We start from the raw sequence: 57,494 nt of genomic DNA, 5'->3' as shown, positions 1-57,494 counted from the left end.
TGGTCGTTGAGAACGGTGTACGCCCTGATGAGGCGCTTTATTACGCGCTTAAAGAGCAGTCCCGCAACAGAGGGCAGGTGGATCTGGAAGCACTCTATGCAATCCAGCCGCAGCCTTGTCTGAGCGAGTCAGGAGATGGTTTCCTGCTGTTCCGGCTAGGCGACTGCACGGCACCGCGTAACACCCATGCGGCCATTTACGACGCCCTGCGAATCTGCAAGGACTTTTGACTTAGGCGAAAGCCAACAATAATGCGGGGCGCCAGAGCAGCCCCGCCGCCGAAGCCAATGGCACCAAAGATGAGGTGAGCACCATGCTCGAAACGCTCTTGCCGATACTGATTTTTACTGCCCTGGCCCTGGCAGTAATCGGCGCTGTACGCCGTATACGCCTGTGGCGTCAGGGGCGCCCCTCGCGGGTGAGCCTGTTCAAGGGGTTGGTGGCCCTGCCGCGCCGCTATTTGGTGGATCTGCACCATGTAGTGGGGCGTGACAAAATGATCTCCAACACTCACGTGGCCACCGCCGGTGGCTTCGTGGCCGCTGCCGTGCTGATGATCCTGGTGCACGGTCTGGGGATCGCTAACCAATTGTTAGGCGGATTACTGCTACTGGCTAGCGCCTCCATGTTTTTCGGCAGCCTCTTCGTGGCGCGGCGGCGGCTTAATCCGCCCGCTCGGCTCTCCAAGGGGCCCTGGATGCGCCTGCCCAAGAGTTTGATGGCGTTTTCGCTAGGCGTTTTCCTGATCACCCTACCCACGGTGGGCCTACTGCCCGAAGGCCTGCTTGAAGGCAGTGGTAGCTGGCTTTTGGCGCTGGTATTAGCGGGCGTCGTGGCCTGGGGCCTGGGGGAAATGTTCTTCGGCATGACCTGGGGCGGGCCCATGAAGCACGCCTTCGCCGGTGCCTTGCACCTGGCCTTCCATCGTCGCGCCGAACGCTTTTCCACCAAGAAAGGGGGCGCTGGCCGATCAACGGGCCTTAAGGCGCTAAACCTGGAGGATGAAGCGGCGCCCCTCGGGGTAGAAAAGCCTGCCGACTTTACCTGGAACCAGCTGTTGGGCTTCGACGCCTGCGTGCAGTGCGGTCGCTGCGAAGCGGTCTGCCCCGCGTTTGCCGCCGGTCAGCCGCTCAATCCCAAGAAGCTGATCCAGGACATGGTGGTGGGTATGGCGGGGGGCAGTGATGCTGCCTATGCTGGCTCCCCGCACCCTTCACAAGGGCTTGGGGGCAAGCCGGTAGGTGAACACGCAGGCTCTCCTCATGGGCCCATTGTGGCGCTGCAGGGGAAGGCTCTGGTCGACGCTGATACCCTATGGTCGTGTACGACCTGCCGTGCCTGCGTGGAAGAGTGTCCGATGATGATCGAGCACGTGGATGCGATTGTCGATATGCGCCGCCACCTGACCCTGGAGCGTGGCAAAACGCCCAACAAAGGCGCCGAGGTGCTCGACAATTTGATCGCCACCGACAATCCCGGCGGTTTCGATCCTGGCTCGCGGCTCAACTGGGCGGCGGATCTTAGCCTACCGCTCATGGCAGATCTTAAGCAGGTCGATGTGCTGTTGTGGCTAGGGGATGGCGCCTTTGATATGCGCAACCAGCGCACCTTGCGTGCACTGGTCAAAGTGCTGCGCGCCGCTGAAGTCGATTTCGCGGTGTTGGGTACCGAAGAGCGCGATAGCGGCGACGTGGCCCGGCGCCTGGGCGATGAGGCGACGTTCCAATCCCTGGCGAAGCGCAATATTGCCACCCTGGCTCAGTATCGCTTCTTGCAGATTGTTACCTGCGATCCCCACAGCTTTCATGTGCTGGGCAATGAGTACGGTGAGCTAGGGGGACATTATGAGGTACGTCACCACAGTACCTTCATTGCCGAGCTGTATGAGGCCGGTCGACTGGCGTTCGCGCCCTGGAAGGGTGGCAGCGTCACCTATCACGATCCCTGCTATCTGGGCCGCTATAACGGTGAATATGAGGCGCCTCGCAACGTGCTCAAGGCGCTGGGTATCCAGGTACAAGAGATGGAGCGCTCCGGCTTCCGCTCGCGCTGCTGCGGCGGCGGTGGAGGCGCGCCGATCACCGATATCCCCGGCAAACAGCGTATTCCCGACATGCGCATGAACGATGTCAAGGAGAGCGGCGCCGAACTGGTCGCAGTGGGCTGCCCGCAGTGTACTGCCATGCTGGAAGGCGTGGTGGATGCCAGCGCCGAAGTGCGCGATATCGCCGAACTGGTGGCCGATGCGCTGGTTGAGCGTTCCGCTGACGATGTGACCGGCGCATCCCGCCGAACCACTGCATCGACGACTGCTGAAGAGGTGATCGTATGAGTGAGATTATTCGCCGCGACCCACGTCGTGAGTGGATCGCCCGAAATCGTCTGCACCCCGACAACGCCGCGGTGCTGGCCTCCCTGGGTGTAAACAGGGGCGGCGGAGCGGTCAGCGAATGGATGGGCCCCAACGGCGTGGTGCGCAAGGATCCTCGTGCCATCGGCTTTATCGGCCCCAATGGCGTCAAACGGATTGACCGCAGTGGCCTCCAGCAAGGGGGGCAGGCCACCGCGACCACCACGGCGGCCCGCGATAGCCGCCGCACGGTGACCATTGATCAGCCCGCCTTCCTGGTGGCCGTGGTGCCCGACCTGACCGGCGGGCGTCTCTCCGGACATGACAAGGATCTGCTGGGCCTGGCGCGGCGTGTGGCGGATGCCGACGCCGAACAGCCTGGCGCTGTGGTGGCGATCCTATTTGGTGAGTATAAGGGCGAGGGTGGCGGCGAGCTTAAGGAGCGGGCGCTGGGCGAAGCCGGGATCGATCGCGTCGTGCATCTTGATGATGAGTTTTACGCGGGGTTTGCGCCTGAAGCGCGTCTGGCGGCTTTAAGCGCCGTCGAGCGGGAGATGACGCCGCGCTTCTGGCTATTGCCAGACTCACCCCTGGGCGGAGCCGATCTGGGGCGGCGGCTTGCCTTGCGCCTGGGTGAACGCGCTGCCACCGGGGTGTGGCAGGTGGAAGCTGATAATGAGGCCACTTTGGGTTGGCGCTGCACGGCCCGTGGTGCCGCTGGGAGCCTGGATATCCAGCGCCCTCTGCCGCGGGTTGCGCTGGCGCTGGCCGAGTGCGCCGAGCCGGTGGACGAGACGCGTCACGCGGCCGAGCACCTGAGTCTGGCGGCAACAATCCCCACCACCCTATCGCGTATAGAAGACCTGGGGCAGGTGGCCGTGGATCCCGCTGGCGTGGCGCTGGCCGAGGCTGAGTTCATCCTCTCCGGTGGCAACGGCGTCAAGCAGTGGGACGCCTTCCACCATGCCGCGAAAGTCCTCGGCGCTACCGAAGGGGCCTCGCGTGTCGCGGTGGACGACGGGTTTATGGCCCGCGATCGTCAGGTGGGCGCGACGGGCACCTGGGTGACCGCCCGAGTGTATATGGCGGTGGGTATTTCAGGTGCTATCCAGCACCTGCAGGGCATTCAGCGCTGCGACAAGGTGGTGGCGATCAATCTCGATCCGGGGTGCGACATCATCAAGCGCGCCGACCTGGCGGTGATTGGCGACAGCACGCAAATTCTGGCCGCTCTAGTGGCCATGGTGGAACAGCAGCGGGGAGGGCAGCGCGATGCAGCCTGATCGACAGCAACAGGGAATCGACGTGGCGGTGCTGGTCTCCATAGGCTGCCACCCCACAACCGGACGCGCGCGGCGCGCCGAACAGGATGCCCGGGGCCTGGAGCTTGCGCTGGCCATGGAAGCCGAACTGCCGGGCACCCGGATTAGCGTACTGCATGCTGGTTTACAGGATGTTGACAGCGAGGCAGCTCTGCGCGGCTACTTGGGTATGGCCACAGGCGGCGGCATGGGGCTTGAGTCCATGACATTGCTAGAGCAGCCCGAGGGCAGCGACGCCATTCCTGCCCTGGCGGAACACCTGGCCGCTACCTCGCCTCAGCTAGTGATTACCGGTGCCCGGGCCGAGCGCGGTGAAGGCTCTGGGCTTTTGCCCTATGCGTTGGCAGAACATCTCGGTTGGCCATTGGTTAATAGCCTGGCATCGGTAGAAAAAGTGGAAAATGGTGTGGTAACGCTGCTTCAGGCGTTGCCAAGGGGCCAGCGTCGCCGTCTCAAGGTGCGTCTGCCTGCCATCATCAGCGTGGATGAAGCAGCGCCGGCGGCGCGTCAAAGCGCCTTCGGCCCGGCGCGTCGCGCCACCTTTGCGATCACGCCGACTACCCCTGAAGCCGACAGCGAGTTAGCTCAGTGGCACCTGGCCCCAGCGCGTAAACGGCCTAAGCGTCTGAAAATCGTTAAAGCTGCGTCGGCCAGGGATCGTTTCAAGGCGGCTGCCTCCAAGGCCGAGGGCAAGGGCGGGCAGGTACTCACCGACGTTACCCCCGAGCAGGGAGCCGAGGCGATCTACAAGCTGCTCAAGGAGGAGGATGTGCTGCGCTGACGCAGCCTGTGCATCACGCCGCTAACCATCACTCAAGCCCGCCTTTTCAGGCGGGCTTTTCTATTGGCCGATAAAACCCGGATAAGGCCGCAGGCGCTGCCTTTCCAGATGCAAGCCTATCCAGGCATGCACTACCAACACCAAAATAACCACGCCACCGCCGACCAGCGTCGAGGTCGTAGGGGTTTCACCTAATAACCACCACACCCACAGCGTGCCCAAAGCAGTTTCAACCAGATAGAACAGCGCCACTTCCGTCGACGGCAGGTAACGGGTGGCGCTGTTGATCAGCACCGTGGCCAAGGGCATCTGCACCAGCCCCATCAGCGCCAGTACGCCATAACGCTGGGCATCCAGATCCAGCGGCGAGGCCATGGGTAGGGCAACCGCCGCGGAGAGCAGCCCGCCACCGGCAATCACCGTCATAGGGTCAATGGCTGGAAAGCGGCGCAGCAGGGTCAGGTTGCCACCGATAGCTGCCGCGGCCGCCAAGGCATACAGGTTGCCTACCAGCATCCCCATGGCCCCCTCGCCCATGAACACCAAACCCATGCCCAGCATGCAGACAGCAATGGCCACCAGCGTACGCAGCGCGACGTTTTCGCCCAGGAAAATCCGCGAAAACAGCGCCGCAAACAGCGGCGCCGTACTTAGAATCACTACTACATTGGCCACGTTGGCGTTCATCACCGCCAGCACAAACAGACTGGAGATCAGGCCCAGCAGCAGCGCCGAGGCCAGTGAGGAGAGCGGGTTGCTGCTCAGTGTTGCCAGCCGCTTGCCTGCCCAGCATAAAAGCCCCAGCACGCAGAACATCAATAGACCGCGCCAGAACACGATGGTCCAGCCGTCGGCGCGCGCTAGGCGGATCAGCAACCCGTCGAAGCTGAGAAATATGACGCCCAGCACCACCATGAGCAGACCGCGCTGGTAAGGGCTTGACTGCATTGTCTTACTCCCGGCTGACACAAAAGGAAACCGCCCGCCGGATAGGCGGGCGGTTTAGCGTTGATTAGCTCGCGATTCTGGGCACCGCGTTGAGCTCGCGCCACTCTTTGTGGAGCCCCCTATAGAGGCTAAAACACATCAGTAACAGCACCAGCGTAAAGGGGAGTCCCGTAGCGACTGCGCCCGCCTGCAGGGCGCTGAGTGCTGTGCTCCCTCCGCCATACAGCAACACACCCGCAATAATACCCTCCAGCGTCGCCCAGAACACCCGTTGACTCTTGGGTGCATCTGTCTTGCCGCCGGCGGTGATGCTATCAATCACCAGCGAGCCGGAGTCTGAAGAGGTGATGAAGAACACCAGCACCAGAATAATCGCCAGCGTCGAGGTAGTGCTGGTCAGGGGGAGTTGCTCCAGCATGTGGAACATGGCGAGTGAGACGTCGCCAATGCCGTTGGCCAACTCGCCCACGCCGTTTGAGGCTTGAAAAAGTGCCGTGCCGCCAAAAGCACTCATCCATACCAAGGTGACCAGGGTGGGTACCAGCAGTACGGCGATAAGGAATTCACGCACCGTGCGTCCCCGGGATACGCGGGCAATGAACATGCCGACAAACGGAGACCAGGAGATCCACCACGCCCAGTAAAAGATCGTCCAGCCGTGGTACCAGGTATCGTCCTCGCGGCCAATCCAGTTCGACAGCGGCAGAAGGTGGCCCACGTAGTCCAGAGCCGTGGTGCCAATGCCTGTCAGAATCATCAAGGTAGGCCCCGCTATAACCACAAACAGAAGCAGCGCCGCCGCAATGACCATGTTGATATTCGAGAACAACTTAACGCCACCGTCGATTCCCCGCCATACCGAGAACAGCGCGATCACCGTGACCACTAGGATTATCGCCAGCTGTGTGCCGATGGTATTGGGAATGCCGAACAAATAGGCGAGGCCTCCAGCCGCTTGGGTAGCGCCAAAGCCAAGCGAAGTGGCCAGGCCAAAGATGGTGGCCAGCACGGCAAGAATATCGATGATATGGCCTGCCCAGCCGCGGGTTCGCTCGCCAAGGATCGGGTAAAAGGCGGAGCGAAGCGTCAGTGGCAGGCCTTTGTTATAAGCAAAGAAAGCGAGTGAGAGTGCCACCACGCCATAAATGGCCCAGGGGTGCAATCCCCAGTGGAACATGGTTGCCCCCATGGCGGCGCTGGCGCCCTCCGGCGTCCCCGCCGGTGCATTCAAGGGCGTTCCATACCAGTCGGTGTAGTAGGCTACTGGCTCTGCAACGCTCCAGAACATTAGGCCGATACCCATGCCCGCTGCAAACAGCATGGCGAACCAGGAGGTGCGCGAGTATTCCGGCTTTGCATCTTTGCCGCCTAGCCGAATCCGCCCGAGTGGCAGGCAGATCAGTACAAGGCAAAACACCACAAAAATATTGCCAGCAATCATAAACAGCCAGTCGAAGTGTTCAATCGACCAGTTTTTGGCAAGCCCTAAGTGAGTATTAGCAGCATCTGGATAGACCAGCGCGTAGATAATAAACAGTAGGATGGCTAGAGCGGAAAGCGGAAAAACGGGGTTATGAAAGTCCAACCCCAATATCTGGGTATTGTCCTGTCCAGGCGACAGAACCGGGTCGTCATTGTTTTTCATTGGGTTTCCTTGGTGGCTCTTATTAGATGTCGGCGGCGCCTTACATTGCCGACGCTATGAATTGTTGAGCCTGTTGCAAAGGAGGAGTGTCGTGAAAGCGACCTCTATCTATCCATCTTGGTTAGGATGTCTTGAATAGATACGTGAGTGCCTTTTTGGGGTAAGTCTCCAGGCGCGGAGGGGATAGGGTGGGATAGCGCAATCAACCATCATGAACAGAACAATAAGCCACAGGAGCCAGCCATGAATGCAGCCAACCGCGGAGTGGTCTACAAGGGGCCGGGAGAGGTCGCCGTTGAGTCCATTGCCTATCCTGAACTCGCCCTCGGCAATCGCAAGTGCGATCACGGCGTGATTCTCAAGGTAGTTACCACCAACATCTGTGGCAGCGACCAGCATATGGTACGCGGCCGCACCACCGCACCATCGGGCCTGGTGCTTGGCCACGAAATCACTGGCCTGGTCGTCGAGTGCGGGCGCGACGTCGAGTTTATTCAACCCGGCGACCTGGTTTCTGTGCCGTTCAACATTGCCTGTGGTCGCTGCCGCAACTGTAAAGAAGGCCGCACCGGTATCTGCCTCAACGTCAATCCAGCCCGTCCTGGCGCCGCCTACGGCTACGTGGATATGGGCGGCTGGGTCGGCGGCCAGACCGAATATGTCATGGTTCCCTATGCCGACTTTAACCTGCTGAAGTTCCCGGATGCCGATCAGGCCATGGAGAAGATCAAGGATCTGACCCTGCTCTCCGATATCTTCCCCACTGGGTTCCACGGCTGCGTTACTGCCGGTGTCGGCCCTGGCAGCACTGTCTATATTGCCGGTGCTGGGCCCGTAGGTCTGGCGGCCGCGGTTTCCGCTCAGTTGCTGGGGGCGGCCTGCGTGATCGTTGGCGATATGGTCGAAGAGCGTCTTGCCCAGGCACGCAGCTTTGGTTGCGAGACCATCGACCTGACCCAGGACGGCGACATGGCCGACAAGATCGAGGTGATCCTCGGCGAGCGTGAGGTCGATGCCTTTGTCGACTGTGTCGGCTTCGAAGCCCACGCCTGTGGCTGCAATCACGGCAAAGAAGCGCCCGCGACCGTGCTGAATTCGGCGATGTCGTTGACCCGTGCAGGTGGTCAGATCGGTATTCCGGGCCTCTATGTGACCGAAGACCCGGGTGCGGAGGACGAGGCCGCCAAGCAGGGGGCTCTGAGCATGCGCTTTGGTCTTGGTTGGGCCAAGTCTCACAGTTTCCATACTGGACAGTGCCCGGTGATGAAGTACCATCGACCACTGATGCAGGCTATTCTGTTTGGCAAGGTCAATATTGCCGATGCGGTGAATGTCCAGATGATCACTCTGGATCAGGCACCCCAGGGCTACGCCGACTTCGATGGCGGCGCTGCTAAGAAATTCGTTATTGACCCCCATGGCAGCGTAGCTTAATAGCTTATTTAAGAAGTACTGAGCAACAAGACCTGATCCCTGCCTGAAGGCAGGTTAGTGCGACCCTAGACGGCGCCCCGCGGGGTGCCGTTTTTGTTCATCCGGTATAAAACCGATCAAGATAATAATGAGTACCCCATGACCGTCCAGACCGTGACCCCCAAGCGCCGCTTTCGCGGCAAGCCCCGCGGCCGTGATCTCGATCCCAGTCTTCTTGAGGGGTTGCGAGAACTGCTGGGCGACGAACGACAGAACGCCACGCTGCGCCGCCGCGACCTACTCATTGAACATTTACACAACATTCAGGACACCCGGGGCCATCTACTGCTGGCGGATTTGCGTGCCCTGGCGGCGTACATGAACTTGCCCATGGCGACCGTCTACGAGACGGCCACTTTCTATGCGCACTTCGATGTCATCCACGACGATCAGTTGCCGCCGCCGGCAGTGACTATTCGCGTTTGCGACTCCCTCACCTGCCAGTTGGCCGGTGCTGAGGCGCTTAAGGCACAGCTTGAAGCGAACGTGGATATCGAGCAGGTACGGGTGCTGCGGGCGCCCTGCATGGGGCGCTGCGACACGGTGCCGGTAGCCGAAGTAGGCCATCATCATGTGCTGTTCGCCACCCATGAGCGTATCGCGTCGGTGATCGAAAAGGGCCACTTTCACCCGGATCCCGTCGACTGGCAGCGATTGGACGACTATCGCCGCGAGGGCGGCATGGCGTTGCTCCAGGCCTGTCACGACGGCAGCGTTACAGTAGAAGCGCTGATGGAGGCGATGCAGCAGGCCAATCTGCGCGGCTTGGGTGGCGCGGGTTTCCCTACCTTCAAAAAATGGACTTTCGTGCGCCAGGAGGCCGGCCCCCGGTACTGCGCTATCAACGCCGACGAGGGCGAGCCCGGTACCTTCAAGGATCGCTACTACCTGGAGCGCTCGCCCCACCAGTTTCTTGAAGGGGCCTTGGTGAGTGCCTGGGCGGTAGACGCCGAGGCGCTGTATATCTATCTTCGCGATGAGTACCCAGCGTTACATAGCGTGGTGCGCGAGGCGATTGGCGAGCTTGAGGCTGCTGGCCTAGTGGCGCCGGGTTACATCGTGCTGCGCCGCGGCGCGGGCGCCTATATCTGCGGCGAAGAGTCGGCGATGATCGAATCTTTGGAAGGCAAGCCGGGCAAACCCCGCCACCGCCCGCCGTTTGTGGCTCAGAAGGGGCTCTTTGATCGGCCGACGCTGGTCAATAACGTCGAGACCGTCTACTGGATTCCCATGATCTGGCAGCGCGGCGCGGAGGCCTTCTCCAGCCAGGGCCGCCATGGCCGCGTGGGGCTGCGCAGCTTCTCGGTTTCAGGCCGGGTCAAGCGTCCTGGTGTGTATTTAGCGCCCGCAGGGATCACGCTCAACGAGTTGGTTGACGAGTATTGCGGCGGCATGGCCGACAGCCACCGCTTGGCGGCCTACCTGCCCGGCGGCGCCTCCGGTGGAATTCTGCCCGCGGGCAAGGCCAATATTCCCCTCGACTTCGACACCCTTCAGGAGCACGGCTGTTTTATCGGTTCCGCTGCGGTAATCGTACTCTCCGATCAGGACGATCTGCGCGGGGTGGCTACCAATCTGCTGGCCTTCTTTGCCGATGAGTCCTGTGGCCAGTGCACACCCTGCCGGGTGGGCACGGAAAAAATGCTCACCCTGCTCGAACGCAACGAATGGGATGCCGGGCTGATGACGCAGCTTTCCCAGGTGATGATCGATGCCTCCATTTGCGGGCTCGGCCAGGCGGCGCCTAACCCGGTGCTGGGGCTGCTCAAGGATTTTCGCGGCGAGCTGGCCGCCCAGAACGTCATCGTCAAGGGATAAAGGAGGCCAGCATGAGCGAACAGAACGCAAACAACCGCTTTACCCTGACGCTGGACGGCGTTGAGGTCAGCGCTTACCCCGGTGAAAGCCTCTGGCAGGTAGCCAAACGCGTCGGCGAGACCATTCCCCACCTGTGTTTCAAGGATGCCAGCGGCTACCGCGCCGACGGCAACTGCCGCGCCTGTATGGTGGAAATCGAGGGCGAGCGCACCCTGGCCGCCAGCTGTTTGCGCGAAGCAGCCCCCGGTATGGTGGTCAATAGCGCCAACTCCGAACGCGCGCACACGGCCCGCAAGATGGTCATGGAGATGCTGCTGGTCGACCAGCCTGAGCGGGAAGAGAGCCCCGACAGCTCAAGCCATTTCTGGGCCATGGCTGACCAGCTGGCCATTGATGCCACGGCGGTGCGCCGCAAGCTGCCCAGGCGCGAAGAGCGTGAGACGGCTACCGTGCACCATGTGGCGTCCCGGGCGGACAGCCTGACGCAGGACAGCAGCCACTCCGCCATGCGCGTCAATCTTGACGCCTGCATCGAGTGCAACCTGTGTGTGCGCGCCTGCCGCGAAGTACAGGTTAACGACGTTATCGGCCTGGCTCACCGTGGGGCGGCGTCCAAGATCGTGTTTGATTTCGACGATCCCATGGGGGATAGCACCTGCGTAGCCTGTGGAGAGTGCGTTCAGGCCTGCCCCACCGGCGCCCTGATGCCCGCTACCCTGGTCGATCAGGCGGGCCGCGGCGATTCTGCGGTGGCTGACCGCAAGGTCGATTCGGTATGCCCCTACTGCGGAGTGGGTTGCCAGCTCACCTACCATATCAAGGACGATGAGATCCTTTATGTGGAGGGGCGCGACGGCCCCTCTAACGAGAACCGGCTATGTGTTAAAGGGCGCTTCGGCTATGACTATCCGCGCCATCCATCCCGGCTGACCACCCCGCAGATTCGTCGCCAGGGCGTTGCCAAGGGCATCGATCCGGACTTTGATCCCGCTCAGCCCCTGACGCATTTCCGCGAGGCGAGCTGGGATGAAGCCCTAGAGGTTGCCGCCAGCGGGCTTGTAAACCTTAAAGCGGCCCATGGCCCTGATGCCCTGGCGGGGTTCGGCAGCGCCAAGTGCTCCAACGAAGAGGCATGGCTGTTCCAGAAGCTGGTGCGTACCGGCTTTGGCTCCAATCATGTAGATCACTGTACCCGCTTGTGCCACGCAAGCTCCGTGGCGGCACTCATGGAGTGTATTGGTTCAGGCTCGGTCACCGCCTCCTTTATGCAGGCAAGCCAGGCCGATGTGGTGATTCTTACCGGCTGCAACCCGGCTGTGAATCACCCGGTGGCGGCCACTTTCTTCAAGCAGGCCGCCAAGCGTGGCACCAAGATCGTGATAATCGACCCCCGTGGTCAGTCGCTGGATGCCTACGCCCACCTGAGCGTGCGCTTTTCACCGGGCGCCGACGTGGCCCTGTTTAATGCCATGCTGAATGTGGTCATCAGTGAAGAACTTTATGATACGGCTTATATCGCCGAGCATACCGAGGGCTTCGAGGCCCTGAAAATTCATACCGTCGACATGACCCCCGAAGCGATGAGCGGCCTGTGCGGCGTTGAGCCTGAGACCATTCGCGAGGTGGCTAGGCTCTATGCCAACGCCGAGCGGGCAATTATTTTCTGGGGCATGGGCATTTCCCAGCACACCCACGGTACCGATAACGCCCGGTGCCTGATTTCGCTGGCGTTGGCCTGCGGCCAGACCGGTCGCCCTGGCACCGGCCTGCATCCTTTGCGGGGGCAGAACAACGTTCAGGGGGCTTCTGATGCCGGGCTGATTCCCATGGTCATGCCCGACTACCAGCCGGTCAATGATGATCAGGTTCGTGCGGCGTTCGAAGAACTGTGGAATACCAAACTGGATCCCACGCCGGGTCTCACCGTGGTGGAAATTATGGACGCTATCACCGCGGGCACCATACGCGGCATGTATATCCAGGGCGAAAACCCGGCGATGTCCGACCCGGATCTGGCCCATGCCCGGGCCGCACTGGCCAAGCTGGAACATCTGGTGGTACAGGATCTGTTTGTCACTGAGACCGCCCAGTTCGCTGATGTCATCCTGCCTGCCTCCGCTTGGCCTGAGAAGAACGGTACCGTCACCAACACTAATCGTCAGGTGCAGATGGGGCGTGCGGCGTTGCCGCTACCGGGCCAGGCCAAGCCGGACTGGTGGATTATCCAGGAAATTGCCAACCGTTTTGGTCTGGACTGGAATTATCAGCATCCGCGGGACGTCTTCGCCGAGATGAAACAAGGCATGGCCTCTCTCGACCATATTTCCTGGGAGCGTTTGGAGCGCGAGCAGTCGGTGACCTACCCCTGCCCAGCGGAAGACGCGCCGGGGCAAGACGTAGTCTTCAGCGATGCTTTTCCCACCGCCAGCGGTCGGGCGAAGTTCGCCCCCACGCGCCCGCTGCCACCGGATGAGCCGGTCGATAACGACTACCCAACGGTACTGACCACCGGGCGTCAGTTAGAGCACTGGCATACCGGTTCGATGACCCGGCGCGCCAAAGTGCTTGATGACCTGGAGCCGGAAGCCGTAGCCAGCCTGGCCCCCGCTGAGTTTATTCGATTGGGAATGGCGCCGGGCGATGATCTGACGATCGCCACCCGGCGGGGTTCCATCACTCTCAAAGCGAGGACGGATCCGGGAATGCCGGAGGGGATGGTTTTCGTGCCCTTCTGTTACGGGGAAGCAGCGGCGAACTTGTTAACCAACCCTGCACTGGATCCTTATGGCAAGATTCCGGAGTTCAAGTATGCCGCCTGTCGCCTTGTTTCTGCCGGAAAAGAGCCCGTCGATGGAGGAGCAATGGAGGTGGAAAGTAGGACGCTGTATTAAATGTCCTTGACCAACCTGAGCGCGTCGTAGATGGCCGCGTGGGTGTTCCGGGACTCGACGGCATCGCCGATCCGGAACAGCTGGAAATGGCCATCCGGATTGTTGATGACGCGCTGAGGGTTGCCCACGATCAGGTCATCGTAGTTCACCTCGCCGCCATTGCTGGCGTGCGGTTTGAGCTCGAAATAGATGTCGGCCATGGGCGTGATGCCGTAGTTGACCACTACCTGGTCGATGCGCCGTTCGTGCTCCAGATCCATGTAGTCGCTGGTGATCTTGGCCAGTAGCTCGCTTCCATTACGCTGCACGGACTTCAGCCGGTAAGTGGTTGTGAAGGTGACGTTGGGGCGCTGTAGGGCACGCATGTAGGGCACCAGGTTCATGGCCATGATCTCTGCGGAGAAGGTGCGATCCGGCGTCATGATCTCCACTTCGCCCCCCGCGGCGGCAATGATCTCGGCCGCCTGCAGGGCGGCATGGTCGCCTGCATCGTCGAACAGCAATACCCGTTTGCCAGGCGGCACATGCCCTGAGAGGATATCCCAAGTGTTGACCACCAGATCGTGCCCGACCTCAGGCTGATCTTCCATGGGATAGCCGCCGGTGGCCACGATCACCACGTCCGGCAGCTCGGCGAGCACGTCCTCCACCTCGGCCCAGACGTTGTAGCGGATCTCGACACCCAGCGCGTCGCACTGCGCTAAGCGCCAATCGATGATGCCCAGCATCTCGCGTCGCCGCTCGCTCAGGGCTGAGAGTCGCACCTGCCCGCCTGCATCGCTGGCAGCTTCCAGTACCACCACCGAATGGCCCCGCTCGCCGGCGACCCGGGCGGCTTCGAGCCCCGCTGGCCCGGCGCCAATGATCACCACCCGACGTTGCTGCGCTGCCCTAGGGATAGTGTGGGGCATGCTGGTTTCGCGCCCGGTGGCGGCGTTGTGGATGCAGTAGGCGGCGCCACCCTGATAGATACGGTCCAGACAGTAGTTGGCACCGACACAGGGGCGAATATCTTCTTCGCGGCCTTCTATGATCTTGCGCACGATGTGCGGGTCGGCCATGTGGGCGCGAGTCATGCCGATCATGTCGACCTTGCCTGAGGCGATGGCATAACGGGCAGTGGCGACATCCTGGATCTTGGCGCCATGGAAGGTGGGAAAGTCGATCTCGCGACGTATTTTACCGGCGAAATCCAGGTGCGGGGCGCTGGGCATGCCCTGGATGGGAATCACGTCGGTGAGCCCCGCATCTGTGTCGATGTGGCCACGAACCACGTTGAGAAAGTCGACCAGACCGCTGTCCTTTAAGCGCCGTGAGATCTCCATCCCGTCGCCGGACGTCAGCCCACCCGGCAGCATCTCGTCGCCGGTGTAGCGCACGCCCACGATGAACGCCTCGCCAACCCGCTGGCGAATGGCGCGCAGCACCTCGAAGGTGAAACGCAGCCGATTATCGAGATCCCCTCCATAAGGCCCCTCAAGGGTATTGGTCAGTGGCGACCAGAACTGATCCATCAGGTGGCCATAGGCCTGCAGCTCGATGCCATCGAGGCCGGCGGCGTGCATGCGTTCGGCGGCATCGGCGTAGTCGCGGATCAGGCGCTCGATATCCCACTCCTCGACCTGCTTGGGAAAAGCGCGGTGGGACGCCTCGCGACGATGCGAAGACGATACCGCTGGCAGCCAATCGCCCTTGTCCCAACGGGTGCGCCGGCCCAGGTGGGTCAACTGGATCATCACTGCGGTGCCGTGCTCGTGGCAGGCGTCGGTCAGCTCGCGCATCCACGGCACCACTTCATCCTTATAGGCGAGGATGTTGTTGAACACGGGAGGGCTGTCCTTGGCCACCGCCGCGGATCCAGCGGTCATGGTCAGGCCAAGGCCTGCCTTGGCGCGCTCGACGTGGTAGGCACGGTAGAGTGCCTTGGGCATCCCGTCCTCAGGATAAGCGGGCTCATGGGCTGTCACCATAAGCCTGTTTTTCAGGGTCAGGTGCTTTAGCTGAAAGGGCTGCAGTAGCGGATCGTTAAACATGGACAGGACGCCATTTTGTTGTGTATTTGATAAATCTAGGCGCTAGTGTTCATTGATGTCAATATAATGTTCATCAATGTACATTGAGGGGCGAGCATGTTCGACCGTTAAGACGGCGGCGGGGTGGGTGGCGTTAGCCGATTAGGCTTGCCGTGGGCTAGCCGGTGCCGGTTGGAGAATATCCATGGCGGGCATAGAAGCGTTGCAATTCCCTGGAACCGGGCGGCTGGCCGGTGAAAATTTCGACATAGGCGGGGATGCGCTGCATGCGCACTTCGAGCGGTTCCTGGGTCTTCATCGAGATATAGCCGATCTGGGTTAGGTAGATGGTGCGGCCCCGAACGTTGGCCGCCAGCGGATCATAGCCGTAACGCTGGAACATCCGCGCCAGTGCTTCGATACGGGTGGCATCAGCCGTATCGATTTCACTCACTACTGATGCTGACTGTAGCGCCCAACTACGCATGGCGAACTCTAGCGGGGAGTCGAACAGCTTAGGATCCAGCCAACAGTCGAAGACATTGAGCATCGCCTCGACGATATTCTCGGCATAGGCTTCGGTCTGATTTACTAGCCCCTGGGTATTCTTTTCACGCCAGCGTGCGATCAGTGCCTCCAGTAGTGCCTCGCGATCCTTGAAGAACCAGTAGAAGCTGGTGCGAGAAAGCTTTAGTCGCTTGGCCAGGGGAAGAATGCGCACGCTGTCGACGCCCGATTCGAGTAGCAGCTCAAACGCCGCGTCGAGCCAGACGTCTTGAGAACCCTTGGCAGCGGGAATATCGGTGGATGGCATTGAGCAGGTCTCTAAGAATAGTCCAGGAATAGCGTGGCAAAGTGTACACAGGTGTCTCTTATGTGTACACGTTGCCAGCTACTCTGGCTAAGTCCTAGTGGCGGTAAACGTCGCTGCCTGGATCCTTCAAGTTTTAACCTTGGGCTAAGTGCAACGTCGGAGCCTCATATCCTAGGTTCTCAAGCACCCGGTTGGCGTACCAGTCGACAAAATCGATAACCCCGAACTCATAGGTTTCAGAGTAAGGGCCGGGTTGGTAGGCCTTGGAGTTGATGCCGCGCTGGTTCTCTTCGGCCAGTTGGCGATCCTGGTCGTTGGTGGCATCCCAGACGCGGCGCAGCTGTTCGGGGTCGTAGTCAACGCCTTCTACCGCATCCTTGTGAACCAGCCACTTGGTGGTCACCACGGTTTGCTGCGGGCCAAGGGGAAGTACGCGGAACACCACCGCGTGATCACCCATGAAGTGATTCCATGAATTGGGCAGATGCAGGATGCGCAGAGAACCCATGTCGGGACTTTTCAGGCGACCCATCAGCTTCTTGCAGCCGGGTTTACCGTCCATTGTCATGGAGACAATGCCATCCAACAGCGGCGTGCGGGTCAGACGGTTCTGATGGCCAAGCCGCGTCAGTTGGTAGGGCACCCGCTCCTGATCCCAATCTGCCTGCTTGCGGGCCACCAGCTCCTTGTAGGCAGGCGTTGCCCGCGGATCCTCGGTGTCATCAAACTCTTGCAATGAATTCAGCAGCTCAGGGTGTGCGCCGTTGCAGTGATAGCACTCGCGGTTATTTTCGATGACCAGCTTCCAGTTGGCTTGCTCGACGATACTGGACTCGGTGGCGACCTTAACGTTGTCCATCTGGTAGGGCTCAAGATAGTGCTCAAGCGTTTCCAGAAAGTCATCCATGGGAGGCGGGTTGTCGCTTAAGTTGATAAAGATGAAGCCGCCGGCGGTGCAAATGCTGACCGGCTTGAGGCCAAACTGATCCAGGTTGAAATCAGTGCCCATATCGCTGCCGGCAAACAGCAAGCGACCATCAAGCTCGTAAGTCCACTGGTGATAGGGGCAAACAAGTTTTGCCACTTTGCCTTTATCCTTTACGCAAAGGCGCGAACCGCGGTGGCGGCAGACATTGTGAAAGGCATGAATGGTACCTTCACCACCGCGTACGATGACAACGGGGTTGTCACCGATATCCAATGTCATGAAGTTACCCTTGGTGGGGATCTCGCATGTCATTCCTGCGAATAGCCACTCTTTCTCGAAAACCTCTTGCATATCAATCGCAAACAGGCGGGCATCGTTATAAAACGGCTGCGGAAGTGAAAAGGTGCGCTCCCTCGTTTGCAGCATATTGGCCGTTGACTCACGGGCCGCGACGAGCGGGTCATCCATTGTGTTTAACACGTACTTTTGCATACCAGTATCCTCGTAAACCACCGCTTTCCCCTCTAGGGCTGCGAGTCGGCCGTTAGTCAAGATTGTTTATCTTGTTGTTCTGTTGCGTAACCTGGCGTTTTATTCAAATGTGGTCTGACGTCAGGGACAGATTGTGTTGCAGGCTACTCCCTGCCAGTTATCTGCCCGCGACATTAGGTGGCGTAGTGGCGACGAAAAAAGAGGTTTCTAAGCGATAAAGAGTGGCACGAGGTAAGTGCGAGTCGCTGTCAGGTAAGTCGGTCGGCAGGCGCGTCCCCAAAATGCAGCTCAAAGGTGCTGACCGTATCGCAAATACGGTTCGGCGATGCATGGTGATGAAGGCTGGTCAGGCAGAGGCGACAATGACAACTAATTTTTTCAATCCGGTCACGACCCAAACCTGGACCAACGGCCGCCACCAGGTGCGTTGCGTCAAGGTGATTCAAGAAACCCAGGATGTGCGCACGTTCTGCTTCATGGCCGAGCAGCCTGTACTGTTCTTCTTCAAGCCCGGTCAGTTCGTGACGCTGGAGCTGGAGATTGATAATCAGCCGATCATGCGCTCCTATACCATTTCCAGCTCTCCCTCCATCCCTTACAGCTTTTCAATCACCGTTAAACAAGTGCCAGGGGGCAAGGTATCCAACTGGCTGCATGCGAACCTAAAAGTGGGCGACGAGCTGGTCGTGCATGGCCCGGTAGGCAACTTCAATTCCATTGATTTTCCTGCCGAAAAAGTGTTGTTTCTCTCTGGCGGGGTGGGCATTACCCCATTGATGTCCATGACGCGCTGGCTGTTTGATACCAACGCCGCTGTTGACGTTGAATTTATACACAGCGCCCGTGCCCCTCGCGATGTGATTTATCATCGTGAACTGGTGCATATGTTTTCGCGTATTCCCGAGTTCAAGCTGCATATTATTTGCGAGAACAAAGAGGATATCGGCGAGGCCTGGGCCGGCTACCGTGGCTACCTTACCCAGCCGCTGTTCGAACTCATTGTGCCGGACTTTATGGAGCGGGAGATATTCTGCTGCGGCCCGACCCCTTACATGAACGCCATCAAAAATATTCTTCGTGCCAACAACTTCAACATGGATCACTACCATGAGGAGTCGTTTGGCGCTACGCCGGTTGAGGTACGTGAAGATGTCCTTGAGCTGGCCGAACAGGCAGAGGTTGATGCCGAAAATGTCGACACCAGCGACTTGTTTAGTATCGAGTTTGCCTCTTCAGGGAAAAGTGTGCGTATTCAGCCGGGGGAGACGGTTCATGCGGCGGCGGCCAAGCTGGGTCTGCATATCCCCAAAGCTTGTGGCATGGGGATTTGCGGTACTTGCCGAGTGGAGCTCAAGTCGGGAGAAGTGGAAATGGAGCATAACGGCGGCATTACCGATGAGGATGCCGAAGAAGGCTATATCCTGTCGTGCTGCAGTCGGCCGAAGGGGGATTTAATCGTCGATTTTTAGCCCCGGCAAGCACCTTGCTGCCTAGTTTTAAGCGCCCTAAACGGTTAATTCCCGTCTAGGGCGCTTTGCTTTTTGGGCGGCGTCAGCCGTGTTATTGGCTAAATCTTGCCGATGTCGCAAATACATCGCGTGGTGACGTCGGCAAGCATCTTGGGCCCGGACTCCAACGATAGTATCGCGGTAAGAACGCGTTGATAGGGACTTTGGTTAGCGGCCGGGGTTTATCAGCATTAAAGAGTATATCCAGCACTTAATAAAAAAGTGACTAATGAGGAGGCGGTAATGCTTCAGAATAATTTTTCCCCCAATGCACGTTTGGCCAGTTACGACACGTTGCTTGCTGAAGCAATTGCTGAAGAAACGGTTCGCCAAGAAGCGCATATTGAATTAATCGCCTCCGAAAATTATACCAGCAAACTTGTCATGGAAGCGCAAGGTACACAGCTGACCAACAAGTATGCAGAAGGCTATCCAGGTCGCCGTTACTACGGTGGCTGTGAGTTCGTTGACAAGGTTGAAGCCTTGGCAATTGAGCGGGCTTGCCACCTTTTTAGTGCCAATTATGCCAATGTGCAGCCGCACTCCGGCGCCCAGGCCAATGCCGCTGTGTTCATGGCACTGGTATCGCCGGGCGATACGGTATTGGGTATGAGTCTGGCCCACGGCGGCCACTTAACCCATGGTGCTGCACCCAACTTTTCGGGTAAGCATTACAACGCCGTGCAGTATGGCCTCAAGCCGGAAACCGGCGAGATCGATTACGAAGAAGTCGAGCGCTTAGCTCGCGAGCACCAGCCGAAGATGATCATCGCGGGTTTCTCCGCTTACTCTCGCGTGGTGGATTGGCGGCGTTTTCGCGCCATCGCCGATGAGGTAGGCGCCTGGTTGATGGTCGATATGGCCCACGTCGCTGGCCTGGTAGCCGCTGGCCTCTATCCGAGCCCGCTCCCTTACGCTCATGTGGTAACTACCACCACCCATAAAACGCTGCGCGGCCCCCGCGGCGGCTTGATTCTCTCCGCCGATGGCGACGAAGCGCTGTATAAAAAGCTTAATGGCGCGGTTTTCCCAGGCCAGCAGGGCGGCCCGCTGATGCATGTTATTGCCGCTAAGGCGGTGGCGTTTAAGGAAGCCATGAACCAGGAGTTTGTGCGCTACCAGCAGCAGGTGATCGATAACGCTCAGGCCATGGCCAAGGTGTTTATGGAGCGTGGCTACGACGTGGTGTCCGGCGGCACCGACGACCACCTCTTTTTGGTTTCGCTTATCCGCCAGGGCATTACCGGTAAAGATGCGGATGCAGCCCTTGGCCGCGCGCATATCACCGTTAATAAGAATACGGTGCCTAATGATCCCCAAAGCCCCTTCGTGACTTCCGGCCTGCGTATCGGCACCCCTGCGGTCACCACGCGCGGCTTCGATGCTGAGGAGTGTAGCGAACTAGCGGACTGGATTTGCGACATCCTGGACGAGCTGGCTGCAGGCAAAGACACGGCTTCCATTGAAGCCGAGGTGCAAGCCAAAGTGACCGACGTGTGTGCCCAGCATCCTGTCTACGCTGAGTCCGCCGCTGAAGCCGTCGAATCCATTGCTTGAATCGGCTTGCCGGCAGGGCCCGGCGCGGCTGAACTGAGGAGACCACTATGCAACGCTATTCCGGCTTCGGCCTGGTCAAGCACGCGCTGAGCCACCACGAGAACTGGGAGCGCCAGTGGCGCAACCCCACACCCAAGAAGCAGTACGATGTAATCATCGTCGGTGGTGGCGGTCACGGCTTGGCCACGGCCTACTATTTGGCGAAAGAGTTCGGCGTCAAGAACGTGGTGGTGATTGAGAAAGGCTGGCTGGGCGGTGGTAATACCGCCCGTAATACCACCATTGTGCGTTCCAACTACTTATGGGACGAATCCGCTGCGCTTTACGAACACGCCATGAAACTGTGGGAAGGGCTTTCCCAAGACCTTAACTACAACGTCATGTTCTCCCAGCGGGGGGTTCTCAACCTGGGGCATACCCTGCAGGACATGCGCGATATCCAGCGTCGGGTGAATGCCAATCGGCTGAATGGCATTGACGGTGAAGTTTTAGACGCCAAAGGAGTGCAGGAGCTAGTGCCGATTATGGACTGCTCCAAAAGCGCGCGTTACCCGGTAATGGGTGCCTCCTGGCAGCCGCGCGCGGGGGTGGCTCGCCACGATGCCGTGGCCTGGGGCTATGCTCGCGGTGCCGATGCCCACGGCGTGGATATTCTCCAGCAGACCGAAGTCACCGGCTTCAAAATTCGTGATGGCCAGATCTACGGTGTACACACCAACCGTGGCGATATTGAAGCCAAAACCGTCGGTTGTGTGACTGCCGGTAACTCCTCCGTGCTGGCCAAAATGGGCGGCTTTAACTTGCCGTTGGAGTCCCATCCGCTGCAAGCCTTAGTCTCTGAGCCGATCAAACCTATTCTCGATACGGTGGTGATGTCGAACCAGGTGCATGGCTACATCAGCCAGTCCGACAAGGGCGACCTGGTGATTGGCGCAGGCATCGACGGTTATAACGGCTATGGTCAACGCGGCAGTTATCCCACCGTGGAGCACACGCTCCAGGCGATCGTTGAAATGTTCCCGATCTTCTCTCGGGTACGCATGAACCGTCAGTGGGGCGGTATCGTCGATACTTGCCCGGATGCCTGTCCGATTATCTCTAAAACGCCGGTGAAGGGTCTGTACTTCAACTGCGGCTGGGGTACCGGCGGCTTCAAAGCCACACCAGGGTCGGGGCATGTATTCGCTGCCAGCCTGGCCAAGGGGGAAATGCACTCCATCGCCGAGCCGTTCTCCATGTTCCGCTTCCATAGCGGTGCGCTGATCGACGAACACGGCGCTGCCGGCGTGGCCCACTAGGGTTCATACGAGAGGAGTATTCGCATGTTCTATATCTACTGCCCCTACTGCGGCGAACACCGTGAGGAAGAGGAATTCCACCCCAAGGGCCAGGCGCATATCGAGCGCCCCAAGGAGCCCGAGGCGTGTAGTGACGAAGAGTGGGGGGATTACCTGTTCTTCCGTGACAACCCCCGTGGCGTTCACCATGAAATGTGGGTGCATGCGGTGGGTTGCCGCAAGTTTTTCAACGTGACGCGTCACACCGTGAGCTACGAGATTCTCGAGACTTACAAAATGGGCGAGCAGCCGTCGATTACCGCTGATAGCCAGAGCCAGGCCCGCGAGGGCGCTGCGGTAAGCCAACAAGAAGGAGTGCGGGCATGAGCCAGTCCAAGCAACAAGTGTACCGCCTTAACACGGGTGGCCGTATCGATCGCTCCCGCACGTTGAGCTTTACCTTTAACGGCCAGCGATACCAAGGGCATCCCGGGGATACTCTGGCCTCGGCGCTGTTGGCTAACGGTGTGGATATCGTTAACCGCAGCTTTAAATACTCGCGGCCCCGCGGCATTGTCGCTGCGGGCGCCGAGGAGCCCAATGCCATCGTACAGTTAGGCAGCAGTGAAGCGGCCCAGGTGCCCAATGTACGCGCCACCCAGCAGGCGCTATATGACGGCCTGACCGCCAGCAGTACCAATGGCTGGCCGAACGTACAGCGCGACCTGATGGGCCTGTTCGGCAAGCTGGGCGGGCAGTTCATGCCGCCGGGCTTCTACTACAAGACCTTTATGGCGCCGGCCTCGATGTGGCTGACCTACGAGAAGTACATCCGCAAGGCGGCGGGGCTGGGTCGCAGCCCCATGGAAGCCGATCCGGATAACTATGATCACTTCAATCAGCACTGCGATGTGCTGGTCGTCGGCGCAGGCGCCGCGGGTCTGGCGGCAGCGCTGGCCGCCGCGCGCAGCGGCGCTCGGGTGATGGTGGCCGATGAGCAGGAAGAAATGGGCGGATCGCTGCTGGCCAGTCGTGAAACCCTGGAAGGCAAACCGGCGGATCAGTGGGTTGCCCGGGTGATGGACGAATTGGCGGGCTGCGAGAACGTCACGCTGCTGCCGCGTACCACGGCCAACGGTTATCACGATCACAATTTCGTTACCCTGCATGAGCGGCGCACCGAACACCTGGGCGATACGGCGCCGGTGGAAAATGGCCACCGTCAGGTACGTGCGCGCCTGCACCGGGTACGCGCTGGTCAGGTGATCCTGTCCACGGGCGCCCACGAGCGTCCGCTGGTCTACGCGGGCAATGACGTGCCGGGCAACCTGCTGGCTGGCGCTGTGTCGACCTACATCCGACGCTATGGCGTGGCACCGGGCCGCAAGCTGGTACTCTCCACCAGCAACGACTACGGCTACCGCGCTGCCCTGGACTGGAAAGAGGCTGGCTGTGAGGTCGTCGCTATCGTGGACGCCCGCGAGGCGCCGGCGGGCGATTGGGTCGATGCCGCTCGCGCCCAGGGCATCAAGATTATTACGGGCAGCGCCGTTATCGAGGCGAAGGGCAGCAATAGGGTTACTGCAGCCCGGGTCGCCAAGATTGATATTGGCGCTTTCAAAGTGACCGGCCCGGTTCAGGAGTTGGCCTGCGACACCATCGCCAGCTCCGGCGGCTACAGCCCGGTGATTCACTTGGCATCCCACACTGGCGCGCGGCCTACCTGGCGCGACGATATTCTCGGCTTCGTGCCGGGGTTGGTGAAGGGCGTTCAGGCCTGTGGCGGTGCCAACGGCTGCTATGCCCTGGGTGACGTGCTGGCGGAAGGTGTCGAGGCGGGCATCAAGGCAGCGGCCGCCATGGGCCATGCCGTTCAGACGGTTACTCTGCCGAGCGCTGAACGTCTGCAGCAAGGGCCTGCGGTGGCGCTCTTCCAGGTGCCTCACGAGAAGCCCACGCTGCGCGGCCCCAAGCAGTTCGTCGACCTGCAGAACGACGTCACCGCGGCGGGCATCGAGCTTGCGACCCGGGAAGGCTTCGAGTCCATCGAGCACATCAAGCGCTATACCGCGATGGGCTTCGGTACGGATCAGGGCAAGCTGGGCAACATCAACGGCATGGCGATTGCCGCCCGTTGCTTGAATCGCTCCATTCCCGAGGTGGGCACCACGGTGTTTCGCCCCAACTATACCCCGGTGACCTTCGGCGCCATCGTCGGTCGCCACTGCCGTGATTTGTTCGATCCCGAACGCTACACCGCGCTTCACCAGTGGCACGTGGAGCGTGGCGCCGAGTTCGAGGACGTCGGCCAGTGGAAGCGCCCCTGGTACTACCCACAGAAGGTGAATGGCAAAACCGAGACGATGCACGAGGCAGTGGCTCGCGAGTGTCTGGCAGTGCGCGAGAAGGTCGGTATTCTCGATGCCTCGACGCTTGGCAAGATCGATATTCAAGGGCCAGATGCGCGTGAGTTTCTGGCGCGGATTTATACCAACAAGTGGGAGAAGCTGGCAGTCGGCAAGTGCCGCTACGGCCTGATGTGCAAAGACGATGGCATGGTCACCGACGACGGTGTGACCAGCTGTCTGGCTGAAAATCACTTTTTGATGACCACCACCACCGGTGGCGCGGCGGCCATCCTCGAGTGGCTGGAGTTGTGGCATCAGACCGAATGGCCGGAACTGGATGTCTACTTCTCTTCAGTGACTGACCACTGGGCCACCATGACGATCACCGGCCCGGAAGCGCGCAAGCTGCTCGCTGAGATCAGTGATCTCGATCTTGACCGCGATAGCTTTAAGTTTATGGATTGGCGATCTGGGAAAGTGGCGGGGGTGCCTGCACGGGTCTTTCGCATCTCCTTTACCGGCGAGCTGACCTTCGAGATCAACGTTCAGGCAAACTACGCCATGCATGTGTGGCAGACCCTGTTCAAGCATGGCGAGAAGTATGGCTTGACGCCCTATGGCACCGAAACCATGCACGTTCTGCGCGCTGAAAAGGGCTTCATCATCGTGGGTCAGGAAACCGACGGCTCCGTTACGCCGGAAGACTTAGGCATGCAGTGGTGCGTTGGCTACGACAAACCCTACTCATGGATTGGTAAGCGGGCCCTGACGCGCAGTGACACCAAACGCGAAAACCGCAAGCAGTTGGTGGGGCTCCGGCCCAAGGATCCGAAGGTGATCCTCGAAGAGGGCGCTCAGATCGTGCTTGATCCTAAGCATGCGATTCCTATGCCCATGGTGGGGCATGTTACCTCCAGCTACTACAGCCCGATTCTGGATTCAGGGTTTGCGCTAGCGGTGGTTAAGGGTGGCCATCAGAAACTAGGCGAGACGGTCTACCTGCCCATGGCGGATGGACAAACCCATGAGGCTGAAATCGTCAGCACCATTTTCTACGACCCCAAGGGAGAGCGCCAGCATGTCTAACGCGGCCACCTTCGACACCCGTACTGATACCGCTATCCCGGTAGAATCCCCGTTAGCCTATAGCTATCGTCGCAGCGGTGCGCCCCAGACCGGCGGCCCAAGCCGGCTTCAGCTGCGCGAGCGGGCAATGCTTGGGCATTTGATCCTGCGGGGTGGTGCCATCGTGCTCGACGAGGCGGTGCGCGACGTGCTGGGAATCAGCTTGCCTGGGCAACCCCAGGCGTTGGTACAAGATGCCAGCGGTGAACGTTCTATCCAGTGGCTCTCCCCGGACGAGTGGCTGGTCATCGTGCCAGGTGGCGAAGAGTTTCCACTGGAGACCAAGCTGCGCGAGCAATTGGGCAGTGCCCACTTCGCGATTAGCGACGTCAGCGGCGGCCAGACGCTATTAGAGCTTTCCGGCGAAGCAGCCCGAGAGCTATTGATGAAAACGGTGATCTACGATGTTCATCCCAGCAATTTCCCGGTGGGGAAAGGTGTCACTACCGTCTTCGCTAAGGCGACCACTATTCTTCGTCGCCCCAGTGACGAGCGCTGGGAGTTAGTGGTGCGGCGCAGTTTTGCCGACTACTGCTATCGCTGGTTGCTGGATGCCGGGACAGAATTCGGCATTAACGTACAACAATAAGCGGGCAGGCCGGAGCGCTGTTCCGGCCGCTATGATCTTCCGCAACGGTCTGCCGCTAACTGAGAAGCATGCACTATGAGCCGAATGAGCGATACCTGGATACTGGCCGCCCAATGCCCTAGTCGTTTGGGAACGGTGGACGTCGTCACCCGCTTTCTAAAAGAGCAGCAGTGCTACATCACTGAACTCAACTCTTTCGATGATCGGCTCAGCGGGCGCTTTTTCATTCGCGCCGAGTTTCGCCCAGAGCAAGATGAGTTTCATGAAGAGCGCTTTCATACCGATTTTTCAGCGCGGGCAAGCGAATTCGATATGCAGTTCGAATTGACGGCCCCTGGCAAACGCACCGGCACTGTGATTATGGTCTCCAAGGCCGATCACTGCTTGAATGATCTGCTCTACCGTTATCGGACAGGGCAGCTTCCTCTGGATATCAAAGCGGTGATTTCCAATCATCCTGATCTGGAGCCATTGGCAGCATGGCACGATTTGCCCTACCACTACCTGCCGATCACGCCCGAGACGAAATTGCAGCAGGAAGCCCAGGTACGCGAAATCATCGCGGATACCGACGCTGAATTGGTGGTGCTAGCAAGGTATATGCAGGTGCTTTCCCCTTCTATGTGTGAACTATTAGCCGGACGGGCGATCAATATTCACCACTCGCTGCTGCCCGGTTTTAAAGGCGCCAAGCCTTATCATCAGGCATATGAGAAAGGGGTTAAGCTGGTCGGCGCAACGGCGCACTACATTAATAATGACCTTGATGAAGGGCCGATTATTGCCCAAGGTGTCGAGCCTGTGGATCACACCCATTACCCGGAGGATCTGGTTGCCAAGGGGCGTGATATCGAGTGCCTCACCCTGGCTAGAGCGATTAGCTATCACTTGGAACGCCGCGTGTTCTTTTATTCAGGGCGCACAGTCGTTTTTGGCAACTAGTTTTTTGGTAACCAATGCTTTTGCCTAATGCTGTTGTTAATAAACGCAAAAAGTTTGAGCGCGCTTTTATAACTGGGGTGCTGTCGTTGCTAAGCTTTTGCCAGATCGATACGTAACCCCTTGTTATGTTTGAGAAGTTATTTGTGATAAATCGTGCCTAAAAGTATCATTTTATAAATATAAAAATATCATCAATAAAAGATAGATTAGTTTTATTTATCATCACATCAATAACTTATTGAAATTGTCAGGCACCGCCTGATTTTTCCCCTGTTTATACGTCAAGAGGTGCTCCAATGCCTATCAGTGTTTTCGACCTTTTTAAGATTGGAGTAGGCCCCTCCAGTTCCCATACCGTCGGGCCCATGCAGGCGGCTTTTAAGTATGTCACAACCCTGCGCGAAAACAGCCAGCTCGATGAGGTAGGGCATCTTGAAGTCCATCTTTATGGCTCGTTGTCCGCCACGGGTATCGGACATGCCACCGATAACGCAATTATTATGGGATTGATGGGTGAACGCCCTAGCACAATAGATCCCTCGATTATTGAGCCAGCCATTCAGGCGCTTAAAGAGAGTCAGTCATTACAGCTTGGTCGACAAAAAGAAGTGAAGTTTGTTTGGGAGAGTGACCTGTATTTTCATGAAGAGAGCTTGCCTCATCACCCTAATGCCATGAAGCTGGCGGCTTTTACGCATCAGGGCGACTTGGTGTATGAAAATACCTATTACTCGGTGGGCGGCGGCTTCGTGGTTGAACAGGCCCAGGTGGATATGCCACTGGACGATTTGGGTGGCGTTACCATTCCTTACAACTTCGATACGGCAGACGAGCTCTTGGCGCTATGTAAAAAAGAGCAGCTAAGTGTCAGCCGGCTGATGCTGGAAAATGAGAAAGTCTGGCGGACGGAGGAGGAGGTCAGAAACGAACTGTGGCGTATCTGGAAAGTGATGTGTGAATGCATCGACAATGGATTAACCCACGAAGGGGTATTGCCGGGGGGGTTAAACGTTAAGCGCAGGGCTAAGCTGCTTCACCAGCATCTTCAAGCGGCAGAGCAGAATGATTGCCTGATCGCCTCAACGTTCTCAGCGATGGAGTGGGTGAACATTTTTGCCCTCGCCGTTAACGAAGAGAATGCCGCAGGGGGGCGCATGGTCACGGCGCCCACCAACGGCGCCGCAGGCATCATCCCCGCCGTCTTACACTACTATATGAAGTTTCAGCCCAATGCCTGTGAGAAAAACGTGGTGGATTTTTTGCTGGCGGCAGGCGCCATTGGCATTCTGTGTAAGAAAAATGCCTCAATCTCCGGCGCCGAAGTGGGCTGCCAGGGGGAGGTTGGATCAGCTTGTGCCATGGCAGCCGCTGGCTTGGCTGATGTGATGGGGGGCACTCCCGAACAAGTAGAGCATGCGGCCGAAATCGGCTTGGAGCACAATTTAGGATTAACCTGTGACCCCGTTGGAGGGTTGGTTCAAGTCCCTTGTATTGAGCGCAACGCTATCGCCACGGTAAAGGCGATCAATGCCGCTCAGATGGCACTGCGTGGCGATGGCACTCACTTTATATCGTTAGATAAAGTGATTCGTACCATGCGTGATACAGGGAAAGACATGTTGGATAAGTATAAAGAAACATCTAAAGGTGGATTAGCGGTTAATGCTATTGAGTGTTAACAAGCCGCTGTTGAAGTAGATGTAAATGCTGGATCCTTGCTGAGAAAGGATTCAGCATTTTCTTTTTGAGCTATGGGTGCAAAAGAGGTCGTTAGCTGGTCAATCCCGCCATTCCCATCACAAACTTAAGTCCCAATGAAATCAGCAATAGAACACCCACACTCGAAAGCCAGATGGTGACTAACCAGCCCAGGCGCTTGGCGAGAGGCTTCATTGTCTTACTCCTCAATGCAACAGGGGATAGGGGGGGGTTAATGATAAGCGTCGCCAGGTTTTACCTTGCCGCGAAAGACGTAGTAACTCCAGGCGGTGTACATCAAGATAATCGGCAGAATAAACAGCGTGCCTACTAAGGCAAAGCCTTGGCTTTGGGCGGGGGCGGCGACCTGCCAGATAGACGCATCGGGCGGTATAATCGTTGGCCACAGGCTAATGCCCAGACCGCTGTAGCCTAAAAATACCAGCGCTAAGACCAACACAAAGGGCAGGGCGGTGTCTTGAAAGGCGATAGCACGCCATAGCCACCAACCTACCAGCATGACTAACAGCGGTACCGGTAAAAACCACAGCAGGTTGGGTAGCGAAAACCAGCGGGCGGCAATATTCGGGTAAGCCAGCGGTGTCCATACACTGACTAGGGCGATCATCACCAGCAGCCCGAGCATCAACGGTTTGGTGATCCGGTACATCCGCTGTTGCAGGGCGCCTTCGGTTTTCATTATCAGCCAGGTGCTGCCCAGCAGCGCATAGGCAAATAGTAGACCAACGCCGCAAAGCAGCGAAAAAGGCGTGAGCCAGTCCAGCGACCCACCGCTAAAACGAACGCCATCGAAGGCGATACCCTGAATATAGCCGCCCAAGGCAACCCCTTGTGCAACGGTCGCCAGCAGCGAGCCGCCAATAAAGGCTTTGTCCCACACATGGCGCCGCTCGGGGGATGCTTTGAAGCGAAACTCAAAGGCGACGCCACGAAAAATCAGCCCCAGCAGCATCACGATTAGCGGAATGGCCAGCGCTTCCAGCACCACTGCGTAAGCGAGGGGAAAGGCGGCGAATAACCCCGCACCGCCAAGTACCAGCCAGGTTTCGTTGCCGTCCCACACCGGGGCAACCGTATTCGTCATAATGTCGCGCTCCTGCTCGTCATGCACGCGCAGAAAAAGCAGGCCAATACCTAAGTCAAAACCATCCATGACTACATACATCATCAAACCAAACAGAATGATAATGGCCCAGGTGAGCGATAGATCGATTCCCATAATGCACCCCTCATAACTATTAGCGAATTGTTAGTGAGCCGTCAGCGTCTCGTTAGCCGCCGAGAGAGGCCGGGCGGGTGTGCGGTGATGGCCTGGGCCACCTAAGGCGGGCGCAGAGGGATCGCCTGGGCCTTTGTTCACCAGGTGCATCATGTAGATAACGCCGGCACCGAAGATCGCCAGATAAACCACCACAAAGGCGGTTAAGCTAATGCTGAGGTGGAGGGCGCTGTGTGCTGAAGCGGCATCGGCGGTTCTTAATAACCCATAAATCACCCAGGGCTGACGGCCCACTTCGGTGGTAAACCAGCCCGCCAGTAATGCCACTAGCCCCGCTGGCCCCATGCATAAAGTGAAGAGTAGAAAGCGGCGAGACTCGTATAGCCGACCTTTCGCGCGCAGGGTATTGCCCACGATGGCAAGCACAATCATCAACACCCCTAGCCCGACCATCAGCCGGAAGCTCCAGAACACGATGGTCGAGTTGGGCCGGTCTTCTGGGGTGAATTCCTTAAGAGCGGGAATTTGTTCGGTCAAACTGTGCTTTAACAGCAGGCTGCCCAGCACAGGTATTTCCAGCTTAAAGCTGGTCTCTTCACCCGCCATATCGGGCCAGCCGAACAGAATGAGCGGAGTGGGTTCGCCGCTGCTGTTATCCCAATGCCCTTCGATAGCGGCGATCTTGGCGGGCTGATGCTCCAAGGTATTAAGGCCATGAAAGTCACCCACCACGGCCTGCAGTGGTGCGGTAATCGCCAGCATGACCAGCGCCATGGAGAGCATGGTGCGCACTTCAGGCGATTGTCGGCCTCTTAGCAACAGCCACGCGGCAGAGGCCGCGACAAACAGCGCCGTGCTTAAAAAAGCTGCTAGCGCCATATGGGCCAGGCGGTATGGGAAAGACGGATTGAAGACAATCTTCATCCAATCAACGGGGATCACCACACCGTTGACGATGTCGTGGCCTTGCGGGGTTTGCATCCAGCTATTGGAAGAGAGAATCCAAAACATCGACACGAGGGTGCCGAGTGCGACCATGCAGGTCGCAAAAAAGTGCAGGCCCCGGCCGACGCGCTCCCAGCCAAAGAGCATGACGCCCAGAAAACCGGCTTCCAAAAAGAAGGCCGTGAGCACTTCGTAGGTGAGCAGAGGCCCCGTGACGCTGCCCGCAAAGGCGGAAAAGCCACTCCAGTGAGTACCGAACTGGTACGCCATCACAATGCCCGAGACCACGCCCATGGCAAAATTGACGGCAAATATTTTTGACCAGAAGTGGTAAAGGTGACGATAGGTATCCCGCTGGGTCTTTAACCATAGCCCTTCCAACACGGCCAGGTAGCTGGCTAAACCGATGGTGATGGCGGGAAAAATAATATGAAAGGAGATGGTAAAGGCAAACTGCACCCTGGCCAGATCAATGGCCGCGATTCCGAACATGGCGCTTCCTCCGCTGACAGCCACTGTCTTAACTAAATAGTGGGCCGGTATAGCCGCTGTGTGGCTTCATCGGAACAGTCTATCTTTCGCTGTGTTTCATAACAGACTCAGTTTTTCACTAAAAAACCGGATCAGTCGAAAGGAGATGGCGTTTGGAGTACCCGCTAAAAGAGGCTTAATAACCTGCCTAGTGTTTCCATGCCGCGCTCACTGTTAGGTGTCCAGGGGTGGCCGTAACTCAGGCGCACGCAGTGGCGAAACTGCTGGGTCGCGGAAAAGATTGGGCCCGGCGCTAAGCTAACGCCATGGTCGAGCGCCGTATTGAATAGCCGCAACGAATCTACCTGCTCGGGAAACTCCACCCATAAAAAGTAGCCGCCCGCCGGACGGGTGATGCGAGTATTGGCAGGAAAGTAGCGATCTGCTGCTGCCAGCATGCTGCCTTGTTGGGCTTCCAGGGCATGGCGGAGCTTGCGCAAATGGCGGTCATAACCGCCATGCTGCAAGTAGTCAGCGATGGCTGCCTGAGCGGGCACGGAAGGCGAAATCGTCGTCATTAGCTTTAGCCGAGAGATGGCCTGAGCATAGCGACCGCCCGCTACCCAGCCTACCCGGTAGCCCGGCGCTAAGCACTTTGAGAAAGAGCTGCAGTGGATGACCAAACCCTCATCATCGAAGGCTTTGACTGGCGCGGGTGGCGTGCTGCCAAAGTACAGCTCGGCATACACATCATCCTCTAGCATCGGAACTTGGTGCTGTTTTAACAGCTGATAAAGCGCTTGTTTGCGCTCTTTACTCAGGCTGGCGCCGATTGGGTTTTGCAGATGGCTCATAAACCAGCAGGCTTTGATGGGCAGCGTCTCCAGTCGCTCTGCCAGTACCTCCAGGTCGATGCCCTCCCGTGGGTGAACGGGTATCTCCACCGCGCGCAGTTTCAAGCGCTCCAACACCTGCAGGCTGGCATAAAACGCTGGGGACTCGATTGCCACCAAGTCGCCCGGCTCGGTAACGCACTGTAGGGCTAGATTAAGGCCCTCCATCGCGCCGTTGGTAATCACCAGCTCTTCCATCGGCAGTTGAATGCCGCCCAGCATGTAGCGCAGGGCAATTTGCCGACACAGATCGGTATGCCCGGTGGTCATGTCAGCCACCACCTGCTGGGGCGAAAGCGCCCGCAGCCCCCGGGTCATACTGATACTCAAGCGCGAAAGCGGAAACAGCTCAGGACTAGGAAAGGCCGATCCAAAGGGCACCGTTCGGTCATCCTGAAGCGAGCCAAGCACCGAGAACACCAACTCGCTGACTTCTACTTCTGCTGGGTCGGTGGGCTGCAGCGTTACACGCGGTTCGTCCAGCAGACGCCGGGCGTGTTCACGCACAAAATACCCCGAGCGTGCCCTTGCGGTGATAAGCCCACGGTTCTCAAGTAAATAGTAAGCCTGGAACACCGTAGAAGGGCTAATGCCGTGATGGCGGCTAGCCTGGCGCACCGATGGGATTCGTTCCCCTGGGCCAAGCACACCTTGGCGAATCAGCGTCGCTATCTCATCGGCAAACTGTTCGTAGCGTTTCATGGGATAAACCGTCGGTGCATTGAGTAAAACGCCCGAATGCTCCATCACAGTGTTAGCTGGCACAGCGCGCCTCTCTGCTGATAGAAAGCACCACTGTGCCGCATGTGCGAAGCGTAAAACAGGCTCAAATATAGTAATAAACAGCATATCAGAAAGCAGCTGTATGAGAGGCTAGTGCTAACTGATACGCCTTATTTCTCTAAAACTGCATCTGTTTGTGCCATCCCTGTATGAGCATAGTAGCGGCTAACTTAAAAGTCGCGCCTTCTAACAAATGCTTAATCATCTACCTCGCGACGCCCCTCGACCGCATAAACCTCCATTCTCTCTTTTTTGGATATCGGTATGACGCAACGCATTCCACTGCAAGACCTGACTACCGAGGCGGCGGTTGAACACCATACGCCTCCGTCTAAGTCGCCCAACTCTCGTCCTCCCAGTAGCAAGCCACCGAAGCTCGGGCATATTTATGTGCGAGAAATAAGCGGCTTTTTTCAGCGTATCCGGCGCTTTTCTAACTGGCTGTTGATGGCGCTCTATTTCGGCTTACCGTGGATCAATTGGGGTGATCGGCCGCTAGTGTGGTTTGACCTCTCAGCCCAGGAATTTCACCTGTTTGCGGCGACGTTTTACCCACAGGACTTTATCTTGCTCACCTGGATTCTGGTGCTGTGCGCCTTTGGTCTGTTTTTGATCACGGTGGTGGCTGGGCGAGTGTGGTGTGGCTACAGCTGCCCGCAAAGCGTGTGGACGTTTCTGTTTATCTGGTTCGAGCATCGCCTGGAGGGGCCACGGCACCGGCGCATTCGGCTTGATAAAGCACCGCGTAGTTTGGATACGCTATGGCGAAAAACCGCCAAACATGCGGCTTGGCTGCTGATTGCGTTGGCAACGGGAATAGCCTTCGTTGGTTACTTCACGCCGATAAGAGCGTTAGTGGTGGATATGTTTACCCTGGACATGCACCCTTTAGAGCTGTTCTGGATCGGTTTCTTTACCCTGTTTACCTACTTGAATGCCGGTTGGCTCCGCCATCAGGTATGCCTGCATATGTGTCCCTATGCGCGCTTTCAGTCAGCGATGTTCGATGCTAATACGCTGATTGTTTCCTACGACGCTGCCCGTGGTGAGCCGCGCCGTCACCATTCTCAAAAGGGTGTTGAGGCAACTCGAATCGGTGACTGTATCGACTGTGAACTCTGCGTTCAGGTATGCCCCACCGGTATCGATATTCGTGACGGGCTGCAATACGAGTGTATTGGCTGTGCGGCGTGTATCGATGCCTGCGACAGCGTTATGGCGCGGATTGATAAACCGCTGGGCCTGATTCGTTACACCACCGAGCGTGTTCTGGAAGGTAAAGCGACCCGTTTTTGGCGCCCCCAGCTGTTGGCTTATACGGCGGCGTTATTCTCCATGGTGGTACTGTTAGTCGGTTTCTTGAACGCCCGGGTGCCCATTGATGTAGAGATTGCCCGCGACCGTCAGGCATTGTTTGAAAGCACGGTAGAGGGTCGCATTATCAATTACTACAACGTGACGCTGCGCAATCAAGATGGCCAAACCCATCATTACGCGGTATCAGCCTCGGGGTTGCCAGGGCTTCGTCTGCAGGGAGTGGATACCTTAGAGGTGGCGGCGTTTGAAACACGCAGCCTGCGTCTAGCACTCACCGCCGATGCGGACAATCTTTCACAACCTAGCCATCCCATCGAACTGCGCTTTATCGCATTAGATAACCCTTCCATCACGAAGGTCAGTGAAACACGTTTCCTGGGGCCTTCAGGGGAGTAGTGGGTACGGGTAGCCACGATCTAAAAAGCGAAAAAACCTGCGATCAAAGCGAGTAACGATGCAGTAACACTCTGATAGCAGCCCAATGGCTAGTGTGAACCGCGTCAGGCTGACGCTTGCTCCGAGAGCGGTTGTAACGCCGCATCCTGTTGTCGCTGATAAGCTTTGATGCGTTCAACCAAGTATTCAGCGTCAGCCGCCACCCCAGAGAACCTCCCAGAGCCCCAGGTATGCAGCCATGGCAGGCCAATAAAGTAGAGGCCGGGCTGTTGGGTGACACCGCGTTTGTGTATGGGATGGCCCTGACCATTGAATACCGAAGCATCAAGCCAGTGAAAGTCAGGGCGAAAGCCGATGCACCAGATAACGGCGCTAATCCCTGCGTCGACCAGATTTAGCTCGGAACGCTCTTGGTTCGGTTCCCAGCATGGCGTGTACTCGGACGCTGGTGGGGCCTCGATACCCTGGGAGGCGATATAGGCATCAATTCGCTGGTTTATGTTGCAGTAAACACTGTCGGCATGATCGAGGTTGGCTTGCAAATTATCGCGAAAGATAAAGTCCCCATTGCGGTACTCTTCTAATAGCCCGAATAGCTCCATACCTTCGAGAGCGAACTTGCGCAGGTCGATCTCCCGGCCCCCGTCACGTCCTGTGACATAGTGGTTAGTGTTATCTCTTACTCCCTCACGTAATGGGTGCTGATCGACCGACATCTCGTAGTAGCCCATTTCATCAAGCCATTCGACAACATCTTTGCCGCGATATTGACGCGCCACGCGCGGGGCATCACCAGTGGCGAGGAAGACTTTTCGCCCAGCAATGTGCAGGTCTTCGGCAATCTGGGCGCCAGATTGGCCGGAGCCCACCACCAACACCGCCCCCTCGGGTAACTGTTCAGGGCTTCGGTATTCCGCGGAATGTAGCTGGAACAACCGATCGGGCAATCGCTCTGCCATACGTGGAATGATAGGGAGATGATAACCGCCGGAGGCCACCACGATCTGATCCGCGCTAAACTCACCCGCGGAACTCTTCACTGCGTACTTCCCGTTGCTATTCAGACTGACGCGATTAACGGCAACGCCTTCGAGGGCGGGAGGCTGAACCTTGGTGGCAAAGCGGTCAAGGTAAGCGACGACGTCGTCTCGTTTCATAAAGCCTTTAGGATCATCCCCGTCGTAGGGATGATCGGGTAGCTGGCACTGCCAATTCGGCGTCACTAAGGTGAATGAATCCCAACGCGCTGTCTGCCAGCTATGCATTAAGCTGTGTTTCTCTATAACGAGATGGCCGATTGCCTGTTGTTGAAGGTAGTGGCTGACGGATAGCCCCGCCTGACCGCCACCGATGATAATGGCAGAATAGTGCTTACGTAGGTCTTTCATATCGCTCTCTCTTTGCAACGATTGATGAGATGTTTGATGGGCTAGTCGATGCGGATAATTTCGACCATGTCCTGCGGATTATTGCCAAACTGCTGGGCTTTGGCCTTGATAGCCGTCGACTGATCCATGGCACTGGAGCAGAAGAAGCCGAATTTTTGTTCGACGCGCTGGCTGGCCGCCTCTAGGGCTATGTCGGCGCGTTCCACAAAAGCATCGACGCTGAGACGCTCGCCGACCTGGAAGTACTCCTTTAAAACGGTGGAGGGTGAGTAACACTGGTCTTCGCTGCCGTCTGGCCAGCGAACGTGGAAGTGTATGGCTGGCATGCTCAAAGCTCCTGTTGGGGAATGGGCATTTGGGGACGACTCAGTCCGGTTAATGGAGTCGTTGCAAGGTCATGGAACAACTGGCGATCATTGTCGGTTTCTACCCAGAGCTGAGGTGAGGAAACGATCTCGCCGATCTGCGCGGCGGCGATGCCACGGGCACGGAAGCGCTCTAGCAGCATGGGAAGGTGCTCATTATCCGTGGTGAGCAGGTAACCGAAGCTAGGGAAGGTGCATAACCAGTCTTCCCAAGTGACTTTCTCGGGTTTCGGGATGGCGTCAAGGTTAATGCTCACACCTACATCAGCGCTCTCCATGAGCATTAAGGTGGTACCGAGGAGACCGGCCTGGCTGATATCTTTGGCTGCGATAGCCAAGCCCGCTTCAGCAATACAGGGAAGCAGTTCGATGTCGTCACGCAAACGCTCAGCGGGCGCCGTTGTGGCCGCGTTCCAATTCAGATAGGGCGCTTGATAGGCGCCGCGCAGGTCGATAGCCGCCACTAATAGCTGCCCAGGCCGCGCCGCAAAACTGCTCAGCAGGCATTGGGCTCGACCCAGGATGCCGACCGCCAATTGCGGCTGATTGGAGCGAAGGTTGGTGTGGCCACCGACGATGGGAATGCGGAAGGTGTCGGCGGCCTCACGCATGCCTTTGGCAATTAGTTCAGCGCTTTCTGGGTCATGGCTCCATAGAGCATTGACGATTGCCTGGGGCCGCCCGCCCATTGCGGCGATATCACTGACGTTAACCATCACCGAACACCAGCCAGCAAACCAAGGATCCTCGGCGACGAAGGCGGTAAGTAGCCCTTCCATCGCCAACAGTGTGTAGCCTTCGCCGCTGGGAATGGCCGCGGTATCGTCGCCGTTGGGATGCCAGCCATCGGGCAGTGCTGTCAGGTTGGGAGCGATCCGCGCGATATCGGCCTTATGGGCAAGACCACTATAATCGTGCACTTTCTGGAGCAGTTCTGTTAGGTCGAGTCGTTGCTTTTGGCTCATGATGCTTGTCTCAGTGCGGGGGCTGAAAGGATCTTAAGCAGCCCAGGCGCCAGCTCAGCGAGAGGTTGGCGTTGACGCCCAGGCACAACAAAGCCGCTAAGAGGAGAGTGGCAAGGGGGGTAGTGGGTAAGGTCGGCCTCCATGACGACATGAGGTCGATCAAGGATTAACTCCTCTCCAATGCTTCGCCAGTGCAACTGTTGGAAAAGAGCCTCATTCTGGGCCTGTACCCGGGCCAAAAAGCGTTGGCAGCCCAATGCATGAGCGCTGGAGACGGCCAGCCGAATCAGCGTGGAGCCTAGGCGGCCTTGGGCGCGGAAGGCTGGGTCAACAGCAAGACGCGAACCATGCCAGAGTCCAGGTTCTGATTCGTGAATACGCACTGTCCCCACCACTTGCTCATACCATCCTCCTGTGCACCCTAAAGCGACGAGTAGGTGGGCTGATTCATCGATGGCATCTCGGTCGTCCTGATCAAATATTGCCTGCTCATCGCAGAAAACGCGCCGCCGCAATGCCATTGCTTCATCGGTTTCCCAAGGCAGGCTCGCCCACTTGATCCGGTAGTTGGAATAGGCCGAATAGGCGTCGGATGTTGACATCATCGGGCACTCCTCTATTAAGCGTTTCGCGTGCTGTTAGCGCTCGTACTCAGACAACGTTGAACAGGCACCGCAACGCCCGCAGCCCGCTTTGATATCGATAGAGCGCAACGCTGCGAGCTTGAGACGTCTGCCCAACGGCGCCAGGATCGACTCCATAAAGTCGGCGCTGGGCGGCTTATGATCTTCTAATGGCGTGCCGTTAATCGGCACGAACGGCACTACAAAGGGATAAACGCCGATTTCGATTAGGTGTTGGCAGGTTTCCAGAATGGCCTCGCGGGTATCCCCGAGCCCAGCAAGAATATAAGTGCTGACTTGCCCGCGGCCAAAGACGTCAACAGCATCGCGAAACGCCTGCATATACTCTTCGATGCCAACCTCTGCCTTGCCTGGCATTAGCGTTTTTCTTAGCGAAGGTGTGACCACTTCGAGATGCATGCCCAGGCTGTCAATGCCAGCTTCCTTCATGCGGGCATACCAAACGGGATCCTTCGGTGGTTCGCACTGCCCTTGCAGCGGAAGATCCACGGCCGCTTTGATGGCCCTGGCACTTTCGCAAAGGACGCTGGCTCCTCGGTCAGACGTGGCTGGCGTTCCGGTAGTCATGACCATATGTTTGACACCGTCGAGCTCGACAGCGGCCTTAGCCACCTCGGCCAGTTGGTCTGGGGACTTATGCGCAATGGTGCGCCCGGCTTGGAGTGATTGACCAATCGAGCAGAATTTGCAGGCTTTGCGCCTGCTCTCATAGCGGATGCATGTTTGCAGTACCGTCGTGGCCAGTACATCGCGGCTATGCAAGGTGGCGATATGCGTGTAGGGGACGCCGTCAGCGGTTTGCAGGTCGTAGAAGTGGGGCGTATCTGCAAAGGTAATATCGGCCATAGGAATCGTGTTTTCAGTCAGCCTATGCCCTTCATCACCTGACACTACGCTAAACGGTGAACGCCATGCCGACTGGGTATAGACGGGCACCATCATAGTGATTCCATCGATGGTTATTGCCTGATGGTCAGAAGGGCCAGCGCCGCCCCGTCGGCTGACATGCTCTTGTGATGCATCCTGCAGGCGTACGCCATGGGTTTGAAGTTCGGTGAACAAGCGTGAGCGATCGGCGAGCTTACTCATCTTCATCTCCTTGGGCATTATGGCCCTGAGCGGAAGTGGCCAGTGGCTGGCAGCAGTGGGTGGGCATATCGTTAATGGCTAAGCTCAACAGTTCAGGGCGCGCATAGTGGCCCACCGAATCCATCATTCGCTTACGCTTGGTAATCAGGGCGAAATCCAGGTCGGCAATGACGATGCCTTCTCCTTTGCGCAGCGGCTCGGCCAAGTGCTTACCTTCTGGCGAGATAATGGCGGTGTTACAGCCATCACGCAGAGCACGTTGTAGCGTGGTGTCGGGGGTAATGGATTCGATTTGGGAGTCGGTTAGCCAGCCGGTGGCGTTAACCACGAAACAGCCCGCTTCAAGGGCGTGATGACGGATGGTTACCTCAATTTGATCCGCAAAGACTGGGCCGACCAGCGAGCCAGGAAACTGGCTGCAGTGGATCTGCTCGTGCTGGGTCATCAGGGCATAACGTGCCAACGGATTGTAGTGCTCCCAGCAGGCCAGGGCGCCAACACGGCCCACGGCGCTATCCACCACCTTCAAGCCCGAGGCATCGCCCTGGCCCCAAATCATGCGTTCGTGGTAGGTCGGCGTGAGCTTGCGGCGTTTCAGCAACAGACGCCCGTCGCTATCAAAGATCAGTTGAGTATTGTAGAGGGTGCCATGATCACGCTCATTAACGCCAAGCACGACGACGATGCCCAGGGTGCGAGCGCGCTCAGCGACAGCATCAGTGATTGGGCCTGGTACCACCACGGCCTGTTCATACAGCCGTAAGTGCTCGGCGCCACAGGCCACGGCGGGGTAGACAAATGAAAAGTACGGATAGTAGGGAACGAAGGTTTCGGGGAACACGATCAGCTCAGCCCCCTTGCTGGCCGCTTCGTCGATTGCATCCAGTACCTTGACCAGCGTGCCGCCAACACTCTCAAGATCGGGAGAAAGCTGAGCGGCAGCGGCCCGCACTATGGTGGTTTCTGTCATGTTTGCTTGTGCCATGGCCGCTGCTCCCCTTAGACCGTCCAGGTATCAATGATCAGTGCATCGTCGCGCACGTGAAGCAGCTTAAGGTCAAGCACATCCAGTGGATTGATCGCGCGGATGCCCTCAATGAGTGACGGTTCGCCATGACCATAGAGTGCTTGAAGAGCAAAGCGGCAGGCGTAGACCTTGCCTCCCTCGGCCATAAACTTGGTCAACTGATTGTTGAAATTCATGTGGCCGGGAAACGCTTCATCGCCCAGGGTCGGGAAGCCACGCTGGACACCCAAAGTGACGCCAGGGCCATACAGTAAGATGGAGGTTTCAAAGCCTTTACGCAGCAAGCGCGTTGCTTGCAGCATATTCACGAAGCCGATCGACCCCTCAAAGGCAACCGTATGAAAAGTTACCAGGGCTTTTTCGCCTGGTTTCGCTTTTACGTCTTCAAAAACCTTCTCTTCGTAGTCGACCAGAAAATCGCCTTTCTTGTTGAGTGGTTGCGTCACTGTAGGCATGTCTAAGCTCCGTTTATTGCGAGTGGGAGAGTCGTTAACCGCCGTGCTTACACAAGCGGTACGATCAATACGGAGCAATCGACGTGCCAATTGATATGCTTATTGATCCAATCAATTGTCGATCATGTAGGTCGCTCTAAGCCTAAAAATTGACCAAATTTTTAGGCTAAAAAAATAATAAAAGGCTAATGTTTCAAAAAAACTGTGTTTTTCACCTTATTTGTGCAATAAAAGTGTGTTTTGCACCATTAAGTGCATATGCAATCAATTTTTTATTTGTGCAATCTTTAGCCCATCAGTGATAAGTTTTGGTCGATAAGAAGAGTAGGTAACAATGTTTATTTAACGACGGGGAAGATATGCATACATCTGAGCTGGAACGCTGGCGAAAACGTTTAGACAAGGAGGTCAGCCAGCCAGCTTATCGTCTGGTCGCTGAATTGATTGCTGAAGATATCGGTAGTGGTCGGCTGCAGCCCCGCGAGCGACTGCCCCCGCTGAGAGAACTGGCGGGGGCTTTGAGTATCAATTACACGACGGCGGCGCGTGCCTATAACGAAGCTAAGCTGCGAGGCTTGATTGACTCGCATCCGGGCTCGGGCACTTTTATTAAAGGTAAGGCAGTGTCAGTGAAGCCGAGCAGTGGTTATGAGATGACCATGAACCTAATGATTGAGCCCGCGATACCGACGTTGATTGAACGAGTACGCGATAGCGCTATCTCGGTGTTGGCCCAGCGTGATCTTTACTCACTGCTGCGTTATCAAACCTTTGGTGGCAGCCATCATGACCGTGTGGCTGCGCTCCAATGGCTGGATCGGCGGCTGGACAACACGACACTGGAACAGGTCTTGATATGCCCCGGTATTCACAGCGGCCTGGTTGGGCTACTGATGCAGTTGGTAGCCCCAGGTCAGCTAATTTGTGTCGAAAGCCTGGTCTACCCCGGCCTAAAGGCTATTGCGGCCCAGCTCGGGCTGACCCTGCATTCATTGGAGCGTGACTCCGATGGCCCTCTTGTTCGCTCCTTCGAGGATATCTGTAAGCAGGGTCAAGTGGCCGTTTTGTACATTAATCCCACCATCCAAAACCCCACGACGACGACTATTCCCTTGGGGCGTCGTGAAGCTTTGGCCGATGTTGCCTTGCGCTATAGCATCCCGATTATTGAAGATGATGCTTACACCATGCTCAGCGAAGAGAAGATCGTCCCTATTGCTAACTTGGCCCCTGAGCTCACTTACTATCTGACGGGGACTGCCAAGTGTTTCGGTCCCGGTTTGCGATCAGGATTCCTACACGCCCCCACCAAGCGACAGGCGCAGAGAACCGCTGGCGCGCTTCGAGCCACCTCGGTGATGTCCAGCCCGCTGATTGATGCCCTGGTCACCGAGTGGATAACCGATGGGACGGCGGATGCCATGCTTAAAGCGATCCGTATCGAGGCCATTGCCCGCCTTGAAATAGCCGAGAAGATTCTGGGACGTCAGCGCATCGTGTCTGCCAAAGGTGCTTTCCACCTATGGCTTAAGCTGCCCAAGCACTCTGGCTGGAACCCTTCAGAGCTGGCGGTGCAATTACGTTCACATGGCGTTAGTGCGGTTGCCAGCGCTGCTTTTAGTACCGACAACCATCCCCCTGAAGCTCTGCGCTTGTGCTTCGGTGGTCAACTGACAAGAGAGGACTGGGAGGAAAGGCTGCATTATGTGGCGGATATCATCGACCAACCTGCCTATCTGTCATCTCTGACGATGTAACCTTGGTCAACTGTCCTAGTGACGGTTTGGTATTGATTAGCCAGACGAATAGCAAAAGTGGTTTAACGCCCATTATCTTCGGCGATAAGTGGCTAGGGGTTCTTATCTCCTTAGTTTAATGCACGCTGTGGAGCACTACCACGGTTGCGATCCGTCGTCTGATCCGGCTTTTTTGAGGCCTTCTGAGCCTGTACTTGTCAGCTGTGCATAGGCATAGTCCTTAAGTTAGTTTGAACGCTAACAAAGCTATTTATCGCCTAGCTGGTTCGGTTTCGTTTAGGAGGTGCCCGTTAATATGTTGATATATATTGTCTTTTTGATGATCTTTGTGGGCGTGACCGCAGCTCTGTATCAGGTGTATGAAATTCATTACAACATCAACGTCGGCAACGATAAAAAGTTGTCGAAGGCTGATAAAAGCCACTTACAAGCGCTTTCTGACCAAGCCAAAACCGCCACGCAAACCCATGCCCGGCCAGACTTTGATCAAGCGGCAGCCAATGCCTTGAGCCCTAATCTCGATCGGGATATCGCACTGAAGGCTTTTGCTGAAGAGGAAAAAGGCGTCTACGCGATCCCTTTGTTGCGGCGTAAAGCGCGGTTGTGTTTTAACGGCGATAGCAGTGCGAATGTAAACAGCGTAAAAGTGCGTCACTTGCCGTTTTGGAAAACAACGCTGCCGCATACCAATATACGCGCAGCGTTGATTACACTGGTTATTTTGAACTGTTTCTTGGTTCAGCTACTGGCTGCCATGAGTGTTTATACGCTGGGTTATCCAGTCTCGATGCCTTGGCTGGCTTGGCTAAACGACCCCATGGCAGTCATGCTGCTGATTTATGCCTTTATCGTTACGTCACTGCTTATTACGAAGTTTGATAGATATATGCACGACCTCTATCAACTCGGCAAGCTGTTTCAGAAAAAAGCTGTTTAGCCGTCAGTGCAGCGCGTAATCTCATCGGCCAACTGCTCCAGCAGCGCATCGTAGAGACCTGCATCCAGCGTCAGACCTACGCCCAAGGGATCCATGACGCCGATATAAGCGGACGTATCCCCAAAGACGTTATTGACCATCTGCGGATTGAACTGGGGTTCACTAAACACACACTGGATATTTTCATCATTCACCAGCGTTTGCAGCTTCTCGATACGCGCAGGGCTAGGTGAAGAGGCATCGCCAATGGAGATGGCCCCAGCCGCGTGCACATTAAAGGCCTCCTCAAAGTACTGGTAAGCATCATGGAAAACAATAAAGCGTGTGTCGGCGCTGCTGGCCAAACGATCCTGAATATGTTCCTGAAGGCTGGTTAAGTCCTCTTTCCCCTGGGCGGCGTTGTCGCGATAGTACGCTGCGTTATCAGGGTCGATCTCACTTAACTGTTCGGCGATGGCATCCAGCCAACGGCGGGCATTGGCAGGATCCAGCCAGGCATGGGGATTCGTGCCGGTATGGCTGTGATCATGGCCGTGGTGGTCATGATCGTGCCCACTTTCGTCATGGCTGTCTGCATAGTGGTGGTGTTCGTGATCGCCGTGATCATGGTGCCCGTGACCGTGTTCATCCCCATCGTTGAGCGCAAAGGTCGCGCCTTCGCGGTATTCCAATGTGGTGATGCCAGGCACATCCATTAGCTCAAGGTGGCGTGCATCACCCGCCAGGCTGTCGATGGCGCCGGATAGCCAGGGCGTCAGCGCGTCGCTTACCCATACCACCAGGTCCGCATCATCGAGGGATTGTGCTTCAGAAGGGCGTAGCGAATAACCATGCGGCGAAGCACCGGGCTGAATAAACAGCTCAGGATCGCCGCGCTCCCCCATCACCTTAGCGACAAGCGAATACACCGGCGGAATATCCACCGCCACATGCGGCACTTCTGCGGCGGCAACCAGCGGGAAAGCCGCTAATAGCGGCCAAGACAAACGAGCTAAACGGTTATTCATCAGGGTTCTCCTCATCATCAACTATGGCTTTTCTGGGTTCGAACATAGGCATCGACACTCGCCTATGCGATATAGACATGTTATAACATAACAAATACAGAAAAGACGACCTTCAATTATGCGGCTTGCTCAGCCTCCTGATCACGATGCGATTCTGAACGTTCGCCAACTGAACGTTCGTTTCGGCGGACAGCATATCCTCGAGAACATCAATCTCGATTTATATCGGCAACAGGTGGTGACCCTGATTGGCCCTAATGGCTCGGGGAAATCCACACTAGTGAAAACGCTGATCGGTGCGGTAACGCCCACCACCGGCCAGGTGACCATCGCCCCGCAGCAGCGCATCGGTTATGTGCCCCAGCGGCTTCACCTGGATCCTACCTTGCCCATGACGGTCAAGCGTTTTATCAACTTGCCCCGTCGCCACCCCCATCGCAGTGTGCAAAAGGCGCTGGAAGATGCCGGCGCCGAGGCATTGATCAAGGCGGCAATGAGCGAGCTATCGGGCGGCCAGTTCCAACGCGTGCTGTTAGCCCGGGCGCTGCTGGCAAAACCCGATATTCTGATTCTCGATGAAGCGACACAAGGGCTTGATCACCGAGGTACCGCTGAGTTCTACCAGCATATCGAAAGCGTGCGCCGCAGCTACGGCTGCGCTGTACTGATGGTCAGTCACGACCTCCACGTCGTGATGCGTACCGCCGATCATGTGCTGTGCCTGAATCGTGTTATCTGTTGCGAGGGCAAGCCCGAGCAGGTGGCCTCATCGCCGGACTATCAGGCGCTGTTTGGCGATCAGACCGCCCAGACCTTAGCCTTCTACCGCCACCATCAGCATGAGGAGGCCGCCAATGCTGGATGATTTTATGTGGCGGGCGATGATCGCCGGTGTATTAGTGGCCATGGCCGCCGCCCCGTTGGGGTGTTTCGTGGTGTGGCGGCGTATGGCCTACTTCGGCGATGCGACCGCCCACGCCGCCATTCTGGGCGTGGCGTTAGCGCTGTTATTGGACGTCTCCATCTTCTTAGGCGTACTGACGGTCGCCCTTGTGATGGCAAGCTGTGTGTCAATGCTCAGTGGGCGTGGCTATGCCATGGATACCTTGCTCGGGGTAATGGCGCACTCGGCTCTGGCCATCGGCCTGGTGGCGGTGTCGTTTCTGGCCGGCGTACGCATCGACCTGAGTGCCTATCTGTTTGGCGATATTCTGGCCGTTGGGAAAACGGATATCTGGATTATCGGCGGCGGAGTGGCGCTGGTGCTGACTCTGCTTTTCTGGCGCTGGTCCTCGTTATTGACCGCCACGTTGAGCGACGAGCTTGCTTATGCCAGCGGCATCCACCCACGGCGCGAACAGCTGGTACTCACCCTGGCACTCGCGGTGGTCGTCGCCGTGGCGCTGAAAGTAGTGGGCGTGCTGCTGATAGCCGCCTTGTTGATCATCCCAGCGGCCACCGCCCGGCCTTTTTGCCGTACGCCAGAAGCGATGACGGTTCTGGCCGCGGGGATTGCCATACTGGCGGTGACGGCAGGGCTGAGAACTGCATATGTGATGGATACCCCGACCGGCCCAACGATAGTCACGCTCGCCGCTGTGCTGTTTACCCTGGCGACGGTTGTGACCCAAGGCTGGCGCTTATTGCGTCAGCGCCTCCAGCCCGCGTCCTGTCATTCCGGTAAATAGTGCGGTGGAAGCAGTGACAACCTCCTTTGCCGTATACCCCCTTAGTTCATTAACAGCGCTTATGGAGTCATTGATGTCTTCGCTTATGCCTGCAGTACCTGCTGCTCAATTGACGTTGCCAGACCATGCCGCCAGGGGTCACGACATCAGCGTGTTGCCGCGTATCTTTGAAGACGCCATTAACATCGCGATCTTCCAGCGCCCGCTGCCCACCGATATTGCCTTTAGCGCCCAGGCGCAGTGCCAAACGGATCGTGCCTGGCAATATAGCTGGCTTGGTCACCCCGATGAAGCCTTCATCGCCGATTTGCGCCGTCACATGCCCGCCCCGGGCGCGGCTTCCTCGCTGATTGAGGATATGGCGACGATCGCCGAAGCCATCGCCTTTCTGTTTGACACCCAAACCGTCGGCATTCGCCTGCGCCTGCTCAATAGCGCCATGTGCCCGCGCTTTCACTGCGATAACCTCCCCGTGCGCATGGTGACTACCTATTTTGGGCCGGGCAGCGAATGGCTGCCCGAGCACGCCATTAACCGCGAGGGCCTGGGCGCGCCGCACCCCGAGCGACCCGATATCGCAACCGATACCAGCGCTATTCAACACCTTTCGCCGGGGGACATAGCGTTAATCAAAGGAAGCGGCTGGGTAGGCTGCGAAGAGCGGGGCCTGGTGCATAGAAGCCCTGCGCTGGAAAACGGTAGCAAACGACTACTCATGACCATTGAGCCTGCTTAATAGCCGCTATCTCAGCAGCTATCTCGACCACTGGGAACGATCATCGACGAGTGCAGTTATGTCTTGATCAGGTCAATATCGCGAGAACAATGAATGGGTAACCAAAGTATGAATGTGCAACATATGAGTAACCAAAATACGGATGAAAAGGCGGTCAACGTTGACTGGGAGAATGAGTCATCTGAAAAAGCATGGGAAGCCAAGCTATTAGCCATGCCCACCAGTGACTATATGAACGATGAACAGCTGCAGTTCTTTCGTCATCGTCTGCTTGCCGAGCGAAGTGAACTTGAGGTGCACTTAAAAGAGATCAAGACCGCAATTGCCTCCCATGAGCGAGATAGCGATGAAGCGGATCAAGCCTCGTTTGAAGAGGAGTTGCGTCTAGCTCTTCGCCAAGCCGATCGGGAAAGCCGCTTGCTTAGCAACATTGAGGCGGCATTAAAAAGAATTGAGAACGGCGAGTACGGTTACTGCGAAGAGACCGGCGAACCTATCGGGCTCCCAAGGCTGTTTTTTAGGCCTACAGCGAAACTATGCATTGAAGCCAAAGAGCGTCAGGAGAGTAAAGAACACCACTATCGTAAAGCCAGGTGGGAGTGAGCCGTTATGCGGGAGCCACCATTAATCCCGATCAATGTACTGACCGGTTTCCTCGGCAGTGGAAAAACCACGCTACTCAACCGCTGGGTACACCAAACCTCCATGGCCAATACCCTGATGGTGATTAACGAGTTTGGCGCCATCGGGTTGGATCATCAATTGATTACCCAAAGCGATGAGCAGGCGGTGATCGAAATGAGCAGCGGATGCTTGTGCTGCACGCTACGGGGCGACCTTAGTCGCACGCTACAACAAGCATTGGAAGATCTGGAGGCCCAAGACAAAGCCCTACCGTCTCGGGTAGTGATCGAGACCACCGGGCTGGCATCGCCTACCTCGCTGCTGCAACTATTGATGACGGATCACTGGCTGGCGCACCGCTTTAAGCTGGATAGTGTGGTGTGCTGCGTCGATGCGGCGAACGGCATGGGGACTCTTGATGCACACCGGGAGTCGCAGCAGCAGGTGGCGGTGGCCGAAAAGCTATTAATCACCAAAACTGACCTGGCCAGCGAGGAGACGGTTTCCCAGTTGGCTAATCGACTGGCTCGACTCAACCCAGCGGCTGAGCAGTGGCAGGTAATCAACGGCGAACTTTCGGCGGACTTGTTAGTGGGGGCAGGGCTGGCCCGCCATGCTCCTGATGCCGACACGGGCAACGACGCTCACAAGGATGCCCAGGCGTATCAGGTCGAGAAGTGGCTCAAAGCAGGCAGTTACACCGTGCATCAAGCAGCGCCTTTAACGCCCCGGCTGCTCACCGGCGCGCCGCTCGGTTCTTATCAGCCCGAAGGCAACTCCCACAGCGACAACATTAAATCGTTCTGCTTTAGTGTTAACGAGCTTATTGAGCCTGAGGTGCTGGAAAATTGGTTGGATATTTTGATGTCGCTAATGGGCGATAAAATGCTGCGCATTAAAGCCATTGTCCATCTTACTGACAGGGATACGCCACTCGCACTGCACGGTGTGCAACATATTTTTCATCCACCCGCGCCGCTGCCCAAGAACAGCGTGGGAGACCGTGTATCTCGCTTTGTATTTATTACCCAAAACGTGACGCCGGAAACAGAGGCTGAGTTGTACCGCTTTTTTCATGCATCCCAAGAGGTGGCCCAATGACTGTTTTAACCCTGCCTGATGTAGCCAGACAAACCGCCCGCTCACCGGCCGCTTTGACCTGGGTAGGCATGGAGGGCATCGCACTCCCCATCCGACTAGGCAGCCGCAGTGTGACGGCCAAACTCAACGCAGGGGTCAGCCTGGATGACGCTGATGCACGGGGAATCCATATGTCCCGGCTGTATTTGGCGTTGGCACCGCTTGAAGAAGCACCGCTGACACTTCCAGTGGTTAAGGGCGTATTGAATGCATTTTTAACCAGCCAAGATGGCTTATCGCAGCATGCTTATCTAAGCATCGAAGGCGAGCTTCCGCTTAAGCGGCAAGCCTTGATCAGCCCTTTAGCCGGGTGGAAAAGTTACCCCTTCACCTTGCGCTGCCAATTAACGCACGCTGGCTTTCAGGCTGAACTCGACCTTACAGTGTGGTATTCGTCCACCTGCCCCTGCTCGGCGGCGCTGGCAAGGCAGCTGATTCAGCAGGCCTTTGAGGAAGATTTTGCGGAAATCCCGTTAACCAAATCTGCGGTATCTGCGTGGCTAGGTAGCGAAGAAGGGATACTCGCAACGCCCCATAGTCAGCGCAGCAGTGTCGAATGCAGTTTGCGGTTATCTGAAAGCGAAAACGGAGAATGGCCCCTCGCGGATTCTATTGAAAACTCGATTGACCGTATCGAGCGAGCACTCGGTACCGCGCTGCAAACCGCGGTAAAACGTATCGATGAACAGGCCTTTGCCCTCGCCAATGGACAAAACCTGATGTTCTGTGAAGACGCGGCCAGGCGGCTGGATAAAGCACTACGGCAAGCGCCGGGGGTATCTGGGTTTCAGCTCAAGGTCGTGCATGCTGAAAGCCTGCACGCCCATGACGCGGTGGCGCGCAGTGAGTGGAATTGGTAAACGTGTTTGGACTGTTTCTGGCCTACTCGCGCTATACAAAGCGCAAGCAGCAAGGGGAGCTCCAGATAATGGAGTATTCAGCATCAATGGGTCTAAGCTTGCATTTTTAGCGCTTGAAAGGGTAGGTCGCCTCTTAAAATACGCGTCAGAATATAGACAAGCGGGCGTTCTGATGTCCCGTTGGTGCGAAATACTTCCCCTTCGAGGGTCGCGCCTTCTTTTAACATGCGGTGCAGCATGTCGAGGTTTCCTCTCGGGACATAGCCCAGTTTGCACCCAGCGCTTTCGATGCGGATAGCATCAGCATCCACAGGGTTCTCAGGTTCGGGGACAAATTGAACACTGCTGCCTACCTGTAAATCTGTTATCTCAAGCTGTGATTCGTGCCGAAAGCCTGCTATTTCGATTAATACCTCGAAGGTTTCAGGTGGGTTGTCGAAAGGGTGAACAAGTTCAAAACCGTCATTGGGTAGCTTGGCGCCACTGTAACCCAGTAAAGCGAAGTCGCTAATGTTGGCATCCTCTGGGATAGCGCGCAGTTCCAGATAACGCCCAAAATCACGACGACTGCGTGGCGGCAAGCGGCGAGTGAAAGCTTCCAATACTTGATGATTGTGCTCTGCTTGCCTCATAGAAAATGCTGGGTAGCCTCGAAAGCCCAAAAGCTTTGCTTCTGCCATCTCTGAGCTATCCAGGGCATACACCAGAACCACGTTATTGTCCCGCTTGACCAATTCTCCCACTAGATAGCGAGAGCGCATTTTGCTCTCGCGTGCCTGCCAATAAAGCAGCAGCCGGTGTGGTTCCACCAAGTGTTCGATTAAGCGGGTCATATCAGTTCTCCAGAGCCTGTAAAAGGCGCTCTCTCCTTGTCAGAGTCAAAAACGCTATGAAGTCAGCACGTTCTTGGGTAATGGGATGTGGGGTGTCAAAGTAAGTTAAGTCATTCAGGATGTCTCTAAGGTCATCATCGCACCAACGTTGTAAGCGTTCTATCAGTATTGGTCGAATAGCAGGGAATTGCTGACAATACTGAGTAACACCCTGAATAAGCGGCAGGCGCTTTTTGTCGCCTTTGGCCCAGCGCATGTGGTGCTGCCCTCTGTTAAGGTAGGCATTGAATTCATTATGGTCGCGCATCATGCGCTGCATTTTCTGGGGCTGCAACTCGTGACCGAGGCTGGTGCCATTATCAAAGTAGGGCGTGTAACGGGCAGTTGGGCCGTTTTCTCCCCAAATCAATCCCCAATTCTCTTGATGGCGATCAGTGTTGCCAATTAACGCATCAAAACATAGGCAAAGCCCCCAGTATTGTCGCCAATCATGGGTAAGCCATCCGCCTCTCTCTAGCACACGGCTTAGTTCGATAATGGATGTTAAATTATGCTGCCTGCCTTTATCTATATCAAACGCTGGTATAAGCCGTTGCAAGTAATCTACGCCAGCAACATAGCGATCTTCCCTGCTATCGGCATAGCCAATAAACCACTCGTTGACTGTACCTGGCTCGTTTCGAGACGAGTCAAAGGCAACAAAAACGGGTGGTAGGGTAAGGCCCATTAATCGGCCGATATGAAAAGCGATTACCTCCGCCCAATATTGATCGGGGTATCGTGGCTCAGAGCTTTTCGCGCTTTTAATAGCTTCTTTAAATAAATATCGATGTCCAGGAACACAGAAATCATATGGGGCGGGGTCGGGACAGACGCGGAGTGATTTGTCACGAGCGCCTACTGGGAAGACTTCATAATCTTGGTGAACATCCCAGCCTGTGATGTCAATCACCTGGTCTGGTCGTTGATGAATGTCTTCACGGTTAATCATGGTGTCATTCCTCTTCACCTGAAAATAAAAAAGTCCTCCCGTAGCTTCACCATATTGCAGATCAACTGATCGAGGGCACGATACCTTTAACCTCACTTAAACACTAAATTAAACATATAGCGTACAACCATGAAATACCCTCAGACGCCGCAAGGCGGAGGAATAAAACGCTTCGTTAGATGCCTAGCGTAGCCAGGGATACAGCTTAAGGTTGTGCATACGGGAAGCTTGCACGCCAACAATGCAGTGGCGCGCAGTGAGTAGTGTTGGTTAACGTGTGTGGTCTCGCCTGGTAGATCGGAGACGAACGATTGTTGGCCTTCCTCGCAGCGCTTGTTTAGGATCAATAGCGGATCTCAACAAAAACTAGCGAGCCGTTCTCATGAAGCCAGAAACCATTGCCCTCCACCATGGCTATTCGCCTGATTCACAAAACGCCGTGGCGGTGCCGATTCATCAAACCACGTCGTTTTCCTTCGACAACGCGCAGCACGCGGCGGATCTCTTTGATCTTAAAGTCGAAGGAAACATTTACTCGCGCATTATGAACCCGACCTGCGCCGTGTTGGAGCAACGGGTAGCCGCGTTGGAAGGCGGTATCGCTGGGCTAGCGGTGGCATCGGGAATGGCAGCGATCACCTATGCGATTCAGACCATTGCTGAAGCGGGCGATAACATTGTCTCGATCAGCGAGCTGTATGGCGGTACCTACAACCTGTTTGCCCACACCTTGCCGCGCCAAGGCATTCAGGTGCGTTTTGCCGACAAAGACGATATTGATGGCATCGAAGCGCTGATCGATGAGCGTACCAAAGCGGTTTTCTGCGAAAGCATTGGTAACCCCTCGGGTGGCGTGGTCGACCTAACAAAGCTCGCCGAAGCGGCGCATCGTCATGGGGTGCCGGTAATAGTTGATAACACCACGGCGACGCCGTTCTTATGTCGGCCGATTGAGCACGGGGCGGATATTGTCGTCCACTCGGCGACCAAATATATCGGCGGCCACGGCACCACGGTGGGCGGTGTGATTGTTGATTCAGGCACCTTTCCCTGGGCCGAGAATGCCAGCCGCTTTCCGCTACTCAACGAGCCTGATGTCTCCTATCACGGTGTGAGCTATACCCGTGATGTGGGCGATGCGGCCTTTATTGCCCGCGCCCGGGTGGTGCCGCTACGTAATATGGGCGCGGCGCTTTCTGCTCAAGCGGCCTGGAACCTGCTCCAGGGATTGGAAACGCTGTCACTACGGATTGAGCGTATCTGTGCCAATGCCTTAGCGGTTGCCAAGCATCTGGAAAGTCATCCGTTGGTCACCTGGGTGCATTATGCTGGCTTGGAAAACCATCCCGATCATGCGCTGGCCCAGCGTTATATGAACGGCCATGCCTCGGGGATTCTTAGTTTTGGCATTGAAGGTGGGCAGGCCGCTGGTGAGCGCTTCTACGATGCGCTGGCGCTGATTCTTCGCCTGGTGAATATCGGCGATGCCAAAAGCTGTTCTTCCATTCCCGCCTCTACCACGCACCGCCAACTCAACGAGCAGGAACTAAAAGCCGCTGGTGTCACGCCGGATATGGTGCGCCTATCGATCGGCATCGAGCATATCGACGATCTGCTGGCGGATATTGATCAAGCGCTGGCGGCCTCTCAAGGGTAGCGCAGAACTGATTCAAAACCCGTCCAATAACAAGTGGCGTTAGGTGTAGGCCTAGCGTCATGTTGTTTACGACATCAGCTTACAATAGTTAGAATCATTAAGCTGGCTTAACCTCCGCAATCAACTCTGCCTAGCGCTAGCATCTGCTCGACTGCGACCAGTATCTCGAGCCAGTTCTGCTCGTTTTAGCATATGTACAATGCTTATTGCGACGTTTGAGTTGATGAAGTTTCTTTCGGTGCTGAATTCGAACTAATGGCCAGTACTTCAAACGAGAAAGTTGTAGCGGAAGAGCTGCGCGGTTTCGAGATGACTGTTAATTTACAAGGAGAAATGCCATGAAAAAGCTACCTTCGTACTGCGGGATGCTGCTTGCTAGTGCTTTGGTGCTGCCCGTATCGACTGTCGCGGTGGCCGATGAGGTCGTCGAACAGATCGAGTTGGGTCTTGAACTCTATCAGGAAGAGGATTATGGCGGCGCCCTCACCGAACTCGAGTTCGCGATAAGCGACATTCGCAAACTGCAGTCGGGCCGTCTCGCCGAGACCTTCCCCACGCCGCCTGAAGGTTGGGAGGCTGAGGATGCCGAATCCGATGGCGGTGGCGCCGCGGCTATGATGGGCGGCGGAGCCATGCTTGAACGCCAGTACAGTGAAAGCGATGGCAGTGGCCGGCTTAAGGCAAGCATAATGATCGACAACCCCATGGTTCAGGGCATGGCTGCACTGTTCAACAACCCGGCCATGTTGACCGCCCAACCTAATACCGAGCGGGTTCGCATGGGCCGTGAATCGGCCATCGTCAAGTGGGAGCCCAACCGCTCTCAAGCTGAGGTCACCATGTTGCTTGATGGGCGCATTCTGATCCAGGTGGAGGGGGAGAACTTGGCATCCCAGGATATGGCGGTGGAGCTAATGCGCAGTTGGGATATCGACGCAGTGCGTGAACAAGCCGGTCGCTAGCATTGCTGAGGCGATCGATAACCCAATAGCAGGTGCTAGAGCACTAATGGCGCCCTTTACGTTCAGCCATCAAGCGCTCTTAGATGCTGCCAGCGTATACAAAAATTCCAGCCCTAATGTCGCGGCGGCAAGCGAGGTAATGTCGCCGTGATCGTAGGCGGGGTTCACTTCCACCACGTCCATACCGACCAGTTCCATGCCTACCATGCCACGGATCACTTTCAGCATCAGGTCGGTGGACATGCCGCCGCACACCGGTGTACCGGTACCAGGGGCGTAGGCGGGGTCGAGGCCGTCAATATCCAGGGTAACGTAGGCCGGGTGATAACCGACGCGGGCACGAATGCGCTCAAGCACGGCCGCGGCACCGTGGTCATTGACCCAGTCCGCATCCAGCACCTCGTAAGGGTGGTTGTGGCGGTCGTAGCTGGTGCGAATGCCAATTTGCAGCGAGTGCTCGGGCACAACTAGTCCTTCTTTGAGGGCGTGGTGAAAAATGGTGCCGTGGTCAAAGCGCGTGCCTTGCTCGTAGGTGTCTGTGTGGGCGTCAAAATGGATCAGCGCCAGCGGGCCGTGTTCCCGGGCGTGGGCGCGCAGTAGCGGCAGGCTAATGTAGTGGTCGCCACCCAGGGTAAGCATCTTTTTACCCGCGCTTAACCAACGATTGGCGTGAGTCTCCAGGTTATCGACTAGACTTTCGGGCTCACCATAAGCGTAATCAACGTTGCCTGCATCGCACACCTTGAGGCGCTCTTCCAAAGCAAAGTCCCATGGCCAGCGCTTGCCTTCCCAGATCAGGTTAGCGGTACTTTGACGAATAGCATTCGGCCCCATGCGGGTGCCAGAACGGCCAGAACAAGCAAGGTCAAAAGGAACGCCACTCACCACAACGTCGGCGTCGGTTGCCTTAGGATCCGTTGCTTTTGCTACGCCCATAAAGGTAGAAATCACATCGCCATAAAGGCTGGGCATGGTTTGTGTTTGTGGGTGGGTCACCGGTGTGCTTCTCCTTGCGTGCTGGATTATCGTTGATAGTCGCGTGTGGCGAATAAGCAGCAGACAATAAGCAATTACCAGTGATAAATTAAATGAATGTTTAGAATTTAACCATTCGTGATATGAATAATGAGAAGCTATGCGCTCGCTACGCCATTTCGACCTAAATCTACTGCTGGTATTTGAGGCGCTGATGCACGAGCGTCACGTCACTCGCGCGGCAGAAACGTTGCATTTAAGCCAGCCAGCCTTGAGCCATGCCTTAAAACGGCTGCGTGAATCGCTGGATGATCCACTGCTAGTGCGCACCGAAAACGGTATGCAGCCGACACCCCGAGCACTTGAGCTGCTGCCCGTGGTGCAACAGGCGCTAGCGATGCTACGCCAAGGTCTTGCGCCCCCCGCGATGTTTACGCCTGCCAACAGCACACGACGCTTTACGCTCGCCACCACGGATTACTTTGAAGAGGTCATGTACCCGCTCTTTTTAAGTCAGCTGTTGTGTTATGCGCCGGGCATTAGCTTTTCCATTGAGCTGATTACCCCGGATGTGCTGAGTGAGGGGTTGGAACAGCGCCAAATTGATATGGTGGTAGGGCTGGATAGCCAAAGCGCGTTGCCCAGTGGCGTGATTCAGACCCCCTGGATGGATGAGGAGCTGGTCTGCTTGGCTGCTACCCATAATGATCGCGTGGGCGATGGGCTGAATATTGGTCAGTTTGCGAATGCGCTCCATGTGGAGCTGGCGGATATTAGCGGACTGCGCCCCAGTAATATCGATAGCTGCTTGGTTCAACACGGCTTAACCCGCCGTGTCATCTCTAAAAATCTCAACTACATCGCCGCGGCGCGGGTGGTGGCGCTGACGGAAGCGATCATGACGCTGCCACGTCAGATGGCTGAGCGCTTTGTCATGATGCTGCCGGTGCGTATGGTGGAGCCGCCCAAAGAGCTCCCAACGCTGAAAATGACTCTGATCCAGCATGGGCTGTTTGCCAATGAGCCTGCTCTCATCTGGCTAACTCAATCACTGATCGAGTTCGCCGACACATTCCGGCAGCAAGCCTCTTCAGGGGCACTGCGGCCCGCTTGATGGTTGGAAGTAGCTTCAATAAAGGCGAGTGACTTAGTAGAGTGTCAGCAAAGACGCAGTAAGCGGGATTTAGCTAAACCACAGGCAACCATAATAATGACAGCAATGTATAAACTCCTGATTGCCGACGATCACCCCCTGGTACGTGACGCTATGGCGCGCGTGATTCGTGAAGCTTACGCAGATGCTGAGATTGTCGAGGTGGAAGATTTTGATGCGGCTCTTGCTCATGCCCAGCAAGAGCCTGATCTTGACTTGATATTGCTAGATTTAAATATGCCTGGCATGAATGGGTTTACGGGCCTTTTGCGGCTGCGTAACGAGCAGCCTACGATTCCAGTAGTGATTGTTTCTGCGGAAGAGGATAAGCAGATTATTCTTCAGGCGGTCTCTTGTGGTGCAGCGGGGTTTATCCCCAAATCATTGCCCCGTGATCAGATGCGCCATGCCATTGCCCAGGTGCTGGAAGGCAATATCTTTCTACCTGCCGATGCCATGCGCGCGCCGGACAGTATTCGTAAGCGTCGCCACCAGGAGCAGGGTTTTACTGCGGAACAGCTGCGCCAACTGACCCGCAAACAGCTACAGGTGTTGGAACACATGACCCGCGGTGAATCTAACAAGATGATTGCCTATCATCTCAATATCGCGGAAACCACGGTGAAAGCCCATGTGTCGGCGATCTTGCGCAAGCTGGGTGTGACCAGCCGCGTACAAGCAATTTTATCGGCCAACGATATCGATTTTTCTCAGTTCCTCAAGCGCTGACTCGCCTCAATCGTTGACGCGATAGTGGCCAGTACTATCTAACCAGTGGGTTTGCCAGTGGCCGTGGGTGTTTATCAGAGTGAGTAACTCGTTAAGCGCCTGTGAGTTGGTGCTTTGCTGCCCAAGCCGATGCAGTGGCTGATCAGTGCCTGACAAGAGGCTTTGCCACTGGGTAATCAGCGCGGCGAGGGGCGTTTCAGGCCGTGTTAGAGAGTGTTTAAGAGAGGTTGGCGTCTGTAGGATATCTTCCGCCGCTTGCCACAGGGCATCGGTGATGGAGAGTAGTTTTTTCCCTACAGGTTCAGCGTCTTCACTGGTTTGCACCACATAGCCAAGTGAGCAGGGCGCACCGTCGCTTCTGCGTACCGCCGCGACATACCCCAAGTGATGGTCATACCGCGCCTGCTGAAAAAAGGCCGCGCTGTGGTGCTGCTCAGCAAGGACTAATAGCCAGCGCTGGGTGGGCGTGCCCGGTAAGCTCAGTGTGCGCATGATGGCTGTGCTGGCCGACCCATTGATAGAAGGCGTCTGCACAGAACGTGTTGCTATGCGGCTGGCCAAATCTGCAAGCGCGTGGCAAACGACATCTGCATCTGCTTCATGGGAAACCCATACCGCAGGCGTGGCAGGCAGCGGTGTTAAGCGCTGTACCAACCGCTGAGCCAGAAGCCCTTGGGGGACAATTGCCGTATTAACATTCGCTTCTTTCAGCAAGGTTTGCATGGCAACTGTCGCTCCCTCCCCCACGGTTATCACCCAACTGCCCTGGGCTAGTTGCATGTGCTGGCATATCACGCCGCTGCGTGCGCACCGTTTGGCAGCCAGAGGGGCGGGAAGGAACATTGCGTTGGGTATAAAACAGGCTGCCCAGGTGGTGTCGGCAAGTGAGGCGAAATCATCGCTGACACCATACTGGCCGCACCAACGCTGCACATGTGGGACGGCCGCC

The 57,494-nt window shown here is 56.9% G+C and carries 49 protein-coding genes (2 of these 49 running past the window's edge); 28 read left to right on the top strand and 21 right to left on the bottom strand.

Features of this window, described 5'->3' with window-relative positions; translation table 11 throughout:
- The 4 genes from dgcA to etfB form a co-directional block, all read left to right on the top strand.
- On the top strand, positions 1-230 hold the final stretch of the coding sequence (dgcA, locus tag YERSI8AC_RS21825) for a dimethylglycine demethylation protein DgcA (RefSeq protein ID WP_159177569.1). Its footprint begins 1,843 nt before the window's first position; only the last 230 of its 2,073 coding nucleotides appear in the window; its start codon lies off the left edge, out of view; its stop codon occupies positions 228-230.
- Positions 231-313: 83 nt separating this feature from the next.
- Positions 314-2,332 (top strand): (Fe-S)-binding protein, encoded by a 2,019-nt coding sequence (locus tag YERSI8AC_RS21820; protein WP_159177568.1) that lies wholly within the window; start codon positions 314-316, stop codon positions 2,330-2,332.
- The gene (etfA, locus tag YERSI8AC_RS21815) at positions 2,329-3,633 is read left to right on the top strand and encodes an electron transfer flavoprotein subunit alpha (protein ID WP_159177567.1); all 1,305 of its coding nucleotides are present in this window, start codon (positions 2,329-2,331) and stop codon (positions 3,631-3,633) included. The genes YERSI8AC_RS21820 and etfA overlap by 4 nt, the downstream gene beginning before the upstream one ends.
- The gene (gene etfB / locus YERSI8AC_RS21810) at positions 3,623-4,453 is read left to right on the top strand and encodes an electron transfer flavoprotein subunit beta (RefSeq protein WP_159177566.1); all 831 of its coding nucleotides are present in this window, start codon (positions 3,623-3,625) and stop codon (positions 4,451-4,453) included. The genes etfA and etfB overlap by 11 nt, the downstream gene beginning before the upstream one ends.
- Before the next feature lie 60 nt (positions 4,454-4,513).
- Here the strand turns inward: etfB and YERSI8AC_RS21805 are convergent, their stop codons facing one another.
- Positions 4,514-5,401 (bottom strand): DMT family transporter, encoded by an 888-nt coding sequence (locus YERSI8AC_RS21805; RefSeq protein ID WP_159177565.1) that lies wholly within the window; start codon positions 5,399-5,401, stop codon positions 4,514-4,516.
- A gap of 64 nt (positions 5,402-5,465) precedes the next feature.
- Positions 5,466-7,046, bottom strand: coding sequence for a BCCT family transporter (locus YERSI8AC_RS21800; RefSeq protein WP_159177564.1), 1,581 nt, complete (start codon positions 7,044-7,046; stop codon positions 5,466-5,468).
- 243 nt (positions 7,047-7,289) lie between these two features.
- On the opposite strand from YERSI8AC_RS21800, the gene fdhA reads away from it, so the two are divergent.
- The 3 genes from fdhA (at position 7,290) to fdhF (ending at position 13,228) form a co-directional block, all read left to right on the top strand.
- On the top strand, positions 7,290-8,480 hold the full coding sequence (fdhA, locus tag YERSI8AC_RS21795) for a formaldehyde dehydrogenase, glutathione-independent (RefSeq protein WP_041159045.1): 1,191 nt from the start codon (positions 7,290-7,292) through the stop codon (positions 8,478-8,480).
- 138 nt (positions 8,481-8,618) lie between these two features.
- Complete coding sequence (locus tag YERSI8AC_RS21790; RefSeq protein WP_159177563.1) at positions 8,619-10,337, top strand: NADH-ubiquinone oxidoreductase-F iron-sulfur binding region domain-containing protein; 1,719 nt, start codon at positions 8,619-8,621, stop codon at positions 10,335-10,337.
- Between the two features lie 11 nt (positions 10,338-10,348).
- Positions 10,349-13,228, top strand: a complete 2,880-nt coding sequence (gene fdhF / locus YERSI8AC_RS21785) for a formate dehydrogenase subunit alpha (protein ID WP_159177562.1) — start codon at positions 10,349-10,351, stop codon at positions 13,226-13,228.
- Here the strand turns inward: fdhF and YERSI8AC_RS21780 are convergent.
- From YERSI8AC_RS21780 to YERSI8AC_RS21770, 3 genes are all read right to left on the bottom strand, one after another.
- A complete protein-coding gene (locus tag YERSI8AC_RS21780; protein ID WP_022521477.1) occupies positions 13,225-15,261 on the bottom strand; it encodes an NADH:flavin oxidoreductase in 2,037 nt (678 codons plus the stop codon). The two genes, fdhF and YERSI8AC_RS21780, sit on opposite strands and share 4 nt — an antisense overlap.
- Before the next feature lie 157 nt (positions 15,262-15,418).
- Complete coding sequence (locus YERSI8AC_RS21775) at positions 15,419-16,054, bottom strand: TetR/AcrR family transcriptional regulator (RefSeq protein ID WP_022521478.1); 636 nt, start codon at positions 16,052-16,054, stop codon at positions 15,419-15,421.
- Positions 16,055-16,187: 133 nt separating this feature from the next.
- Complete coding sequence (locus tag YERSI8AC_RS21770) at positions 16,188-17,474, bottom strand: aromatic ring-hydroxylating oxygenase subunit alpha (protein ID WP_053856948.1); 1,287 nt, start codon at positions 17,472-17,474, stop codon at positions 16,188-16,190.
- 362 nt (positions 17,475-17,836) lie between these two features.
- On the opposite strand from YERSI8AC_RS21770, the gene YERSI8AC_RS21765 reads away from it, so the two are divergent.
- From YERSI8AC_RS21765 to YERSI8AC_RS21730, 8 genes are all read left to right on the top strand, one after another.
- Positions 17,837-18,943: a hybrid-cluster NAD(P)-dependent oxidoreductase gene (locus tag YERSI8AC_RS21765; protein WP_053857164.1), complete on the top strand. Its 1,107-nt coding sequence runs from the start codon at positions 17,837-17,839 to the stop codon at positions 18,941-18,943.
- 282 nt (positions 18,944-19,225) lie between these two features.
- Positions 19,226-20,539 (top strand): serine hydroxymethyltransferase, encoded by a 1,314-nt coding sequence (gene glyA / locus YERSI8AC_RS21760; protein WP_022521481.1) that lies wholly within the window; start codon positions 19,226-19,228, stop codon positions 20,537-20,539.
- Between the two features lie 47 nt (positions 20,540-20,586).
- Positions 20,587-21,837, top strand: coding sequence for a sarcosine oxidase subunit beta family protein (locus tag YERSI8AC_RS21755; protein WP_159177561.1), 1,251 nt, complete (start codon positions 20,587-20,589; stop codon positions 21,835-21,837).
- Between the two features lie 24 nt (positions 21,838-21,861).
- On the top strand, positions 21,862-22,203 hold the full coding sequence (locus tag YERSI8AC_RS21750; RefSeq protein ID WP_022521483.1) for a sarcosine oxidase subunit delta: 342 nt from the start codon (positions 21,862-21,864) through the stop codon (positions 22,201-22,203).
- Entirely contained in the window at positions 22,200-25,250 is a 3,051-nt protein-coding gene (locus YERSI8AC_RS21745; RefSeq protein WP_022521484.1) for a sarcosine oxidase subunit alpha family protein, read from the top strand. The genes YERSI8AC_RS21750 and YERSI8AC_RS21745 overlap by 4 nt, the downstream gene beginning before the upstream one ends.
- A complete protein-coding gene (locus tag YERSI8AC_RS21740; RefSeq protein WP_159177560.1) occupies positions 25,243-25,878 on the top strand; it encodes a sarcosine oxidase subunit gamma in 636 nt (211 codons plus the stop codon). The genes YERSI8AC_RS21745 and YERSI8AC_RS21740 overlap by 8 nt, the downstream gene beginning before the upstream one ends.
- 75 nt (positions 25,879-25,953) lie before the next feature.
- Positions 25,954-26,820: a formyltetrahydrofolate deformylase gene (gene purU, locus YERSI8AC_RS21735; RefSeq protein WP_159177559.1), complete on the top strand. Its 867-nt coding sequence runs from the start codon at positions 25,954-25,956 to the stop codon at positions 26,818-26,820.
- Between the two features lie 296 nt (positions 26,821-27,116).
- Positions 27,117-28,499: an L-serine ammonia-lyase gene (locus YERSI8AC_RS21730; protein ID WP_159177558.1), complete on the top strand. Its 1,383-nt coding sequence runs from the start codon at positions 27,117-27,119 to the stop codon at positions 28,497-28,499.
- Between the two features lie 91 nt (positions 28,500-28,590).
- Here the strand turns inward: YERSI8AC_RS21730 and YERSI8AC_RS21725 are convergent, their stop codons facing one another.
- The 4 genes from YERSI8AC_RS21725 to mapR form a co-directional block, all read right to left on the bottom strand.
- Positions 28,591-28,713 (bottom strand): DUF2474 family protein, encoded by a 123-nt coding sequence (locus YERSI8AC_RS21725; protein ID WP_082116842.1) that lies wholly within the window; start codon positions 28,711-28,713, stop codon positions 28,591-28,593.
- 37 nt (positions 28,714-28,750) lie between these two features.
- Positions 28,751-29,758 (bottom strand): cytochrome d ubiquinol oxidase subunit II, encoded by a 1,008-nt coding sequence (cydB, locus tag YERSI8AC_RS21720; RefSeq protein WP_159177557.1) that lies wholly within the window; start codon positions 29,756-29,758, stop codon positions 28,751-28,753.
- 30 nt (positions 29,759-29,788) lie between these two features.
- Positions 29,789-31,195 carry a cytochrome ubiquinol oxidase subunit I gene (locus YERSI8AC_RS21715; protein WP_159177556.1) on the bottom strand — a complete coding sequence of 469 codons (1,407 nt, stop codon included), beginning with the start codon at positions 31,193-31,195 and terminating at the stop codon, positions 29,789-29,791.
- Positions 31,196-31,359: 164 nt separating this feature from the next.
- Positions 31,360-32,769 carry a GntR family transcriptional regulator MpaR gene (mapR, locus tag YERSI8AC_RS21710; RefSeq protein ID WP_159177980.1) on the bottom strand — a complete coding sequence of 470 codons (1,410 nt, stop codon included), beginning with the start codon at positions 32,767-32,769 and terminating at the stop codon, positions 31,360-31,362.
- A gap of 345 nt (positions 32,770-33,114) precedes the next feature.
- Between mapR and ccoG the strand changes: the two genes are divergently transcribed.
- On the top strand, positions 33,115-34,563 hold the full coding sequence (gene ccoG, locus YERSI8AC_RS21705) for a cytochrome c oxidase accessory protein CcoG (protein WP_159177555.1): 1,449 nt from the start codon (positions 33,115-33,117) through the stop codon (positions 34,561-34,563).
- Between the two features lie 104 nt (positions 34,564-34,667).
- Here ccoG and YERSI8AC_RS21700 read toward each other — a convergent pair whose 3' ends face one another.
- The 7 genes from YERSI8AC_RS21700 to YERSI8AC_RS21670 are packed head-to-tail and all read right to left on the bottom strand — an operon-like array spanning position 34,668 to position 40,496.
- Complete coding sequence (locus YERSI8AC_RS21700; RefSeq protein WP_138801203.1) at positions 34,668-35,951, bottom strand: MSMEG_0569 family flavin-dependent oxidoreductase; 1,284 nt, start codon at positions 35,949-35,951, stop codon at positions 34,668-34,670.
- A gap of 41 nt (positions 35,952-35,992) precedes the next feature.
- Complete coding sequence (locus tag YERSI8AC_RS21695) at positions 35,993-36,277, bottom strand: MSMEG_0570 family nitrogen starvation response protein (RefSeq protein ID WP_022521493.1); 285 nt, start codon at positions 36,275-36,277, stop codon at positions 35,993-35,995.
- Positions 36,278-36,279: 2 nt separating this feature from the next.
- Positions 36,280-37,281 carry a sll0787 family AIR synthase-like protein gene (locus tag YERSI8AC_RS21690; protein WP_159177554.1) on the bottom strand — a complete coding sequence of 334 codons (1,002 nt, stop codon included), beginning with the start codon at positions 37,279-37,281 and terminating at the stop codon, positions 36,280-36,282.
- The gene (locus tag YERSI8AC_RS21685; protein ID WP_022521495.1) at positions 37,278-37,886 is read right to left on the bottom strand and encodes an MSMEG_0567/Sll0786 family nitrogen starvation N-acetyltransferase; all 609 of its coding nucleotides are present in this window, start codon (positions 37,884-37,886) and stop codon (positions 37,278-37,280) included. Before YERSI8AC_RS21685 ends, YERSI8AC_RS21690 begins: the two co-directional genes overlap by 4 nt.
- Before the next feature lie 33 nt (positions 37,887-37,919).
- Complete coding sequence (locus YERSI8AC_RS21680) at positions 37,920-39,014, bottom strand: MSMEG_0568 family radical SAM protein (RefSeq protein ID WP_236557393.1); 1,095 nt, start codon at positions 39,012-39,014, stop codon at positions 37,920-37,922.
- Positions 39,007-39,999, bottom strand: coding sequence for a Nit6803 family nitrilase (locus tag YERSI8AC_RS21675; RefSeq protein ID WP_236557389.1), 993 nt, complete (start codon positions 39,997-39,999; stop codon positions 39,007-39,009). Before YERSI8AC_RS21675 ends, YERSI8AC_RS21680 begins: the two co-directional genes overlap by 8 nt.
- Positions 40,000-40,013: 14 nt before the next feature.
- On the bottom strand, positions 40,014-40,496 hold the full coding sequence (locus YERSI8AC_RS21670) for an MSMEG_0572/Sll0783 family nitrogen starvation response protein (RefSeq protein ID WP_022521498.1): 483 nt from the start codon (positions 40,494-40,496) through the stop codon (positions 40,014-40,016).
- A gap of 359 nt (positions 40,497-40,855) precedes the next feature.
- Here YERSI8AC_RS21670 and YERSI8AC_RS21665 point away from each other — a divergent pair, with 359 nt between their 5' ends.
- Both YERSI8AC_RS21665 and YERSI8AC_RS21660 read left to right on the top strand, forming a co-directional pair.
- A complete protein-coding gene (locus tag YERSI8AC_RS21665) occupies positions 40,856-42,253 on the top strand; it encodes an aminotransferase-like domain-containing protein (RefSeq protein ID WP_022521499.1) in 1,398 nt (465 codons plus the stop codon).
- A 295-nt stretch (positions 42,254-42,548) separates the two neighbouring features.
- Complete coding sequence (locus YERSI8AC_RS21660; protein WP_159177553.1) at positions 42,549-43,190, top strand: hypothetical protein; 642 nt, start codon at positions 42,549-42,551, stop codon at positions 43,188-43,190.
- Here YERSI8AC_RS21660 and YERSI8AC_RS21655 read toward each other — a convergent pair.
- Positions 43,187-44,197 (bottom strand): zinc ABC transporter substrate-binding protein, encoded by a 1,011-nt coding sequence (locus tag YERSI8AC_RS21655; protein ID WP_159177552.1) that lies wholly within the window; start codon positions 44,195-44,197, stop codon positions 43,187-43,189. The genes YERSI8AC_RS21660 and YERSI8AC_RS21655 overlap by 4 nt on opposite strands.
- A 118-nt stretch (positions 44,198-44,315) precedes the next feature.
- On the opposite strand from YERSI8AC_RS21655, the gene YERSI8AC_RS21650 reads away from it, so the two are divergent.
- The 6 genes from YERSI8AC_RS21650 to folE2 all read left to right on the top strand — a co-directional run bounded on the left by YERSI8AC_RS21650 (position 44,316) and on the right by folE2 (position 49,245).
- A complete protein-coding gene (locus YERSI8AC_RS21650; RefSeq protein WP_022521502.1) occupies positions 44,316-45,062 on the top strand; it encodes a metal ABC transporter ATP-binding protein in 747 nt (248 codons plus the stop codon).
- Positions 45,052-45,885: a metal ABC transporter permease gene (locus YERSI8AC_RS21645; RefSeq protein WP_159177551.1), complete on the top strand. Its 834-nt coding sequence runs from the start codon at positions 45,052-45,054 to the stop codon at positions 45,883-45,885. The genes YERSI8AC_RS21650 and YERSI8AC_RS21645 overlap by 11 nt, the downstream gene beginning before the upstream one ends.
- A gap of 73 nt (positions 45,886-45,958) precedes the next feature.
- Positions 45,959-46,621 (top strand): DUF1826 domain-containing protein, encoded by a 663-nt coding sequence (locus YERSI8AC_RS21640; RefSeq protein WP_236557387.1) that lies wholly within the window; start codon positions 45,959-45,961, stop codon positions 46,619-46,621.
- A gap of 123 nt (positions 46,622-46,744) precedes the next feature.
- Positions 46,745-47,224 (top strand): RNA polymerase-binding protein DksA, encoded by a 480-nt coding sequence (gene dksA / locus YERSI8AC_RS21635; RefSeq protein ID WP_084625482.1) that lies wholly within the window; start codon positions 46,745-46,747, stop codon positions 47,222-47,224.
- A 6-nt stretch (positions 47,225-47,230) separates the two neighbouring features.
- Entirely contained in the window at positions 47,231-48,346 is a 1,116-nt protein-coding gene (locus YERSI8AC_RS21630) for a CobW family GTP-binding protein (protein ID WP_041159028.1), read from the top strand.
- The gene (gene folE2, locus YERSI8AC_RS21625; protein ID WP_041159027.1) at positions 48,343-49,245 is read left to right on the top strand and encodes a GTP cyclohydrolase FolE2; all 903 of its coding nucleotides are present in this window, start codon (positions 48,343-48,345) and stop codon (positions 49,243-49,245) included. Before YERSI8AC_RS21630 ends, folE2 begins: the two co-directional genes overlap by 4 nt.
- Positions 49,246-49,337: 92 nt before the next feature.
- Here folE2 and YERSI8AC_RS21620 read toward each other — a convergent pair whose 3' ends face one another.
- Together YERSI8AC_RS21620 and YERSI8AC_RS21615 are read right to left on the bottom strand one after the other, a co-directional pair.
- Entirely contained in the window at positions 49,338-50,078 is a 741-nt protein-coding gene (locus YERSI8AC_RS21620) for an HIRAN domain-containing protein (protein ID WP_022521508.1), read from the bottom strand.
- A gap of 1 nt (position 50,079) precedes the next feature.
- A complete protein-coding gene (locus YERSI8AC_RS21615; protein ID WP_022521509.1) occupies positions 50,080-51,069 on the bottom strand; it encodes a HipA domain-containing protein in 990 nt (329 codons plus the stop codon).
- A 382-nt stretch (positions 51,070-51,451) separates the two neighbouring features.
- Here YERSI8AC_RS21615 and YERSI8AC_RS21610 point away from each other — a divergent pair, with 382 nt between their 5' ends.
- Positions 51,452-52,726 (top strand): O-acetylhomoserine aminocarboxypropyltransferase/cysteine synthase family protein, encoded by a 1,275-nt coding sequence (locus YERSI8AC_RS21610; RefSeq protein ID WP_041159026.1) that lies wholly within the window; start codon positions 51,452-51,454, stop codon positions 52,724-52,726.
- Between the two features lie 338 nt (positions 52,727-53,064).
- On the top strand, positions 53,065-53,688 hold the full coding sequence (locus YERSI8AC_RS21605; RefSeq protein ID WP_041159025.1) for a hypothetical protein: 624 nt from the start codon (positions 53,065-53,067) through the stop codon (positions 53,686-53,688).
- Between the two features lie 69 nt (positions 53,689-53,757).
- Here YERSI8AC_RS21605 and speB read toward each other — a convergent pair whose 3' ends face one another.
- Entirely contained in the window at positions 53,758-54,660 is a 903-nt protein-coding gene (gene speB, locus YERSI8AC_RS21600) for an agmatinase (protein WP_041159024.1), read from the bottom strand.
- Positions 54,661-54,823: 163 nt separating this feature from the next.
- On the opposite strand from speB, the gene YERSI8AC_RS21595 reads away from it, so the two are divergent.
- The gene (locus YERSI8AC_RS21595) at positions 54,824-55,777 is read left to right on the top strand and encodes a LysR family transcriptional regulator (protein ID WP_041159023.1); all 954 of its coding nucleotides are present in this window, start codon (positions 54,824-54,826) and stop codon (positions 55,775-55,777) included.
- 96 nt (positions 55,778-55,873) lie between these two features.
- Entirely contained in the window at positions 55,874-56,545 is a 672-nt protein-coding gene (locus YERSI8AC_RS21590) for a response regulator (protein ID WP_152618922.1), read from the top strand.
- A gap of 6 nt (positions 56,546-56,551) precedes the next feature.
- Here the strand turns inward: YERSI8AC_RS21590 and YERSI8AC_RS21585 are convergent, their stop codons facing one another.
- Positions 56,552-57,494, bottom strand: the end of a protein-coding gene (locus YERSI8AC_RS21585) for an insulinase family protein (RefSeq protein ID WP_052475692.1). 1,220 nt of this gene lie beyond the right edge of the window; the window shows 943 of its 2,163 coding nt (coding positions 1,221-2,163); its start codon lies beyond the right edge, outside the window; the stop codon is at positions 56,552-56,554.

This window comes from Halomonas sp. 113 (assembly GCF_904067645.1).
Classification (GTDB): domain Bacteria; phylum Pseudomonadota; class Gammaproteobacteria; order Pseudomonadales; family Halomonadaceae; genus Vreelandella; species Vreelandella titanicae.
This window is presented reverse-complemented; position numbering and strand designations above follow the sequence as displayed.

Coding starts and splice junctions, on each gene's coding strand:
- YERSI8AC_RS21775 (WP_022521478.1), bottom strand. CDS start 16,054: ATGCCATCCACCGATATTCCCGCTGCCAAGGGTTCTCAAGACGTCTGG.
- YERSI8AC_RS21620 (WP_022521508.1), bottom strand. CDS start 50,078: ATGACCCGCTTAATCGAACACTTGGTGGAACCACACCGGCTGCTGCTT.
- YERSI8AC_RS21680 (WP_236557393.1), bottom strand. CDS start 39,014: ATGAGTAAGCTCGCCGATCGCTCACGCTTGTTCACCGAACTTCAAACC.
- YERSI8AC_RS21630 (WP_041159028.1), top strand. CDS start 47,231: ATGCGGGAGCCACCATTAATCCCGATCAATGTACTGACCGGTTTCCTC.
- YERSI8AC_RS21590 (WP_152618922.1), top strand. CDS start 55,874: ATGACAGCAATGTATAAACTCCTGATTGCCGACGATCACCCCCTGGTA.
- YERSI8AC_RS21650 (WP_022521502.1), top strand. CDS start 44,316: ATGCGGCTTGCTCAGCCTCCTGATCACGATGCGATTCTGAACGTTCGC.
- YERSI8AC_RS21660 (WP_159177553.1), top strand. CDS start 42,549: ATGTTGATATATATTGTCTTTTTGATGATCTTTGTGGGCGTGACCGCA.
- YERSI8AC_RS21725 (WP_082116842.1), bottom strand. CDS start 28,713: ATGAAGCCTCTCGCCAAGCGCCTGGGCTGGTTAGTCACCATCTGGCTT.
- YERSI8AC_RS21675 (WP_236557389.1), bottom strand. CDS start 39,999: ATGGCACAAGCAAACATGACAGAAACCACCATAGTGCGGGCCGCTGCC.
- YERSI8AC_RS21820 (WP_159177568.1), top strand. CDS start 314: ATGCTCGAAACGCTCTTGCCGATACTGATTTTTACTGCCCTGGCCCTG.
- folE2 (WP_041159027.1), top strand. CDS start 48,343: ATGACTGTTTTAACCCTGCCTGATGTAGCCAGACAAACCGCCCGCTCA.
- etfB (WP_159177566.1), top strand. CDS start 3,623: ATGCAGCCTGATCGACAGCAACAGGGAATCGACGTGGCGGTGCTGGTC.
- YERSI8AC_RS21780 (WP_022521477.1), bottom strand. CDS start 15,261: ATGTTTAACGATCCGCTACTGCAGCCCTTTCAGCTAAAGCACCTGACC.
- YERSI8AC_RS21610 (WP_041159026.1), top strand. CDS start 51,452: ATGAAGCCAGAAACCATTGCCCTCCACCATGGCTATTCGCCTGATTCA.
- YERSI8AC_RS21605 (WP_041159025.1), top strand. CDS start 53,065: ATGAAAAAGCTACCTTCGTACTGCGGGATGCTGCTTGCTAGTGCTTTG.
- cydB (WP_159177557.1), bottom strand. CDS start 29,758: ATGGGAATCGATCTATCGCTCACCTGGGCCATTATCATTCTGTTTGGT.
- purU (WP_159177559.1), top strand. CDS start 25,954: ATGAGCCGAATGAGCGATACCTGGATACTGGCCGCCCAATGCCCTAGT.
- YERSI8AC_RS21690 (WP_159177554.1), bottom strand. CDS start 37,281: ATGAGCCAAAAGCAACGACTCGACCTAACAGAACTGCTCCAGAAAGTG.
- YERSI8AC_RS21665 (WP_022521499.1), top strand. CDS start 40,856: ATGCATACATCTGAGCTGGAACGCTGGCGAAAACGTTTAGACAAGGAG.
- mapR (WP_159177980.1), bottom strand. CDS start 32,769: ATGAAACGCTACGAACAGTTTGCCGATGAGATAGCGACGCTGATTCGC.
- YERSI8AC_RS21745 (WP_022521484.1), top strand. CDS start 22,200: ATGAGCCAGTCCAAGCAACAAGTGTACCGCCTTAACACGGGTGGCCGT.
- YERSI8AC_RS21595 (WP_041159023.1), top strand. CDS start 54,824: ATGCGCTCGCTACGCCATTTCGACCTAAATCTACTGCTGGTATTTGAG.
- YERSI8AC_RS21790 (WP_159177563.1), top strand. CDS start 8,619: ATGACCGTCCAGACCGTGACCCCCAAGCGCCGCTTTCGCGGCAAGCCC.
- YERSI8AC_RS21640 (WP_236557387.1), top strand. CDS start 45,959: ATGTCTTCGCTTATGCCTGCAGTACCTGCTGCTCAATTGACGTTGCCA.
- YERSI8AC_RS21765 (WP_053857164.1), top strand. CDS start 17,837: ATGACAACTAATTTTTTCAATCCGGTCACGACCCAAACCTGGACCAAC.
- YERSI8AC_RS21730 (WP_159177558.1), top strand. CDS start 27,117: ATGCCTATCAGTGTTTTCGACCTTTTTAAGATTGGAGTAGGCCCCTCC.
- YERSI8AC_RS21740 (WP_159177560.1), top strand. CDS start 25,243: ATGTCTAACGCGGCCACCTTCGACACCCGTACTGATACCGCTATCCCG.
- YERSI8AC_RS21695 (WP_022521493.1), bottom strand. CDS start 36,277: ATGCCAGCCATACACTTCCACGTTCGCTGGCCAGACGGCAGCGAAGAC.
- speB (WP_041159024.1), bottom strand. CDS start 54,660: ATGCCCAGCCTTTATGGCGATGTGATTTCTACCTTTATGGGCGTAGCA.
- YERSI8AC_RS21800 (WP_159177564.1), bottom strand. CDS start 7,046: ATGAAAAACAATGACGACCCGGTTCTGTCGCCTGGACAGGACAATACC.
- fdhA (WP_041159045.1), top strand. CDS start 7,290: ATGAATGCAGCCAACCGCGGAGTGGTCTACAAGGGGCCGGGAGAGGTC.
- etfA (WP_159177567.1), top strand. CDS start 2,329: ATGAGTGAGATTATTCGCCGCGACCCACGTCGTGAGTGGATCGCCCGA.
- YERSI8AC_RS21715 (WP_159177556.1), bottom strand. CDS start 31,195: ATGTTCGGAATCGCGGCCATTGATCTGGCCAGGGTGCAGTTTGCCTTT.
- YERSI8AC_RS21700 (WP_138801203.1), bottom strand. CDS start 35,951: ATGAAAGACCTACGTAAGCACTATTCTGCCATTATCATCGGTGGCGGT.
- ccoG (WP_159177555.1), top strand. CDS start 33,115: ATGACGCAACGCATTCCACTGCAAGACCTGACTACCGAGGCGGCGGTT.
- YERSI8AC_RS21755 (WP_159177561.1), top strand. CDS start 20,587: ATGCAACGCTATTCCGGCTTCGGCCTGGTCAAGCACGCGCTGAGCCAC.
- dksA (WP_084625482.1), top strand. CDS start 46,745: ATGAGTAACCAAAATACGGATGAAAAGGCGGTCAACGTTGACTGGGAG.
- YERSI8AC_RS21670 (WP_022521498.1), bottom strand. CDS start 40,496: ATGCCTACAGTGACGCAACCACTCAACAAGAAAGGCGATTTTCTGGTC.
- fdhF (WP_159177562.1), top strand. CDS start 10,349: ATGAGCGAACAGAACGCAAACAACCGCTTTACCCTGACGCTGGACGGC.
- YERSI8AC_RS21655 (WP_159177552.1), bottom strand. CDS start 44,197: ATGAATAACCGTTTAGCTCGTTTGTCTTGGCCGCTATTAGCGGCTTTC.
- YERSI8AC_RS21750 (WP_022521483.1), top strand. CDS start 21,862: ATGTTCTATATCTACTGCCCCTACTGCGGCGAACACCGTGAGGAAGAG.
- YERSI8AC_RS21770 (WP_053856948.1), bottom strand. CDS start 17,474: ATGCAAAAGTACGTGTTAAACACAATGGATGACCCGCTCGTCGCGGCC.
- YERSI8AC_RS21615 (WP_022521509.1), bottom strand. CDS start 51,069: ATGATTAACCGTGAAGACATTCATCAACGACCAGACCAGGTGATTGAC.
- YERSI8AC_RS21685 (WP_022521495.1), bottom strand. CDS start 37,886: ATGATGTCAACATCCGACGCCTATTCGGCCTATTCCAACTACCGGATC.
- glyA (WP_022521481.1), top strand. CDS start 19,226: ATGCTTCAGAATAATTTTTCCCCCAATGCACGTTTGGCCAGTTACGAC.
- YERSI8AC_RS21645 (WP_159177551.1), top strand. CDS start 45,052: ATGCTGGATGATTTTATGTGGCGGGCGATGATCGCCGGTGTATTAGTG.
- YERSI8AC_RS21805 (WP_159177565.1), bottom strand. CDS start 5,401: ATGCAGTCAAGCCCTTACCAGCGCGGTCTGCTCATGGTGGTGCTGGGC.